A 44,642-nucleotide genomic window follows, 5' to 3' on the forward strand; every position below is an offset into this window, starting at 1 on the left:
GGCTTCATCTTCGTTCCTTCGTCACTACGACGAAGCCCAAATCCTCCTTAATTCACAACCTCAAATCTGTGCCATTGGCGCTGACGCCGGACAGTGGCCGGAACCCGCCATTCAGCGAGCGGCTGGCCCCAAACCCCATGACCACCAACGAAAAAGGGCCGGAGAACCGGCCCTTCCCTATCGATCAGTCCCGCCGGGGCGGAGACGCGCGAGTTTCAGTTCTTCACCGCCGCGCGGGCGTTCTGGCCGTCGCCTTCGGGCGCGGCGAGGATGTCGCGGGTGGTCGCACCCTTGTCCACGATGTTGGACGCGGGGTCGCCGACCGACGAGCGGATGCCCGGCGCCACATCCTCGCGCCCGGCCTGTTTCAGCGCCTCGGTTTCGGCGGCCGAGCGCGCGGACGGTCCGCCGAACATCGCCTCCATCGCCTGACGGCTGGAATCCGCCGTTGCCGTGGGCGCGGCGCCGGGCGCGGGCGGGACCAGCGCGAAATCGGGCGGGATGATGAGCGGAGCCTGCCGCGTCACGGCCATCTCGTCGGGCCGGTCGCGATTCATAATCCCCCGCGATCCGCAGGCCGACAATCCGGCGAGCGTTCCCAGAAGGCAGGTGGCAATCATCAACTTACGCATGTTCGTGACTCTCCGTCTTTGCGCCCTTTTCGCCCAGCAGCAGCGCCCGCGCAAGCAGGATCAGCACGCCCAGCGTAATAGCCGCATCGGCAAGGTTGAAAACGAGGAACGGCCGCCATTCGCCGAAATGCAGGTCCGCATAATCGACGACGAAGCCCAGCCGCACCCGATCGATGATGTTGCCGAACGCGCCGCCCAATATCGCCCCCAGCGCGATCACATCCTGCCGCGCCTTCTCGCGCCACATCCACACCGCGACGAAGGTGGCGATGGCCAGCGTCATGCCGACCAGCGCCCAGCGCATCGCATCGGTGCTGGCGTGGAAGAAGCCCATGGAAACGCCCCGGTTCTCCAGCCAGCGCAGCTTGAAGATCGGCACTATCTCCAGCCCGGCGTCGCCGCGCGACTGCAATTGCAGCGGCACGGTGACGATATATTTGACGAGCTGGTCGAGCAGCAGCACGATAGCCGCGATGCTGACCCCCAGCACGCGATGCCGCCGGACGGGCGGCGCGGCCACCGGCTTTTCCGCGTCGCTCATGCAAGCATGTCCTCGCAGCGGCCGCACAGCGCGCCGTCCTGCTCCACTTCGGGCACATGCCGCCAGCAGCGGCCGCATTTATGATGCCCGGTCGGAGTGACGGCGATCGCCTCGCCCTGCTGCTTCACCTCGGAGACGATGCACAGCTCGGCCATGTCCACGCCGTCCGCCTGCGGCAGCGGCGGCATGACGACATCGGCCTCCAGGCTCGACCGCACGGTCTTTTCCCGGCGCAGCGGCTCGATCGCCTCGTTGACCTGATCGCGCGAGGCGCGCAGCGCCGCCCATTTCGCGCCCAGCCCCTCGTCCTTCCACGCCGCATCAACCTCCGGCCAGGTCAGCAGGTGCACGCTGTCCGCATCCGGGTAGCGGCTGGCCCACACTTCCTCGGCCGTGAACGGGATGATCGGGGCGGCATAGCGCACCATCGCATGGAACAGGATATCGAGCACGGTGCGATAGGCGCGGCGCTTGTCCGTCTGCCTGCCCGTCGCCGGATTGACGTCGCAATAGAGGCAATCCTTGCGGATATCGAAGAAGAAGGCCGAAAGGTCGATATTGGCGAAATCGTTCAATGCGCGGGCATAGCGGCTGAATTCCAGCCAGCTGTCGCTGTCGCGTCGCTCGACCACCTCGCGCATCACCTCGTCCAGCTCGGCGAGGCGGTGGAGCATGTAGCGCTCCAGCTCCGGCATCTCGCCCGCCGGCACCTTCTCCTCCTCGCTGAAGTCCGCGAGCGCGCCGAGCAGATAGCGGAAGGTGTTGCGCAGCTTGCGATAGGCGTCGGAGCTGCCCGCGAGCACCTCCTTGCCGATGCGGACGTCATCGAAATAATCGGTGCTGGCGACCCACATGCGCAATATGTCGGCGCCGCTCTCACTCATGATCTTGAGCGGATCGACCACATTGCCGAGGCTCTTCGACATCTTGCGGCCCTGCCCGTCGAGCGCGAAGCCATGGGTCAGCACCGCGCCATAGGGCGCGCGGCCGCGCGTGCCGCAGCTTTCGAGCAGCGAGGACTGGAACCAGCCGCGATGCTGGTCCGACCCTTCGAGATAGAGGTCGGCGCGCACCCCCTGCCCATATTTCTGCTCGACGACGAAGCTGTGGGTCGAGCCGCTGTCGAACCACACGTCGAGAATGTCGTTGACGACCTCATAGTCGGCGAGCGCATAGTCCGGGCCGAGCAGCGCCTGATGATCCGCGCCGAACCATGCGTCGGCGCCCCCGGTCTTGAACGCCTCGACGATGCGGGCGTTAACGGCGGGGTCGTTCAGATATTCGCCGGTCTGGCGGTGGACATAGAGCGCGATCGGCACGCCCCAGGCGCGCTGGCGCGAGATCACCCAGTCCGGGCGGCCCTCGACCATCGAGCGGATGCGGTTGGTCGAGCGGCGCGGCACCCAGCGGGTGTGGTCGATCGCGTCGAGCGCGGTTTCGCGCAGCGTCGCGCCATTGCCCTGCCGCGCGAGGATCGCCTCCTCCTCGGCGCAGCGCGGGGTGATGCCGTCGCTGATCGCGCGATCCATCGGGATGAACCATTGCGGCGTGCAGCGATAGATGATCCGCGCCTTGGAGCGCCAGCTGTGCGGATAGCTGTGGCGGAACTCACCCGCCGAAAGCAGCGCCCCCGCTTCGCGCAGATCGGTGAGGATCGGGCCTTCCGGGCCGTTGAACTTCGTGTTGATGACGCTGCCCTGCCCGCCGAGCCACACCCAATCGTCGCGATAGCGGCCATCGTCGGTGACGGCGAACACCGGGTCGATGCCCATCGCCTTGCAGGCGAGGAAATCCTCCTCGCCATGGTCCGGGGCCATATGGACGAGGCCGGTGCCCGCGTCGGTGGTGACGTGATCGGCGGCGAGGAACGGGCGCGGTCGGGCGAAGAAGCCGCCGAGATGGTGCATCGGGTGCTGCGCGATGGCACCGGCGAGCTTCGTGCCGGGGAACGCATCCGAACGGGCGGTGACGGTCAGCCCAGCGCGCGCGGCGAACTGGTCGGCCAGCGCCTCGGCCACCAGATATGTGCGATCGGCAGTCAGCATCACATAATCGACCGCCTCCCCATAGGCGAGGCCCTGATTGACGGGGATCGTCCACGGGGTCGTCGTCCAGATCACCGCATGGGCGCCGACCAGTTCCGGCGCGTTCGGCGCTTCGACGATCTCGAACGCCAGATCGATCTGCGTCGAGACGACATCCTCATATTCGACTTCCGCCTCGGCCAGCGCGGTCTTTTCGACCGGCGACCACATCACCGGCTTGGCGCCGCGATAGAGCTGGCCCGTCTCCGCGAATTTCAGCAACTCGCCGACGATCGCGGCCTCCGCCTCGAACTTCATCGTCAGGTAAGGATCGTTCCAGTCGCCCATCACGCCGAGGCGCTTGAACTGCTCCTTCTGCACATCGACCCATTTGTCGGCATAGGCGCGGCATTGCGCGCGGAATTCCTGCGCGGGGACCTCGTCCTTGTTCAGCTTCTTCTTGCGATATTCCTCCTCGATCTTCCATTCGATCGGCAGGCCGTGGCAATCCCAGCCGGGAACATAGGGCGCATCCTTGCCCAGCAGCGACTGCGAGCGGACGATGATATCCTTCAGCACCTTGTTGAGCGCATGGCCCATGTGGATATCGCCGTTCGCATAAGGCGGGCCATCATGCAGGATGAAGCGTTCCCGCCCCGCGCGCGCCTGCCGCAACCGACCGTAAAGATCGTCCGCTTCCCACTTCGCGGCGATCGCCGGTTCCTTCTGGGCAAGCCCCGCCTTCATCGGGAAAGCGGTGACGGGGAGGAAGACGGTATTCTTGTAATCGGGCGCGTCAGTCATAATCCGCTCAAGCACTCAACAGCCATCCGCCAAGAGCTTCGCCCGGCCCGCGCCTGCGATGGCGGATCGGCCCCCGCTCGGCACGAATGGGGCAATGGGAATATGGCGCTCTAGGCGACCAGAGGCGTCTCCGCAAGGATTTGCCGCGCATGCTCGCAATCCAGCGCGATCTGGTGCTGCAACGCCTCGAAGCCGTCGAACTTGCCCTCGCCGCGCAGCCAGGCGATCATCTGCACCTCGATGGTCTGGCCGTAGAGGTCGCCGGAAAAGTCGAAGAAATGCGGCTCCAGCACCTCTCGCGGCGGATCGATCATCGGGCGGATGCCGAGATTGGCCGCGCCGTCGACCACCCACCCGCCGGGCAGCAGCCCGCGCACCGCGTAAACGCCATAGGCCGGACGCAGATAGGGCCCCATGTCGATATTGGCGGTCGGGAAATTGAGCTTGCGCCCGAACTTGTCGCCATGCTGGACCACGCCCTGCACCGCGAAGGGGCGACTAAGCAGCCGGGTCGCCGTCGCGCAATCGCCGGATTTCAGCGCCTCGCGGATCAGGCTGGAGGAAACGATCTCGCCCTTGTCGCTGGTGACGGGCGCCACCGCCTCGTTGCGCAGGCCCGCGGCGGGGCCGAGTTCGGCCAGCGTCGCAACGGAACCGCTGCGCCCCCGGCCGAAGGTGAAGTCCTCGCCCGTGACCACCCCGGCCGCGCCCATATGCGTCACCAGCATGTCGATGAACTCCGCCGCGCTGTGGGAGGCAAGCTCATGGTCGAAATGGAACACCAGCATCGCATCGGCCCCGGCGGCGGCGAAGAGGCGCTGGCGCTGGTCGAGCGTGGTCAGGCGGAACGGCTCCGCATCGGGCTGGAACAGGCGCATCGGATGCGGGTCGAAGGTCGCGACGATCGCCGGGCGCCCTTCGTCCCGCGCCCATTGGATCGCCCGGCCCACCACCGCCTGATGGCCGCGATGGAAGCCGTCGAAATTGCCCATGGCGATGATCGCGCCGCGCAGCGACGGCGGCATCGCCTCGCGATTGTCGAGCCGGGGGATGGTCGCTGCGGCCTGCGTCATTTGCCGCCCCGCCGCCGGTAGGTGACGAAGCTGTAAGCCGGGCGCGATCCCTCGGCGGGGAAATCCTGCCGCGCGTCCTCCCGCCACTCCGTCGGGTCGGGCGCGGGGATCGTCACGTCGCCCTGCGCGTCCAGATGCACCTCGGTCAGCTCGATCCGGTCTGCGACCGGCAGGAACTGGTTGTAGATCTCGCCGCCGCCGATCACCGCGATATGGGGGGCGTTGGCGATGCGGATCGCCTCTTCCGGGCTGCCGACCGCCTCCGCCCCGTCCTCCTGCCAGCCGGCATCACGGGTCAGCACGATATGGCGACGTCCTTCCAGCAGGCCGGGCAGGCTGTCGAACGTCTTGCGCCCCATTATCATCGGGCTGCCCGTAGTCAGCGCCTTGAAGCGGCGCAGGTCGCTGGGCAGATGCCAGGGCAGCCGCCCGTCCCGCCCGATCACGCCATTATCGGCGCGGGCGAAGATCAGGATGATTTCCGGGTGATTCATCGCCGCGCCCTTCCTTACAGCTCCAGCCGGGTAACATGGCCCATCTTGCGTCCGGCGCGCGCCTCGTGCTTGCCGTAGAGATGCAGATGATTGACGGGGTCCGCCAGCAGATCGCGCCACGCATGGGCGTCCGCGCCGATCAGGTTGCGCATCTCCACGCCCCGCGCGGCCAGGCCGGTATCGCCGAGCGGCAGGCCGCAGATCGCGCGGATATGGTTTTCGAACTGGCTGGTAATCGCGCCCTCGATGGTCCAGTGCCCGCTATTGTGGACGCGCGGCGCCATTTCGTTGAACACCGGCCCGGCAGCGCCCGCGAAGAATTCCAGCGTCAGCACGCCGACATAATCGAGCGCCTCGGCGACCTTGCGCGCCATCGCCCGCGCTTCCTCGACCTGCGCGGCGATGGCCGGACCGGCGGGCACGGTGGAGGTCGCCAATATGCCGTCGACATGGACATTGGCCGGGCTGTCCCAGAAGCGGACGTCGCCATCGCCCCCGCGCACGAGGATGACGGAGAATTCCTGGTCGAAGGTCACGAAGCCTTCGAGGATCGAGGGCACCTGCCCCACCGCATCCCACGCGGCGGCGGCGTCGGCTCCCTCGCCGATCCGCACCTGCCCCTTGCCGTCATAGCCGAAGCGGTTGGTCTTGAGGATCGACGGCGTGCCGATCTTCTCCAGCGCGGCGGTCAGATCGTCGATGCTGTTCACGGCGGCGAAGGGCGCGGTGCGCCCGCCAAGGCCGGTCACATAGTGTTTTTCCCGCAGCCGGTCCTGCGCGATTCGCAGCGCATCGACCGGCGGGCGGACCACGCCATGCCCGGCCAGCGTCTCGATCGCACCGCTGTCGACATTCTCGAATTCATAGGTCAGCACGTCCACCGCATCGGCGAAGGCGCCGAGCGCGGCGGCGTCCTCATAGGCGCCCTGCGTCCAGAAGCTGCAACAATCGGCGGCGGGGCCGGTCGCTTCGGGCACATAGACATGGGTGCGATAGCCCAGCTGCGCGGCCGCCACGCCCAGCATCCTGCCGAGCTGGCCGCCGCCCAATATACCGATCACCGAACCGGGAGGCAGCACGCTCATTCGGGCTCCTGCGCGACATCGGCGGTCTGCTTCGCGCGCCAGGCGTCGAGCCGGGCGGCGAGCGCCTCGTCCGTGGTCGCCAGCATCGCGGCGGCGAGCAGCGCGGCGTTGACCGCCCCGGCGCGGCCGATGGCCAGCGTGCCGACCGGGATGCCGGCGGGCATCTGGACGATGGAAAGCAGGCTGTCCATGCCCTTGAGCGCCTTGGATTCGACAGGCACGCCCAGCACCGGCAGGCGCGTCATGCTCGCCGCCATGCCCGGCAGGTGCGCCGCGCCGCCCGCGCCCGCGATCACCACCTTGAGGCCGCGATCGACCGCGCCGGTTGCATAATCATAGAGCCGCTGGGGCGTGCGATGGGCGGAGACGACCTTGCATTCGTGCGGGATCTTCAGCGCCGCCAGCGTCGCGCTGACATGCTGCATGGTTTCCCAGTCCGACCGGCTGCCCATGATGACGCCGACCACCGCCCTGTCCTTTCCGACAGCGTCCGTCCGATCATCGTGCAGCGCCTTTTCCCCCGCCATTCTTCATCCTGTTCCAAAACCGGTTCGTTCCGGGCCTTAACCAGCGCAGGCCCATGGGGCAATGCCCAACATCGATTCGCGCTGCAATAGCCTCTTCCTTCGGCCCTTCTTCCGCCGCGAGCGCATGCGGCGCCGATGCCGCCGACTGTCCCCCGACAGGACAGAACGCCCCGCCGCGACGATGATGGGGACGGGATGCGGTGCTGACGGCGGCGGCGAAATCCGCTATAGGACGGGCTGCCCGTATGGATGGAAGGGGGACCCAGAAAGTGGTTGCACACAGCCCGCAAGCAGGGGATGCTGACGCTCAGTCCCGGCCCGCGCCCCTTCCTGCCTTCCATGCGGAAACCGTGATGGACGAGGATGAAAAGTCCCTCACCATCAAGGAGTTGCGGAACGAGATTTCCACACTGCGGCGGGAATTGCGGATGCTGCGCATCGCCAATGCGGAGCTGGAGCGGGTCGCCGTGCGCGACACCCTGACCCCGCTGTTCAACCGGCGCTATTTCCTGACCGCGCTCAGCGAGCGACTCGTGCGCGCACAGCGGTACAACACCAAGGCCGCGGTGCTGTTCATCGACGTGAACCGGATGAAATATATCAACGACCTGTTCGGCCACAGCGCGGGGGATTATGCGTTGATCCACATCGCGGGGATCGTGCAGGCGAACATCCGCGCCACCGACGTCGCCGCGCGCATCGGGGGCGACGAATTCGCGATCATCCTGGAGGAAGTGGCGGAGGACCAGGCCGCCGCCAAGGCGCAGCAGCTGGCCGACGTGATGCACCGCACGCCCTGCCTGTTCGCGGGGGAAGCGCTGCCGGTATCGGCCGCAATCGGCCTGACCATGCTGCGCCCGCACGACACCGAGGATTCGCTGATAGAGCGCGCCGACGCCGACATGTACATCCGCAAGCGCGCCTGGCAGGCCGGGCAACAGACCCAGCCCGCGCCGGCCGCCAAGCCTCTCCCCACGCCCCACGACATCGAAGCAGCCTGATCGCTCCGGCTTGTCCGGCAGATGGCGAGCACAAGGAACCGTTCGGGCTGAGCCTGTCGAAGGACTCTGGGCGCACGGAGGAGGGTTCCCACCAACCAGCCATTATTCCCGTCATGCCAGCGCAGGCTGGCATCTCGGGAGGCAGTGCGCACCATGGCCTGCGACCCCAGCCTGCGCTGGAGCGGCGGTGGCGGGAAGCCCCAAAAGCGCCGTTGAAACCCTGCCTTACCGCTCGGACAGATAATAGCGGTCGGTCGCGTTCAGCGCGTCGTCCAACTGGTAGACGATCGGCTGGCCGGTCGGGATTTCGAGGCCGGTGATCTCGTCGTCGGGAATGTTCGACAGATGCTTCACCAGTGCGCGCAGCGAGTTGCCGTGGGCGGAGATGACGACGCGCCTGCCCGCCTTCAGCTCCGGCGCGATGCGGCTTTCCCAATAGGGCAGCACGCGGGCGATGGTGTCCTTGAGGCTCTCCGTCGCCGGGATCGCGATTCCCGCATAGCGGCGGTCCTTGCTCAGGTCGAACTCGCCGCCCGGCTCCAGCGGCGGGGGCGGCACGTCGAAGCTGCGGCGCCAGATATGCACCTGTTCGTCGCCATGCCTGGCCGCCGTTTCCGCCTTGTTGAGGCCGGTCAGGCCGCCATAGTGCCGCTCGTTGAGGCGCCAGTCCTTCTCGACCGGCAGCCACAGCCGCCCCATTTCCTCCAGCGCCAGATGCAGCGTCTTGATCGCGCGGGTCTGGACCGAGGTGAAGCAGCAGTCGAAATCGAGGCCCTTTTCCTTCATCAGGCGGCCCGCCGCGCGCGCTTCCTCCGCGCCCTTTTCGGTGACGTCCACATCCCACCAGCCGGTGAAACGGTTTTCGAGATTCCAGGCCGACTGGCCATGACGGATAAGAACGAGAACGGGCATCGCGGCTCCTTGTCCCTGTAGATGGTTGTCCCTGCGCAGATAGGATCGGCGTGAAGCCGCCCTCATAGCGCGATCTTGCCACAACGCAACTTGTGCGGGGTCGCCCGCGCGGCAATAACGTGAGGGATTTTCAGAATCACGGATAGGGAGAAAGAGTGATGAGCATCGAACGCCACGTCGTCCTGCATGAAGGCCCCGGCGGCCCCTTCGAATCCATGGCCGTCTACGATCCGGCGGCGGGCACGCAGCCGGGCATGCTGCTCTTCCCCAATTTCCTGGGCACCAAGGAATGGGATTTCGCCAAGGCGGAGCAATTGGCGGCGATGGGCTTCAAGGTGCTGGTGGTCGATTATTACGGCCAGGGCAAGCGCGCGTCCGGCATGGGCGACCCGAAGGCGGGCGAATATCTCGCCGAGCTGACCGCGGACCGCGCGGCGATGCGCGACCGGCTGCTCGACGCGCTGGCGGAGTTGCGCAAGCTGCCGGGCGTGGATGCGGCGCGCTGCGGCGCGATCGGTTTTTGCGCGGGCGGCAAATGCGTGCTCGATCTGGCGCGCGCGGGCGCGGATATTCTCGCCGGCGTCAGCTTCCACGGCGTCTATGACGCGCCGCCCTTCCCCAACAAGCCGATCACCGCGAAGCTGCTGGTCTGCCATGGCTGGAACGACCCGCTCTGCCCGCCCGACGCGACCGTCGCGCTGGCCAATGAGCTGAACGAGAGCGGCGCCGACTGGCAACTGATCGCCTATGGCCACACCGGCCACGCCTTCACCGCCAACGACGTGCCGCTGAAGGACGACAGGAGCTTCGGCTTCCAGCCTTCGACCAACAACCGCAGCTGGAAGGCGATGCAGGCGCTGTTCGAGGAAGTGTTCGGTTGATTCCGGAAACCATGGCCCTGTCAGCAGGCGGGGCCATGGTGTGTTGAAGGACCAGTGAGATGGCAAGCGAAACAGGCCCGGAGGATATTCCCGCCCGGTTCGAGGCCGCCTGGAACGCCCACGACATGGAGGCGTTCGGGCGGCTGTTCCACGCCGATGCCAGCTTCGTGAACCGGTTCGGTACCTATTGGCGCGGGGTTGACCGGATCGTCGCCGGTCATGCCCGCATCCATGCCTCGGTCTACAGCGATTCGACCCTCGCCAACGCCGCGCCCGATATCGATCGGATCGGCAAGGATGCCGCGATCCTCCACTTCTGGTCACGCCTCAGCGCGGGACAGGCTCACCCTGAGGGGCCGCATCAGGTCGATACGATAATCCTGGCGGTCGTGACCCGCCGCGAAGGAGAATGGCGCATACAGGCGCTGGAGAATGTCACGCTCGTCAATCCGATGACCGGGGCGCCGGTATTGCGGGACGCCCCGTTGCCATAGAAGCTCCAGCCTCAAATCTCGTCGATGATCTCCGCCAGCGCGGCGAGGCAGTCCTTGCCGAGCTGGGCCGAGCGCGCCGGGGACCAGCCATAGTCCTCGTCGGGCAGGTCGTCATGATCCTTGAACGGCATTTCCAGCGTCATCGCCACCGCGCCATAGCGCTCCGCCACCTGCGCGGTGGACATGGAAAGGTTCGCCCGGCCCGGCGGCGCGGCGGGATAGCCGATCCGCGTCTGGAAATCCGGCGTGCGCGCGGCCAGCAGGTCACGATAGCGATTGTATAGGTCGAGCCGGTCCTGCCGCAGCGACGGTATTCCTTCGAACCCGGCGATGAACACCGCGGGGATCGCCTCGTCGCCATGCACGTCCATCGCGAAATCGACGCCGGTGCGGTCCATCTCCGCGCGTACCAGATAGACCTCCGGGCTGCGCTCCAGCGAGGGCGCGTGCCATTCGCGGTTGAGGTTCACGCCCACCGCATTGGTGCGCAGATGGCCGCGTCTGCTGCCGTCCGGGTTCATGTTCGGCACGATGTGGAAGGTCGCTTGTCCGCGCAGCAGCCGCGCCACGCTGTCCTCCGGATCACACAGCCGTTCCAGCGCGCCTTCCATCCACCATTCGGCCATCGTCTCGCCCGGATGCTGGCGCGCGTAGAGCCAGACCTGCTTTTCCCCCTCGCCCAGCGTCAGCAGGTCGAGCGGCTGGCAGTCGAGCGTCAGCCCCAGTTCCTTCTGCGTCACGCCCGGCTGGCGCCCGGCCCATGCCACCATGTCATGATGGCGCTCCATCGAATAGGGCGCGAAATAGGCGACCCACAGCGCGTTGCCGTCCGGCTCCACGCGGATCGTCAGCCGGCCGTCGGCATAATCGGTATCGGCGAGCCACCAGTTCTCGCGATCCTCGCTCACCCGCGCCCTGTAGTTCGGCCAGCCGTCGGGATAGGCGGATCCGGCGCAATTGGTGAGGACGAGTTCCACCTGCCGCCCGGCGGCGCCCGCCACGCGGAAATGGAACCATTGATAGAAATCGCTGTCCTGATCCCTCAATATCTCCAGCTCCGCCCGCCAGACGGGCGCGGCGGTGTCGATGGAAAGGATGCGGATATTGCCCGCGTCGAAGGCGCTGCTGATCGATAGGGTCATTTGACGGTTATAGTCTCGCCCGACCGGCCCGGATAGTCCTTGAACAGCGCCGCCGCGAGCTTGCCGGCGGACAGCCCCGCCTGAGAGGCCGGGGTGCCGACCTTGGCGCTGGTCTCGGCGCGGCCTTCCCATACCGGCTGGCTGTCGGCCCGGCGGCGGATCTGCACCGACAGGCGGGTGACGACCACGTCCTTGGGCTTGCCGGACAGGTTGATGCCGATGCCGACGCCAAGGCCGCTGCCATAGCTGCCGGTCGCGCCGCCCACGCCGACGCTGACCGGCGAACGGCCCCCGGCGTCGAGCGGCGAGCGCACCTCCCGGTCGTAGGCGATCAGCGCGACATAATCGCTGGCGCGCAGCGTCTGGCGGCCCGTTTCGTCGGTGAAGCCGACACGCTGCAATTCCTGCGCGACGGCGCCCGCGAAGGTGCGATATTCGATGCTGTCGTCGCGCGGGCCGGGCTGCGGCTCCACGACGATGCCGCCGGTCCGGGGCACCGCCGCGCCCGGCGCGTGGAAGCGCGTGACCTCCACCGGCGGGATCGAGGCCGCGCAGCCGGAAAGGGCCAGCCCGCCCATCATCGCCATCACTGCAAGGCTGAGGTGCCGGGACATAGTTTCTTCTCCGCATTTGCCGAAAACCGGTCGCCGCGACCGCATTTTCCTTTCCTTGCCCATATTATCCCTGCACGGAAGATGAACAAGAGAGCATGAGGCCGGGCCCGCGCCGGAATATTTCGCCGCCGCGCCGCTCGCGCTTGACTTTGGGGCCCAAGCGCCATAGGGGCTGCGCTTCGAATTTCCGTACCACAGAATCATTATCGAAGGCTGCGTCATGAAGATCCGCAACTCGCTGAAGTCACTGAAGGACCGCCACCGGGACAACCGCGTGATCCGTCGTCGCGGTCGTACCTATGTCATCAACAAGACGAATCGCCGCTTCAAGGCGCGTCAGGGCTGATCGCCCCGCCAGCGGCGGCCTTGCGCCTGCCGGTTGGTGATTGATGCATGACGAAACCCGGTCGAAAGGCCGGGTTTTTCGTGTTTGCGAGAGGGAAGGCATCGCGGCGGGAAGCCGAGATTGGACCTCGCCCCTTATCTTCACCCCAGCGCAGGCTGGGGTCGCGGACCATGCGCGCACCGCCTCCTGAGATGCCAGCCTGCGCTGGCATGACGTGAGAGGGGGTGGAAAACTGACATAGCCTCAACCGTCATGCTGAACTTGTTTCAGCATCCATCAAGCCCCACACTCCTCCGCTCAATCCGGTGAAATGGACCCTGAGCCGAAGGCCAGTGCAGCTAACCAAGTTCAGGGTGACGATGAAGGCAAAGGTCCGTTCTGGCCGAAATCCACCTCCCTCAATCATGCCCCTTCAGCTCATCGCCGCGCAGATGGGCGACGTGGATCACATTGGTCGACCCCGGCGTTCCGAACGGCACGCCCGCCAGCACGATGATCTTGTCGCCGCCCTCGGCCAGCTTGTGGCGCAGCGCCATGCGGCGGGCCTTGCCGACCATTTCTTCGAAGCTGCCGACATCCTTGGTGCGCACCGCATGCACGCCCCAGAACAGCCCCATGCGCCGCGCCGTTTCCGCGCGCGGGGTCAGCGCCAGGATCGGCGTGTGCGGCCGCTCGCGCGAGACGCGGCGCACCGTGCTGCCGCTCAGCGTGAAGCAGACGATCGCCCGCGCGCTCACCGTCCGGGTGATGCTGCCCGCCGCCTCGGCCAGCGCGTCGGCGGTGGTCGCGTCGGGCTTGGTCTGGGTGAAATGCAGCCGGTCGAGATAGCCCGGCCCGGTCTCGACGGTGCGGGCGATGCCGTCCATCATCGCCACCGCCTCGCGCGGGAAATCGCCCGCCGCCGTCTCGGCCGACAGCATGATCGCGTCCGCCCCGTCATAAACGGCGGTGGCGACGTCGGACACCTCGGCACGGGTCGGGGTCGGCGCCTTGATCATCGATTCGAGCATCTGGGTCGCGACCACCACCGGGCGCCCCATGCGCCGTGCTGCCGCGACGATCTGTTTCTGAAGAGGGGGCACCGCCTCGGGCGGCAGCTCGACGCCCAGATCGCCGCGCGCCACCATCACGCCGTCGGCCAGTTCCAGTATCTCGTCCAGCCGCTGGATCGCCGCCGGTTTCTCGATCTTGGCCATCAGCGCGCCATGGCCGCCCATCAGCCGCCGCGCCTCGGCCAGATCCTCCGGGCGCTGCACGAAGCTCAGCGCCACCCAGTCCACGCCCAGCTGCATGGCGAAGGACAGGTCGCGCCGGTCCTTGTCCGTCAGCGCGGCGAGCGGCAGCACGACGTCCGGCACGTTGACGCCCTTGCGGTTGGAAAGCGCCCCGCCCACCTCGACGACGGTTTCGATGCGATTGTCGTCGACCTCCCGCACGCGCAGCACCAGCCGGCCGTCGTCCAGCAGCAGCCGGGTGCCGGCCTTCAGCGCCTCATAGATCTCGACATGGGGCAGGGTGACGCGGCTGGCGTCGCCGGGCGTGTCGTCGCGATCCAGCACGAAGCTCTGCCCCGCCTTCAGCGTCACCAGATTGTTGGCGAAGCTGCCGACGCGCAGCTTGGGCCCCTGAAGGTCGGCCAGGATCGTCATCGGCCGCCCATATTCCTTTTCCAGCGCGCGGATATGGGCGAGGTTGGCGGCATGGTCGTCATGCGTGCCATGGCTCATGTTGAGGCGGAAAGCGTCGGCCCCCGCCAGATACAGCTCGCGGATCGTCGCCGGGTCGGAGCTTGCGGGACCGAGGGTAGAAAGAATGCGGACTTTCCGCGCACGAGGGGGAAGGCTTTTCAAGACAGCTCCTTTAACGATCCCTTCGGACGGCTTGCGCACCGCCGCTGTTTTCATCGACAGGATGAGGCGCTATCCCCGCTGCACGACAGGAATATGACGCAGGAACCCTAGCATGGAAGAACCGATAATCAATGACGCAGCGGCAGCCGCCGCCTTTCGCAGGCTAATCCGCCATCTGCGCCACCGCACCGACGCGCAGAATGTGGACCTGATGGGGCTGGCGGGCTTCTGCCGCAACTGCCTCGCCGACTGGGTGGCCGAGGCCGATGGGCGGATGAGCCGGGAAGAGGCGCGCCACGCCGTCTACGGCATGCCCTATGCGGAGTGGAAGGCGAAGCATCAGGGCGAGGCGACGCCCGAACAGCTCGCGCGGATGGAAGAAAGCATAGCCAGAAACCGCGCGAGCGATTAAGGACGTCGCCTTTCTTTCTGTCACCACGATTCAGCCTGGGGATTTATCACATGAGCGAAGGCAATGTCGCCGCCGAACAGCTGCGCCTTTTCATCGAGCGCATCGAGCGCCTGGAGGAAGAGAAAAAGGGGATCGCCGACGACATCAAGGATGTCTATCTTGAGGCGAAAGCGAACGGCTATGACGTGAAGACGATGCGCGCGATCGTGCGCCTGCGGAAGCTGGAAAGCCATGTCCGCCAGGAAGCCGAGGCGCTGCTGGAGACCTACAAGAACGCGCTCGGCATCGAATAGGCACGCGCGGGGCCGGGCGCCCGAAAGAGGAGAGCAATCATGGCGCAATCCCCCTGGGGATCTTCCGATTCGAACGGCAGCGGCGGCGGCGGCGAAATGATCGTCACCACCACGCCCGGCGTCGAAGGCCGCCCGGCCCGCCGCTATCACGGCATCGTCACCGGCGAAGTGATCGTCGGCGCCAATGTGTTCCGCGATCTCTTCGCGGGCATCCGCGACCTCGTCGGCGGCCGCGCGGGCGCCTATGAGGACGTGCTGCAACGCGCGCGCGAACAGGCGCTGGGCGAGATGCGCATGCGTGCGGTCGAGCTGGGCGCCAATGCGGTGATCGGCGTCGACCTCGATTATGAGGTGCTGGGGTCGAACGGATCGATGCTGATGGTGTCCGCGACGGGCACGGCGGTCACCCTCTGACCGGCGGCCTCGCCTTCCGGGCGCACGGCCCTCCCGACCTTGCGATCCCGCCCCGCGCCCGCTAGAGAGCGCGGCGATAATCCATTCACCTATAATGAGGGAGCGGCCCGTGGCAGGCCATAGCAAATTCAAGAACATCATGCACCGCAAGGGCGCGCAGGACAAGAAGCGCTCCGCCATGTTTTCGAAGCTGAGCCGCGAGATTACCGTGGCGGCGAAGATGGGCATGCCCGACCCGGACATGAACCCCCGCCTGCGGCTCGCGGTCAATGCCGCCAAGGCGCAGTCGATGCCGAAGGACAATATCCAGCGCGCGATCGACAAGGCGACGAAGGGCGAGGGCGAGAATTACGAGGAAGTCCGCTATGAGGGCTATGGCCCGCAGGGCGTGGCGATCATCGTCGAGGCGCTGACCGACAACCGCAACCGCACCGCCACCAATGTGCGCACCGCCTTCGCCAAGAATGGCGGCAATCTGGGCGCGTCCGGCGCGGTCAGCCACGGCTTCGACCGCATGGGCCTCATCACCTATCCGGCCGCCGCGGGCGATGCGGAGAAGATTTTCGAGGCCGCGCTCGAAGCCGGGGCCGAGGATGTCTCCTCGGACGAGGACGAGCACGAGATCTGGACGGCGATGGACGCGCTACACGAGGTCGCCAAGGCGCTGGAAGAGGTGCTGGGTCCGGCGGATTCGGCCAAGCTCGCCTGGCGGCCGCAGACGACGATAGAGGTGGACGAAGGCAGCGCCGGAACGCTGATGAAGCTGATCGACACGCTGGAGGATGACGACGACGTGCAGACCGTCTGGGGCAATTACGAAGTCTCCGACGAGGTGATGGCGAAGCTGGGATGAGCCCTGTGGCCCCACCTCGCTCCGGGGAGGGGCCGGCCATCCGCGCCTTCATCGGCGCGCCATGATCATCCTGGGCCTCGACCCCGGCCTCGGCACGACCGGCTGGGGCCTGATCTTCGCCGACGGCAACCGCCTCAGCCATATCGCCAACGGCCAGATCAGGACCGAAACCGCCGCCGCCCTGCCGGAGCGGCTGGTCGCGCTGGATGCGGCGCTGACCGACCTCATCCTTGAGCATCGTCCCACCGGCGCGGCGGTCGAGGAGGTGTTCGTCAACGCCAACCCGCAATCGACGCTGAAGCTGGGGCAGGCGCGCGGCGTCGTGCTGCTCAACGCGGCGCGGTCGGGCATGCAGGTCGGCGAATATGCGGCGCGGCTGGTCAAGAAATCGGTGGTCGGCGTCGGCAATGCCAGCAAGGATCAGGTCCACGCGATGGTCGCCCGCCTGCTGCCCGGCGCGAAGATCTCCGGCCCCGACGCCGCCGACGCCCTCGCCGTCGCCATCACCCACGCGCATATGCAGGCCAGTGCGAAGGCGCTGGGGCGGGTTAGGTTCTGACGCTCCCTTTCATCGTCATGCCAGCGCAGGCTGGCATCATTCCCGGTTACAGGGAACCAATTCCCCAGAGATGCCAGCCTGCGCCGGCATGACGGGAAATATATGATTGATTTGGGTGGTTATCTACCACTCTTCCTGCCGTTCGGGCTGAGCTTGTCGAAGCCCTGTCCTCTTTAAAGGAAGGGAAGTATAGCCGTTGGGCTTCGTACGCCCCTCACTTCCCCGCGAACATGAACGCAGCCGCGCCGATCAGGCAGGCGAAGGCGCCGGCGTGGCGCCAGCCCAGCGGCTCCTTCAGCACCAGCACCATGAACAGGCCGAACACCGCCAGCGCGATCACCTCCTGCGCGATCTTGAGCTGGCCGCCGGACCAGCCCTGCGCATAGCCGATCCGGTTGGCGGGCACGGCAAGACAATATTCGACGAAGGCGATGGCCCAGCTGATGAGGATCACCGTCATCAGCGGGCGCGCCATGCCCCCTTTCAGATGCCAGTACCAGGCGATCGTCATGAAGAAATTGGAAGCGATGAGCAGCAATATCGTCGGCATGTCCCCTGCCATATTGCGATCCGGCCGCGCCGCCAATCGCTTTCGCGCCTGCGCGCGCGGCGCATATTTTGCTTGGAAACGAAGGGTGAACATGGCTAAGGATCATCCCATGGTCCAGATCGCCCCCTTCCCTCCTCGCGGCATCCGATGATCGCGCATCTCAAAGGGCTGCTCGCCAGCACCGGCCTCGACCATGCGGTGGTCGACGTGGGGGGCGTGGGCTATCTGTTCGGCGCCTCGACGCGGACGCTGGCGGCGCTCGGCCCGGTGGGCGAAGCGGTGACGGTGCATACCGAGATGCTGGTGGCGGAGGATTTCATCCGCCTCGTCGGCTTCGCCAGCGCGGGCGAGCGGGACTGGTTCCGCCTGCTGACCGGCGTGCAGGGCGTGGGCGCGCGCGTGGCGCTCGCGATCTTGTCGGCGCTCGACGGGGCGGAATTGCACCGCGCCATCGCCACGCAGGACAAGGCGATGGTGGCACGCGCCAACGGCGTGGGCCCGAAACTGGCCGAGCGCATCGTGCGCGAGCTGAAGGACAAGACCGGCACCATCGCGGGCGGCACGGCCTTTGGAGGCGTTGGCGGCGCAGCGATCGCGGCGACGCCCGCGGGCGGCCTTGCCGCCGACGCGATCAGCGCGCTCGCCAGCCTCGGCTTCAAGCCCGCCGAAGCCTCTACGGCGGTGGCGGCGGCGGAAAGCGAGCTGGGCGACGGTGCCACCCTCGACGCGCTGGTCCGCCTTGCGCTGCGGAAGGCGGCGAAGTGATGCGCGAAATTCCATATTCTATGGACAAATTCGTGCATATTCCTATAATCCTGCCATGTCCCAACTCAATATCTCCATTCCCCCCGCGCTCAAGAGCTGGATCGACAACCGCGTCACCGAAGGGCGGTACAGCAGCGCCAGCGACTATATCCGCGATCTCGTCCGGCGGGATCAGGATGCGTCGAAAGAGGAAATCCAATGGCTGCGCGGCCTGATCGCCGAAGGGCTGGCGTCGGGAGCGGTCGATGACGAACCGGAAGCCGTCATCGAAACCCTCATCGCCAAAAGGCGGGCGCAGCGAAAACCGGCTTAGGCTGACGAAGGCGGCCAGTGAGGATCTGGCCGCAATCGACGCCTACGGCGTCGAACGGTTCGGAGAGGATGCCGCGGACGAATATATACGCGGTTTTCACGAGGCGTTCGCCCTGTTGCGCGCCCATCCGCTGGCAGGCGCGGAACGGGCCGAATTGGGGCGGGCCATCCGCTGTTTCGTCCACATGCGGCATCGGCTGTTCTATCGCGTGACGGGGAATGAGGTGCTGGTCATACGCATCGTCCATCATGCGCAGGATGCAAGGGCCGCATTCCGGAAGGCGGGAGCAGAATGAGGGATCGGGCAATGACAGGAACAGCCGGAAGCACGCACCGATGACCGACGCCGACCGCCTTATCACGCCCGCCCGCCGGGGCGAGGATATGGATGCCGCGCTGCGGCCGAAGAGCCTTGAGGAGTTCATCGGGCAGAAGGGCGCGCGCGATAATCTGCGCATCTTCATCGAGGCCGCGAAGGGACGCGGCGAGGCGCTCGACCATGTGCTGTTCTTCGGTCCGCCCGGCCTCGGCAAGACGACGCTGGCGCAGATCGTCGCGAAGGAAATGGGCGTGGGCTTTCGCGCCACTTCCGGCCCGGTCATCGCCAAGGCGGGCGACCTCGCCGCGCTCCTCACCAATCTGGATGAGGGCGACGTGCTGTTCGTCGACGAAATCCACCGCCTCAATCCGGCGGTCGAGGAAATCCTCTACCCCGCGATGGAGGACCGCGCGCTCGACATCATGATCGGCGAGGGCCCCTCGGCGCGCTCGGTGCGGATCGACCTGCCGCAATTCACGCTGGTCGGCGCGACGACGCGGCAGGGGCTGCTGACGACGCCGCTGCGCGACCGCTTCGGCATTCCGGTGCGGCTGCAATTCTATACGGTGGACGAGCTGACGCTGGTGGTGACGCGCGCCGCGCGCCTGCTCGGCCTTGTCATGAGCGAGGACGGCGCGATCGAGGTCGCCCGCCGCTCGCGCGGCACGCCCCGCATCGCCGGACGGCTGCTGCGCCGGGTGCGCGATTTCGCCGATGTCGCGGGCGCCGCGACCGTCGATGCACGCATCGCCGATGCCGCGCTCAACCGGCTGGAGGTCGATGCGCTCGGCCTCGACGCGATGGACCGGCGCTATCTGATGATGATCGCGGATATCTACAAGGGCGGCCCGGTCGGCGTCGAAACGCTGGCCGCCGGGCTTTCCGAACCGCGCGACACAATAGAAGAGGTGATCGAGCCCTATCTGATCCAGCTCGGCCTGATCGCCCGCACGGCGCGGGGCCGCTGCCTCAACGCGGGCGGGTGGAAGCATCTGGGCCTCAACCCGCCGCCCTCGGTGCAGGACGGGTTGTTCGATATCTGACGGGGCGGGCGGGCCTTTCCTTCGGGAAAGGTTCAAGTGAAAGCTGCCACTTCAACTCCGTTCGGGCTGGCTTGTCGAAGGGCTCAGGGCGAACGGTTCTTGATATCACCGTTTGTTTCAAGCCTGTCGCCCCAGCGCAGGCTGGGGCCGCAAGCCGTGTCGCGCGCCATCTCCACAGATGCCAGCCTGCGCTGCATGACGGAGAAGGTCAGGGTCGAAAGCGACGAAACCGGCTTTAGTGACGTCAAGACGCATTTGGGGCTTTGCCAACGACTCGCCGGTCGTCTAGACAAGGGCCGATGTCAGCGCCGCCGCCCCCATCCGACCTGCCAGCGCCTGCTTCCGGCCGTTTCGTCGGGGGCGTGCATCATTATCCCGTGCGCATCTTCTTCGAGGATACGGACGCGGGCGGCATCGTCTATCATGCCAATTATCTGCGCTATATGGAGCGCGCCCGGTCGGACATGCTGCGACTGATCGGCATCGACCAGCGCGGCGCGCTCGACGGCGGGGAGGGCGTCTATGCCGTCACCCGCCTCGCCATCGACTATCGCCTGCCCGCCAAGCTGGACGACGACCTGATCGTCACCAGCCGCGTCGCGCAGATTTCCGGCGCCACCGTCACTATGACGCAGGACATGGCGCGCGGCGCCGACCTGCTCACCCGCGCGGAGGTTCGCGTCGCCTTCCTGTCGCCCCAGGGCCGCCCCAAGCGGCAGCCCAAGCCCTGGGTCGCGCTGTTCACCCGCATTGCCCAAGGGGAAGATATCCACCCATGACCGTGCCCATCGTCGATCTGTCCGCCAACGCCGCGGCGACCCTTTCGCCCTATACCCTGTTCATGCAGGCCGATATCGTCGTCAAGGTCGTGATGGCGGGCCTGTTGCTCGCCAGCATCTGGACCTGGGCGATCATCATCGGCTTCGGCTTCTCATTGTCCGGCATCCGCCGCAAATGCCTGAAGTTCGAGCAGGAATTCTGGCGCACCGACGATATCGACCGCTTTTTCGAAAACCGGGGCAAGGAAAACCTGCCGAGCGCGCGCGTGCTCCAGGCCGGGATCACCGAATGGCGCCGCTCCACCAAGCAGAAGGTGGTGGACCGCGAGGGCGCGCGCGACCGCATCTCCACCGCGCTGTCGAGCGCCGTGGGCGGCGAGGTGGACCTGCTGTCCGACCGGCTCAACATATTGGCGACCGTCGGCGCGGTCGCGCCCTTCGTCGGCCTGTTCGGCACGGTCTGGGGCATCATGCGCAGCTTCACCGCGATCGCGGCGCAGCAGAACAGCAGCCTCGCCGTCGTCGCGCCCGGCATCGCCGAGGCGCTGTTCGCGACCGCCATCGGCCTGTTCGCGGCCATTCCGGCGGTGATCGCCTATAACCGCTTCAGCCACGCGATCAACAAGGTCGAATCCGGCCTCAACCGCTTCGCCGACACCTTCTACGCGACGCTGAGCCGGGAACTGGAGCACAGCTGATGGCGATGGGTCCCTCCCCCTCCGCCAAACGCGGCCGGCGGCGCCAGCCGATGGCGGACATCAACGTCACGCCGCTGGTCGACGTGATGCTGGTGCTGCTCATCATCTTCATGGTGACGGCGCCGCTGCTGATCACCGGCGTGCCGGTGAAGCTGCCCGAAAACCGCGCCAAGGCGCTGGATGCGGAGGAAAAGCCGACGATCATCTCGCTCGACGCGCAGGGGCATCTGTTCCTCAACGAGACGGAGGTGACGGAGGACGAGCTGCCCGAAAGGCTCGACACGCTGGCCGCCGCCCGCGCCGGGCTGGAAGCGCCGCAAATCTACCTGCGCGCCGACGAGGCGATCGATTATGGCCGCGTGTCGCGCGTGCTGGGCGAGTTGAACCGCGCGGGCCTCAACCGGGTCGCGCTGGTCAGCACGGCGGCGTCCGACGCGCCCTCCGTCAGCGGCGGTTCAGAATGAAGCCCCTAGGCTGAGGCGATGGAACGCGCGGATAAAATCGGTCTTGGCATCGCGAGCGCGGCCCATGTGCTGCTGTTCGCGGCGCTTTCCAGCAGTTGGGTGACGCCCAAGAAGATCACGCTCGACACCAAGCCGATCGAGGTGTCGATCGCCGATGCCGTTGCCCTGCAATCGATGGCGCCCAAGCTGTCGCCCGAACCGCCGCCGCCCACGCCCGGCGAGGTCGAAGGCCCGCCCGAACAGGCGGCGCCCGCCCCGGCCGAAAGCGTCGCCCAGCCTGAGCCGCAGCCCGCCCCGCCGCCGCCTCCGGCCCCGACGCCGCGCCCCAAACCGGTCGAGCAGCCCGCGCCCAAGCCGACTCCCAAGCCCGTGCCGAAAAAGCCGGAACCGGCCAAGCCCAAGCCCGCGCCCAAGGCTCCGGCCAAGCCCGACACGAAGAAGCCCGAACCGGCCAGGACGCAGGCCAAGGCGCCGGCCAAGCCCGCCGCCACACCGAGCAACGCGAAGACCGCCAGCACCGCGACCGCCGCCGACAAGGGACAGGCCGCCAGATCCAGCGGATCGAAGCTGAAGCTCGACACCAGCGACTGGATGAAATCCGCCAGCCGCAGCACCTCGCCCGCCAGCAAGCCGAGCGAGGGCGCGACCGCGGCGGCGCTCGGCCCGGCGCAGAAAAGCGCGCTCGACGCGGAAATCCGCCGCCAGTTGAAACCGCATTGGAAGGCGCCGACCGGCGCCGATGTGGAATCGCTGCGCACCATCGTCAATGTGAAGCTGGCGCGCGACGGATCGGTCGTCGGCGCGCCGGAAATCGTCGATACGCTGGGCGTCACCGCCAGCAACCGCACGCAGGTGCGCCTGCATCAGGAACAGGCGGTGAAGGCGATCCGCCTTGCCGCCCCCTTCAACCTGCCCGCGCAATTCTATTCCAGCTGGCAGTTCCTTCAGCTCACCTTCGACAAGAGGCTCTCGCAATGATCCGTATCGCACCGCTCAAGACCCGGATGACGGCGCTGCTCGGCCTGCTGTTCGCCGCGTCCGTCCTCCCCATGGCCGCCCATGCGCAGCTGTCCGTCGACGTTACCGACGACAGCGGCTCCAACGCGCTCAGGATCGCCGTGCCGTCGCTGCCGACCAGCCAGGTCGTCACGACGCCCGCCGGGACCACGCAGGAACTGGGGCAGAAGATCGCGCAGGTCATTGCCGACGACCTCAAGGGCTCCGGCCTGTTCGCGCCGTCCGGCCCGTCCGGCATGCGCGCCGTCTCGATGGCGGAGGTCACCGCGCCCAATTTCGGCAGCTGGTCGGGCTATGAGGCGCTGGTGCACGGCTTCGTCCGCTCGGCGGGCGGCGACAACGACATCACCGTGGGCTGCTATCTCTACGATGTCGCGCTGCAATCGGAACTGACGCGGCAGGGCTATGTCGTTTCCCCGCGCGACTGGCGCCGCGCCGCGCATAAATGCGCCGACGCCATCTATGCGCGTCTGTCGGGCGAAAGCCCGTTCTTCGACAGCCGCATCGCCTATATCGCGGAGAGCGGCCCCAAGGATCGCCGCGTCAAGCGCCTCGCCATCATGGACAGCGACGGCGCCAATCACCGCTTCATCACCAACGGCCAGTCGATCGCGCTGACCCCGCGCTTCTCGCCCGATTACGGCTCCATCCTCTATGTCAGCTATATCGGCGACCGGGTGCGCATCTTCGTCTACGACATCGGTACCGGCAAGCAGCGGCTCGTCACCGAAAGCCGCAACACCACCTTCGCGCCGCGCTGGTCGCCCGATGGCCGCTGGATCCTCTTCTCGATGGCAGTCGCGGGCAACACCGATATCTATCGCGTTCCCGCCAGCGGAGGCACGCCGACACGCCTCACCACCTCGCCGGGCATCGACGTGGGCGGCAGCTATTCGCCCGACGGCACGAAGATCGTGTTCGAAAGCGACCGGTCCGGCAGCCAGCAAATCTATGTGATGAACGCGGACGGATCGAACCAGCGGCGCATCAGCCATGGCGGCGGCCGCTATGCGACGCCGGAATGGAGCCCGCGCGGCGACCTCATCGCCTTCACCAAGATCGCGGGCAATTTCCACATCGCGGTGATGACGCCCAATGGCGACAATGAGCGCATCCTGACCAATGGCTGGCAGGACGAGGCGCCGACATGGTCGCCCAACGGCCGCGTGCTGCAATTCTTCCGCACCTCGCCCGGCCGCTCCGGCGCCAGCCAGATCTGGCAGGTCGACCTGACCGGGGTGAACGAGCGCCGCATCCCGACGCCGCTTTCCGGCTCCGACCCGGCCTGGGGTCCCTTGCTGCCCTGATCGGCTTCCTGCCGATACCGCTGCCGTCTTCTGCCGTCGCCCCGCTTTCGGCGCGACGGCACGTTGACAACGGGCGCATTTGTCATCAGCCTCGCATCTTACAGGAATAAGGAGAAATATCATGACCCCAGTCACGCGTTCCCTGATGATCGCCACCGCTTTGATCGCGCTCTCCGCCTGTTCCAAAAAGGCGCCTCAGGAACTTCCCCCCGCTCCTGTCGATACTTCGCGTCCGGCCGAACCGACCGGCCCGACCGGTCCGGTCAAGGGCAGCCAGGAGGATTTCATCGCCAGCATTTCTTCCGATCGCGTCTTCTTCGAGCTCGACGACTACGGGATCGACGCTCAGGATCAGGAAACCCTGCGCAGCCAGGCCCAGTGGCTGATGCAGAATCCCAATGTGCGCGTGACGATCGAGGGCCATTGCGACGAGCGTGGCACGCGCGAATATAACCTCGCGCTGGGCGAGCGCCGCGCCAATGCGGCGAAGAACTATCTCGCCACGCTGGGGATCGACCCGTCGCGGATCAGCACCATCAGCTATGGCAAGGAACGGCCGGTGGCCATGGGTTCGGACGAATCCGCCTGGGCGCAGAACCGCCGTGCGGTGACGGTGACCGTGCAGTAACCGCCCGGCCGGCACCCCGCCCAAGGGCGACGGCATTCGAAAAGGGCAAGGCGACAAGGGCAAGGGTTGCAACAAAATGCAACACTTGCCCTTTTGCCGTCATATACGGGCTGGCATCCCCCCGCCGTTCCGCTAGATAGAGGCCATGTGGCGTCTCTATCAATTTCCGCTCTGCCCCTTTTCCCGCAAAGTCCGCCTGCTCCTTGGGGAAAAGGGCGTCGCCTATGATCTCATCCGCGAATCTCCGTGGGAAGGACAGGACGCGTTCCTCGACCTCAACCCCGCCGGGCAGACGCCGGTCATGGTCGAGGAGGAGAAGGGCGTCGTCCTGATCGACAGTCAGGCGATCTGCGAATATTTCGAGGAAACGGTGGAGAAGCTGCCGCTCATCAACGGCAGCGCGGCCGGCCGCGCGGAAGTGCGGCGGCTGACCGCCTGGGCGGACCAGATCTTCTATCGCGACGTCGTCGCCCCGTTGCTGGAGGAGCGGATGAAGAAGCGCCTCGTCCACCGCGCGCCGCCCGATGGCGGCCGCCTGCGCGAGGCGATGCGCAACGCCAACACCCATATGGATTATATGGACTATCTGCTCGACCACCGCAGCTGGCTGGCGGGCGGAACCATGAGCCTCGCCGATATTGCGGTCGCCGCGCAGCTTTCCGTCGCCGATTATCTGGGCGGCATCGACTGGGCCGGGCATGAGCCGGTCAAGCGCTGGTATTCCGCGCTCAAATCCCGCCCATCCTTCCGTCCGCTGCTGTCCGAGCGGATGGAAGTCATCATGCCCCCCGACTATTATGAAAAACCGGATTTCTAGGATCAGCCGTTTCCAGACCACGTAGGATCGATCGACATTCAGTTCAGGCGGAGCCGAAAAGCGTGATATTCGAGCACCGGAGCACAGAATAGCGCGATTTGCAGGCCCGCATGGGCTGAATGCCGACCGATCCTAGTCTTCGGTGATTGCGGCGGCCATATAGACCCTGTTGCGGCCATGCTCCTTGGCCAGATACAGCGCCCGGTCCGCGGCCTTCAGTGCGTCGCGCGGCGTGGGATAGTTGAACACGTCGGCCACCCCGCCGGAAAAGCTCACCTGCGCCATGCGCTCGCCGCTGTTGCGGTCGACCAGGTTGCGCGCGGCGAGGTCGGCCCTGGTCTGGTCCACGATCTCGCATGCCTCGCTGACGCTCTTGCCCCGGAACAGCAGCACGAATTCCTCGCCGCCGTGACGCGCGACATGGCATTTCTCGCTGGAAATGCGCGCGAAGAGCGACCCCACGAAGCGCAGCACGCGGTCGCCGGTGTCATGGCCGTGGGTGTCGTTGATATGCTTGAAATGGTCGATGTCGCAGAACGCCACGCTCAGCGCCTCGCCCTTCGCCGACGCCGCCTTCACCTCTTCCTTCAGGAACACCTCGAACGCGCGGCGGTTGGGCAGGCCGGTCAGATGATCCTGCTCGGCCGCCTTGCGCGCGCTTTCCAGACTCTGCTGCAAGGCATTGGTCTTTTTCTGGTTCTCGCGCATTTCCGCTTCGATCTGCCGGGTCTTGTCGACCATCGAGCGGGTGAGGTCCACCAGCGCGCTCACCAGTTGCTCGGGCGAATGATCGCTCTCGATCTCGCTGACCTGCGCCTGCAAGGCCTCGCCATAGGACGAAGCCGAAGTGCGGGATTCGGTGGCGAGGAGATGGAAGCGGTCGAGATTTTCCTCGACCGAGGTCAGCATCCGGCTCAGCCCGTCGACCGTCAACTCCTTCGAATGGCGTTCCGTGATGATCTTTTCGGCCAACACGTTGGTGATCTGCCCGCGTTCCTTCAAAATGGCGCACACCGCCTTTTCGATCTCATGATCGTTGCCCGTCAGATAATCGAGCGCGAGGCCGAAATTGACCGGCGTGATATCCAGATCATGGGCGAACAGGAAGGAACCGACATCCTCGTAGAGCTGGCGCCGCCGCTCGATTTCCCGGCTGGACCCGTTGCGGGATCCCTCGCGCGAGCTGGCTTCGACCGACAGGGACTGCATTTCGTCCGCCGACAATCCTTTGGCCCAATTGGCGATTCGCCTGGTGAAACCTATCTGCGCGTTCATCCCTGATGCCCGTTCAATATTAGCTGTGAGCATCAATACGGCAGAAGCGGTAAATAATTTCGTAGCACGCAACGCTTTTGGTGAAAAAGCCGTTCAGCCTCTTTCAGACGGTCTGCCCCACCAGCCAGTCGTGGAAGATGCGGACGGCGCGGTTCTGCAACGCGCGCGGGCGGCAGACGAAGAAATAGCGATAGGGGCTCTCGACATCCTGATCGAACAGCCGCGCCAGCCGCGCATCGTGCGAATAATCGTAATGGCTGGCGAGCATGACCGCGACGCCCAGCCCCTGCGCGGCGGCTTCCAGCATCAGCGGGCCCGAATCATAGGTATCGATCGCCATCGGCTGGATGTCGCCGCAGCCGACGCTTTCCTTCCAGTCGTCGAAGATGGTGGGCATGTCGCGATGGATCAGCAGCGTATGCCGTTTCAGGTCCTCCGGCCCGGTCACCGGGTTGCGCTCCAGCTGATCGCGATTGCCGAAGAGATAGATATATTCGCGACTCAACTCGTGCACGTAAAGGGCGGGGTCGACCTCCCGCGCCAGCACGATAGCCGCGTCCAGCCCCTCGCCCAGCCGCGCCACCGCATGGGGCGTGGTTTCGATATCGAGGTGCAGCGTGGGATAGGCCTGACGCAGCTCTCCCATCAGCGGCAGCAGCCGTTGCGATGCAAAAAGCGGCATCACCGCAAGGCGCAAACGCAGCTGGGTTCCGCCGTTCATCAGCTTTTCGACCGCGACGGACATTGCATCGAGCGCAGGCGCGATATCGTTGAGCAGGCCCAATCCGTCCGCGTTGATCTCCAGCGCCTGGTGCTTGCGCTCGAAAAGCGGACGGCCGACATAACGCTCCAGCGCCTGGATGCGCCTGCTGAGCGCAGGGGTCGAAAGCGCGAGCTCTTCCGCCGCGGCTTTCACGGAACCGAGCCGGGCGACCTGCACAAACGCCTCAAGCGCCGTAAGAGGGGGCAAACGCCGCATTCATCCTCATGCTTGCTACGGGTTGTTATGCGCTCCTCATGCCTCAATTGTCGGAGTACGACAACTGCCCCAGCACAGAAAATCGGTGGAAAGAAATACGGAATTTCTGAATTGCAGTTTTTGCAATCGAGATCGCGACCTTCGCACTTGCACAAAATCATCCCGCAGCGCACATAGGAGAGGCCTTTCAGGCATCCTCTCCTAATAAACTTTCAAGGGTCAGCCTCGGCTGGCCCTTTTTTTGAGGTAGGGATGTCCGCTCCCACTCCCGTTCGCCCTGAGCCCTTCGACAGGCTCAGCCCGACGGGCTCTTATGTCAGGCAATGATCGCAACCCTTCCCCGCCCAATCCGCTCGCACAGAACAACCGCTTTTTTCGCCCGCCGGCCAGGCAAACCGGCTTTTGGGCTTTCGCTCTCGCCGGACGCAGGATAGAGCCGCTTCCAGACCGGCCGCCGTCAGGGCCCTGGGCCGGTTCCTCGTTGCGAATGGGAATTGTTCATCTCGATGCACAGTATCGCGGACCATCTGAAATTCTTCCGCCAGTTCCTGCGATCCCCCAAGATGGTCGGCTCCGTCATCCCGACCTCGCAGATCGTGATCGATCATCTGCTGGCGGCGGTGGACTGGTCCGCGACCAGGGTGTTCGTCGAATATGGCCCCGGCATGGGCACCTTCACCCGCCCGATTCTCGACCGGCTCGGCCCCGACGCGCGGCTGATCGCGATCGATACCTGCCGCGATTTCATCGACCATCTGGGCGACGCCATCGCCGACCCCCGGCTGCGTCTGGTGCACGGCTCGGCCGCCGACATCGAAAGCATATTGGCCGAAGAAGCCGGCGGGCTCCCGGCCGATTATGTGATTTCCGGCCTGCCCTTCTCCACCCTGCCCCCCGGCGTCGGCGACGGCATCATGGCGGCGACGGAACGCGCGCTCGCACCCGGCGGCGCCTTACTGATCTATCAATATTCGACATTCGTGCTGCCGCTGCTGCGCCGCTGCTTCACCAACATCCGCTACCGCCGGTTATGGCGCAACGTCCCGCCCTGCTTCGTCTTCGTCGCCCGCAAGGGGTGAGCGTCGCGCCTCATTCATAGAAGTTCAGCCGCCGCGTGACCTTGTAGTCGAGGATGCCGACGAGGAAATAGCTGATCCAGCGCTTCAGCAGGCGCAGCGGCGTCTGGCTCGCGCGGTGACGCACCGGGTCGACCTCCTCGCTCGCCTGCGCGCGCGCGTCGACGAAGGCGCGCATCCGGTCGGCCAGAGCGGCATCCTCTATCCTCAGCATGATCTCCAGATTGAGGAACAGGCTGCGCATGTCGAAATTGGCCGAGCCGATATAGACGATGTCGTCGACCACGATCAGCTTCATGTGCAGGCGGCAGGGCAGATATTCGTAGATCCGCGCGCCGCGCCGCAGCAGCGGGCCGTAGAGCAGCCGCGCCGCCGAAACCGTCGCCGCATTGTCGGTGCGCGACGGCAACACCAGCCGCACCCGCCCGCGCGAGGCGACGCGGCGCAGGCGCGCCAGCATACCGTTGCCGGGCGAGAAATAGGCGGCGATCATATCGACCTGCCGCGCGCGCTCCAGATCGTCCCGCACCGTCTGCGCCCAGGGGCTGAGACGGCGCGCCGGACCGCCCACCAGCCAGCGCAAAGGCGCGCGCCGGTCCTTCCAGCCGCGCACCATCGCCCGCAGGCGACGGAAGCGCTGATGCGGCGAGGTCACCCAGCCCCAGAGCCACCGATACCAGCGCGCCAGCATCTGCGCCTCCGGCCCCTCGATCACCAGCCCCAGATCGTGCCAGCAATCCTCCTCCGGTATGCCGAAATAGGCGTCGGCGATGTTGAAGCCGCCGATCATCGCCCGTGCATCGTCGGCAATGGCCATTTTCTGATGGTTGCGGATGAGATAGCGCGTCGACCAGCTCGATCCGAACCAGCGCACCTGCCCGCCCATCCGCTCCAGCGGCGTGAAGAAACCGGAGGGCAGCGCGCCGCAGCCGAAGGCATCGACCATCAGCGTCACCTCGACCCCGCGCCGAGCCGCGCGCACCAGACGCGCCAGCACCAGACGCCCGCTCGCATCGGCGGCGAAGATATAATAATAGAGCTTGAGGCTTTCCCGCGCCCCGTCGATCAGCGCGACCAGCATGTCGCGCAGGTCGGGGCCGCTGCCGCTGATCGTCAGGCGGTTGCCATCCAGTTCATGTTCCAGCCTGTCGCCGGAGGAGAGATCGTCTTTCGGCTGCGCGAGACTCATGACCCACCATGGCGCGCCGGAGCCGGGGATGCCATCGCTTTTTATCCGCCGCGCTGCCGGAAAGGCCGGAAATGAAGGGCGGTCATATTCCTTACAACATGAGCGTTGAAAGCGGGTAGGAGCGGAAAGCGGAAGTTCCGCTCTCCGTTCGGGCTGAGCTTGTCGAAGGGTTCAGTGCAAAAGGTTCTGTTATCGCAGCGGCGCCCCACCAGAGCCGTGTTTGCAACGGATATAATCGCAAAAAAGGGCGGGTGCGCCCGGCGCCCCGCCCCCTTTTTCCATCGCTACGCGGCCTCAGTAACGATAACCCAGCGTCACGCCATAGGTGCGCGGCGGCAGCCAGGTGGCGCCGATGATACGGCCGGTCGAGATCGCGAAGGTCGAGCTGGCGCGCAGCGTATCACGGATGTTCTTGATCCACAGCGATGCGGTCAGGTCGTCCTTGGCGGAGGTCCAGCGCAACGCGGCGTCGAACAGCGTATAGGCCTTCGCGCCTTCCTCCAGGCGGTTGAACTCCGTGAAATAGACGGTGCTCTTGCCCGACATGTCGCCCGCAAGGGTGACGGTGCCCGCCTGCTCGTCATCCACCAGATCGACCTCGGCATGGACGTTGTACGACCAGCGCGGCGAGTTGCGGGTGTAATTGCCCGCCAACTGGATGGAGCACGGCCCGTTGGCGTTGAGCGAGCCCGGCAGGCAGGGCGCGCCGAACGCGGTCGAATCCGGGTTGGTCACCGGATCGTAGGCGGGCTGGCCCGGCTGCGCGACGTTGCGCGGGTCGAGCGGATCGACCGTCACGAAATCCTTGTACTTGCTGTCGGTGTAGGACACGCCGCCCGACAGGCGGACGCGGTGCACCGGCCGCAGCATCCACTCGATCTCGACGCCCTTCGCCTCGGTCCGCGCGGCATTCTCGAAGATCGTCGTATAGCCGGTGGGGCCGCCGCCGACCGTCTTGTTGATCTGCAGATCCTTGAGCTTGTACCAATAGCCCGCGACGTTGAACGTCAGCTTGCGGTCCAGCATCTCCAGCTTCGCGCCGACCTCATGATTCTTCATCTTTTCCGGCCGCACGATGGTGGAACTGCCCGCCGCATTCTCGCCCGACCCGGCCTTGAAGCCTTCGGAATAGGTATAATAGAGCAAGATGTTGCGGTCCGGCTGCCAGCTCAGGCCGATTTCCGGCGTGAAGTCCTTGAAGGTCTTCTGCCGGTAGGTGCCGCCCTGCGTATAGGGGGCGTCGGTGAAGGCCAGCACCGCGCCCGCCGCCGGGTTGGCGTTGGCGGTCATCACGACCGACATGTTGGCGGTCGACACCTTCTCATGGCTGAACCGCCCGCCCAGTTTCAGCGTCAGGCCGGTGAGGCCCGCCGCCTTTTCGAGATCGAAGTTGAGCTGACCGAACGCCGCCCAGGCCTCGGTATTGAGGCGGGAGCGCAGGCAGACGCGGTTGGGCGCGACGCCGGTGGGGAAGTCGCAGAGATAATCCGCATAGGCGAGGCTGATCGAGCCGGGCGCCACGGCCACGCCGTCGATGGTCGTCGGGCGGGTGGCGAGGAAGGCGATGTTGCTCGCCATGCCCTCCGTGGAGCTCAGGCCGACCTGGTCGCGCGGGCGCTGATGCTCGCCGAAATAATAGAGGCCGACGACGCCGTTGACGATGTCACTGTCATATTTGACCTGGAATTCGTTGCTCCACTGCTTCGCGTCGATGGTGCGCGTCTGCACGGTGGTGGGGTTCGGCAGCTGGTTCACCACCGCCGAGATATCCAGATCCTGGATCAGCTGGGTCTTGAAACGCCGGTAATTGGCGATGTTGGTGACGGAGAAGGCGTCGCTCAGTTCCCAGTTCAGCGTCGCCGTGTAGGACTGGCTCCTGGTATCGACCGACGGCGGCTCGTCGCTGCCGAGATCGCGCGGCTTCGTCGCTATGCCCGCCGGGCCGAGCGTCGCCAGACGCGCCACGCCGGGGAAGGCCGGGCCATAATAATGCACCGCGCCGCTATTGTCGTTCTGGCGGAAATATTCGGCGGCCAGCAGCAGGTCGGCGGTTTCGGAGAACAGGATCTGCGCCTGGCCGCGCACCATCTTGCGGTTGAGGTCGTCGACGTCCCAGCCGTTGAACGGATCGCGGCCATAGCCGTCGCGCAACTCGTTCTTGCCGGCGATGCGCACGCGCAGCCAGTCGGCGATCGGGCCGGAAATCGCCGCTTCCGCGGTGATCGCGTTATAATTGCCATAGCCCAGGCGCACATAGCCGGAGGTGTCGACGGTCGGCTTGGCGGTGATGATGTTGATCGAGCCGCCGACCGCGTTCCGCCCGTACAGGCTGCCCTGCGGCCCGCGCAGCACCTCGACCCGCTCGACATCGAACAGCGAGGTCAGCTGCGCTTCGGCGCGGGCGACATAGGCGCCGTCGACATGCAGCGCGACGCCGGTGCTGCTGCCGGTGGTGGAGGTGTTGGCGCCCACGCCGCGGATGAACACCTTGGCCTGGTTGAAGTCATTGCCGAAGGTGACCGAGGGGACCAGCTGCTGCATGTCCTGCAAATTGCTGATGCCCGCATTGGCGAGCGCGTCGGCGCTGACGGCGGAAACAGCGACGCTGACATCCTGCAACGACTGCTCGCGCTTCTGCGCGGTCACGATGATCTCGTTATAGCCATTTTCGGCGGCGCCATTATCCTGCGCGGCAGCCTGCTGCGCGATGACGATCGCAGCGGCGGATGCAGAAAAAATCGCACATTTCCTGAATGTACGCATGATGTCTCTCCCTGTTTGCATGGCCGGATGATAACCCTCCGGCCTGTCCGCTACTATAAACCGGCGGATCGGCCCATCCAGCAAAATGTCCACTCTGGATACAAATATTGTATTTTCGCCCGCCCCCTGCGGCAGTTTTGCAACAGGCTGCGAAACAGGGAAATATTGACTCGCCACCCCCCTGTTGGTAGACGGCGCTTTCGCTTTTTCATTTGTTCAGGAGGCCCGATGGCCCGCGTTACTGTCGAAGATTGCGTCGACAAGGTTACGAACCGTTTTGACCTCGTATTGCTGGCCGCCCAGCGCGCGCGCGAGATTTCCGGCGGCGCCGAGCTGACCGTCGATCGCGACCGGGACAAGAACCCCGTCGTCGCGCTGCGCGAGATCGCGGAAGAGACGGTTTCACCGGACGACCTGCGCGAGGCCCTGATCGGTGACCTGCAGAAGGTCCGCATCGACGATGACGACATGCCCGACGAAATCGGCAGCATCGCCCAGTCGGCGGAAGCGCTTCGCCTGACGGCGGCGGCGCCCCCGCGCAACCAGAATATCGGCGGCGATTACGACGGATAACAGAAACGCCACCGGAATTTAGGGGGAGGAAGGAAAGCCCGGTCACCGCAAGAGTGGCCGGGTTTTTCTGTTCCGGCTGCTCCCGCGCCGCCCCCGCCGGGCCGTGCGGCAGGAACAAATGCCACGCCCAAACGCTTATTCTCCACCGAAATGAACGATGGAGAGGTCAAATGGGCAAGGGCATTTTACTCTGGCTGCTCGGCGTACCGATCCCGATCATCTTGCTCCTCTGGCTTTTCTTCCATTGAGGGGGCGACGGCCTTTCGGGGGATGTATCGCCTAATTTGGTAAGGTCCGGTTTGGGTAGGAGAGCGGACCTTCGCCTATACCGTCACCCCAGCGAAGGCTGGGGTCGCAGGCCATGCCGCGCGCCGCCTCGTGAGATGCCAGCCTTCGCTGGCATGACGCGTCGGGAAGGGCAGGAATTGGCCGAAACCCGCCGCCCAGCAACATGGCGGGAGAGGGAAGCATCCGCCCCTCCCCCGTCCGATCCTCAATCCGCGAACGGATCGGTGACCAGGATCGTGTCGTCCCGTTGGGGCGAGGTCGATACCAGCGTCACCGGGCATTCGATCAGTTCCTCGATGCGGCGGATATATTTGATCGCCTGCGCGGGCAGTTCGGCCCAGCTGCGCGCTCCGGCGGTGGTTTCCTGCCAGCCCTCGATCGTCTCGTAAACCGGTTCGACCCGCGCCTGATCCTGCGGGTGGGGCGGCAGATAGTCGTACTGTTTGCCATCCAGCGTGTAGCCGGTGCAGATCTTGATCTCTTCCAGCCCGTCGAGAATGTCGAGCTTGGTCAGCGCGATGCCGGTGATGCCGGAAACCGCCGCCGACTGGCGCACCAGCACCGCGTCGAACCAGCCGCAGCGGCGCTTGCGCCCGGTGTTGACGCCGAATTCATGGCCGCGCGTGCCGAGATATTCGCCGATCTCATTATCCTGCTCGGTCGGGAACGGGCCGGAACCGACGCGCGTCGTATAGGCCTTGACGATGCCCAGCACGAAGCCCGCGCCCTTCGGCCCAAGCCCGGTGCCCGAAGAGGCGGTGCCCGCCACCGTGTTGGACGAGGTGACGAACGGATAGGTGCCGTGATCGACGTCGAGCAGCACGCCCTGCGCGCCTTCGAACAGGATGCGGTCGCCGCGCTTGCGCGCTTCGTTCAGCGTCACCCACACCGGCTTGGCGAAGGGCAGCACGAAATCGGCAATCTCGCGCAGGTCCGCCATCAGCTTCTCGCGGTCCACCGGCGGCTGGCCGAATCCGGCGCGCAGCGCGTCATGATGGGCGCACAGGCGCTCGATCTGCGGACCGAGACCGTCGAGATGGGCGAGGTCGCAAATGCGTATCGCGCGGCGGCCGACCTTGTCCTCATAGGCCGGGCCGATGCCCCTGCGGGTGGTGCCGATCTTGCCCGCGCCCGACGCATCCTCGCGCAGACCGTCGAGATCGCGGTGGATCGGCAGGATCAGCGGCGCGGTTTCCGCGACATGCAGCACATCGGGCGTGACCGCGACGCCCTGCTCCGCGATCTTCGTCACCTCGTCGCGGAAATGCCAGGGGTCGAACACCACGCCGTTGCCGATGACCGACAGCGTGCCGCGCACGACACCACTGGGCAGCAGCGCCAGCTTGTAGGTCTTGTTGCCGATGACCAGCGTATGCCCGGCATTATGACCGCCCTGAAAGCGCACGACGCAGCTTGCGCGCTCCGCCAGCCAGTCAACAATCTTGCCCTTGCCTTCATCGCCCCATTGGGCGCCGATCACGGTAACATTCGCCACGGTATCATCCTTGCTGGAAAGTCCCTTGGCTCCATAGACTGTTTGGCGCGGCAGGCAAGGACCGCTTGCCCTCCCGGCGGCAGCGCGCGCAAAACAGGGCGCGGCAGGTCAATAGGCGACCGGTCCCGCCACGTCGAGCCAATGGGTGCACCCCAAAGCGCGCCCGTCATCCGCCTCGTCGAGCGCGGCGACGGTGCGCCAGCCCTGCCCGCGCAGCCCCTTGGCCTGATCGGCGTCATGCCCCGGCGGCAGGAAGAGGAAACGGGCGGCCTCGCGCCCGAAGCCGACGTCGATCAGCGGGTCGGGATAGAGCGAGAAGCCCATCGCCGGTTCCTCGCGGCCGTCCCCGTGCATGATCGCATAGCTGCCGCCCCGGCCGATCTCTCCGACGAAACCGGCGGCGAAGATCGAGAAGCCGAACCAGCTGTGATATTCGAAGCCATGGCGCTCGGTCGGGTCGAGCGTCAGCGTGATGTCCCAGTCTATCGGTTTGGCGATCGCGCGTAGCGCGGCGATGCGGCTCGCCAGCACGCCCTTGTCGCCGAGCGCCGCGTCGATCGCCTCCAGCCGCTCCATCGCCGCATGGAAAGGCCCGGTCGCCTCGATCAGCGGCAGATAGGCTGCCGCCTTTCCGCCCAGCGCGACGAGGCCGCCCGCATCCTTCGCATCCAGCCGCGCGCGCACCGGCGCGATCAGCTCCGCGTCGAGCGGCAGCGGGCCGGCGGCGAGTTGGTCGACCAGATCGGGCAGGTTGAAATCGATGGTGATCCCCTCGACGCCCGCCGCCTGCAACGCCTCGATCGCCACGGTGACGACCTCGGTGGCGGCGGCGACGCTGTCCGTGCCGATCAGTTCGGCGCCGAGTTGCATCTCTTCCCGTTCGGGGCGCAACTGGTCGGCGCGCAGCTTGAGCACCGGTCCGGCATAGCAGAGACGCAGCGGGCGGATCGCCTTGGCGAGGCGCGTCGCTGCGATTCGGCCGACCTGCGCGGTCATGTCCGGCCGCAGCGCCAGCGTGCGCTGCGACACCGGGTCGATCGCGCGCAACAGATCCTCCGCCCCCGCCGATTGCAGCCGCGCGGTCAGCGTCTCCTCGAACTCCGCCAGCGGCGGCATCACCCGCGCATAGCCATGGGCGGCGACCGTATCGAGCACATCGCGCACCAGACGCGCGGACGCTTCGGCCTGCGGCGGCAGGCGGTCGGACAGGCCTTCGGGCAGCAGGCCCAGATTATGGGTGGCAGGCTTTGCGGTCATGGCGCCCCCTTTAGAGCATTTCCCGGAAATGTGGAGTGTCGGAAATAGCGTATACGCTATTTCTGGACTCCCGATACCAAAAGCGGCCCGGACTTCCTGAGAAGCCGGGCCGCCTTATGCCTTGCCGATCCGGTCGGATCAGAACTTCAGCGCCTTGGCGCGCTTCACGCCGGGCAGCTTGCTGATCGTGTCCAGCACCGGCTGCGGGATCGCGCTGTCGATGGTGAGCAGCAGGATCGCCTCCCCGCCCGCGCTGCGGCGGCCGAGGTGGAAGGTGCCGATGTTGAGGCCCGCCTCGCCCAGCGTGGTGCCGACGCGGCCGATGAAGCCCGGCGCGTCCTCGTTGACGATATAGAGCATGTCGCCCTCCAGCTCCGCCTCCAGGCTGATGCCGAAGATTTCGACCAGGCGCGGATTGGCGTTGCCGAACAGCGTACCCGCGACCGAGCGGGTGCCCTCGCTGGTGTTGACGGTGATGCGCACCAGCGTCTGATAGGCGCCCTCCTGCGCATGGCGGACCTCGCGCACGTCAAGGCCGCGCTCCTTTGCGAGGTACGGCGCATTGACCATGTTCACCGTATCGGAATAGCGGCGCATGAAGCCTGCAAGCACCGCGCCGGTGATCGGCTTGATGTTGAGCTCGGCGGCCGCGCCCTCGACCTCGACGGCGATATTGTCGAGATCGTCCTGCGCCAGCTGGCCGACGAGGCTGCCCAGCTTTTCGGCCAGCGCCATATAGGGCTTCAGCTTCGGCGCTTCCTCGGCCGACAGGCTCGGCATGTTGAGCGCGTTGGTGACGCCGCCGGTCATCAGATAGTCGGACAGCTGTTCGGCCACCTGAAGCGCGACATTGACCTGCGCTTCCTTGGTCGATGCGCCCAGATGCGGGGTGCAGACGAGGTTCGGCGTGCCGAAGAGCGCATTTTCCTTCGCCGGCTCGACCGCGAACACGTCAAGCGCCGCGCCCGCGATATGGCCGCTCTCCAGCCCTTCCTTCAGCGCCGCCTCATCGATCAGGCCGCCGCGCGCGCAGTTGACGATGCGCACGCCCTTCTTCGTCTTGGCGAGGTTCTCGCGGCTGAGGATGTTGCGGGTCTGGTCGGTCAGCGGCGTGTGCAGCGTGATGAAATCCGCGCGGGCCAGCAGCGTGTCGAGATCGACCTTCTCCACGCCCATCTCGATCGCGCGTTCGGGCGTCAGGAACGGGTCGAAGGCGACGACCTTCATCTTGAGGCCGAGCGCGCGGCTGGCGACGATCGAGCCGATATTGCCCGCGCCGATCAGGCCGAGCGTCTTGCCGGTCAGCTCGACGCCCATGAAGCGGTTCTTCTCCCACTTGCCCGCCTGCGTCGAGGCATCGGCCTCGGGCAGCTGGCGCGCGACGGCGAACATCAGCGCGATCGCATGCTCGGCGGTGGTGATCGAGTTGCCGAACGGCGTGTTCATCACCACCACGCCCCTGGAGCTGGCATAGGGGATGTCAACATTGTCGACGCCGATACCGGCGCGGCCGATGACCTTGAGATTGGTCGCGGCGTCGAGAATTTCCTTCGTCACCGTGGTCGAACTGCGGATGGCGAGGCCGTCATAGTCGCCGATGATCTTGATGAGCTCTTCCGGCTTCAGGCCGGTGATCTCGTCCACTTCAACGCCACGGTCGCGGAAAATCTGCGCGGCCTGCGGGTCCATCTTGTCGGAAATAAGCACCTTGGGCATGAGATATGCTCCTGCATCGAGCGTGGCCCGGTCCGCCGGGCGCACGCGTTTCAATCCATTATCCTGTGAAGGCGAAGATCAGGCGGCAGCCTTGGCGGTCGCATAGGCCCAGTCGAGCCACGGACCCAGCGCCTCGATATCGGCGGTGTCCACGGTCGCGCCGCACCAGATGCGCAGGCCCGCCGGGGCATCGCGATAGCCCGCGACGTCATAGGCGGCGTCTTCCTTCTCCAGCGCGCCGGCCATCTTCTTGATGAAGTCGGCGTCGGCGCCCTCGACCGTCAGGCAGACGGAGGTGGTGGAGCGGGTGGCCTCCTCGGGGGCGAGATGGCCGAGCCAGTCGCGATCCGCGACGATCTTCGCCAGAGCCGCCGCATTGGCGTTGGAACGCGCCTTCAGCCCTTCGAGGCCGCCGACCGACTTCGCCCATTCCAGCGCGAAGATCACGTCCTCGACCGCCAGCATCGACGGGGTGTTGATCGTCTCGCCCTTGAAGATGCCCTCGGACAGCTTGCCCTTCGAAACAAGGCGGAACACCTTGGGCAGCGGCCATGCGGGCGTGTGGCTTTCGAGGCGCTCGACGGCGCGCGGGCCGAGGATGATGACGCCATGGCCGCCCTCGCCGCCCAGCACCTTCTGCCAGGAGAAGGTGGTGATATCGAGCCTGTTCCACGGCATGTCATAGGCGAACACGGCCGAGGTCGCGTCGCAGAAGGACAGGCCTTCGCGATCTTCGGCGATCCAGTCGCCATTGGGGACGCGCACGCCGGAGGTGGTGCCGTTCCAGGTGAAGAGCACGTCGTTCGACCAGTCGACCGCGCTGAGATCCGGCAGGCTGCCATAATCGGCGCGCAGGATGGCGGGGTCGAGCTTCAATTGCTTGGCGGCATCGGTGACCCAACCTTCCCCGAAGCTTTCCCAGGCCAGCGTCGTGACCGGACGAGCGCCCAACATCGTCCACATGGCCATTTCGAACGCGCCGGTATCCGAACCGGGCACGATGCCGATGCGGTGTGTTTCGGGCACGTTCAGCACTTCGCGCATCAGGTCGATCGCAAGGCCCAGGCGGGTCTTGCCGATCTTGGCGCGGTGCGAGCGGCCGAGCGATTCGCTGGCGAGTTTGGAAGCTTCCCAGCCCGGCGGCTTCGCGCAGGGGCCGGAGGAAAAGAAAGGACGCGCAGGCTTCGCCTGCGGCTTGGTCACTTCAGTCATGTATTGCGTCTCCTTGCAGAGAGCACGCGCGGCGTTGGGACCGCGTGGCCCGGCGACGGCTCTAGCGGCGCGATCGGCAAAGTCAAATGAAAAGGGCCGCAGGATGAACGGTACGGCGCGGAAGAAGCCACAGGAGGATTTTATGCCCGCCCAGGACTCCGTTCGTCGCAAGCCCTTCAATCCGTTAACTTTTTATTAACCATCTTGAGATGCAATAGCTGCATGCTCGGGCAAAGGGAATCAGCGGCGCCAACGGGGACCAAGGCGGGGGGAATCGCCCTTGCCGGCCTTGCCGCGCTGATGCTGTCCGCTTGCGGGGGCAGCCTCGTCCCTGCGCACAAGGGCGCCCAGCGCCCCCCTGCCAAGACGCGCCCCGCCCCCTCGCCCAGCTATTCCGCCGACAGCGCCGAATATCGCCAGTGCCGGGTGAAGCTCGCCAGCCTCAACGCCCAATATACGCCGCTGCCCGACCGCAGCTATGGCGGCGGCTGCTCCTCCTATGGCGCAGTGAAGCTGCTCGACGTGGGCGTGCCGATCACCAATCTGGGCGCGATGACCTGCCCGCTGGCGGAACGCTTCACCGCCTGGGCGCGCTATGGCGTCGCCCCCGCCGCCCGCCTCATCCTGGGCAGCGAACTGGTGAAGATCGAGACGATGGGCACCTATAGCTGCCGCCCGATCGCGGGCACCGCCCGGCTTTCCGAACATGCGCACAGCAATGCGGTGGACGTGTCCGCCTTCCTGCTGGCCGACGGCCGCCGCATCTCGATAGAAGGCGACTGGAACGGATCGAAGGAGGTGCGCCAGTTCCTCCGGGTCATTCGCGAAAGCGCCTGCAAGCGGTTCCGCACCGTGCTCAGCCCGGATTACAACGCCGCCCATTACAACCATCTGCATTTCGACATGGGCGGCAAGGGCGTCTACTGCCGCTGAAAAGCGGAAAAGCCCCCTCTTTTCCAGCGCTTCCCATCCCTCTCTTTTGCTTTCGTCCGAAACCGGCCGGGCTTTGTCCGATTCAGATTGAACCGGACAGGGTCCGGATTCCTTGTTTTCCGCGTTTTTTGAGCCGCCAGATGTTCCATCTGACTTGAAAACGCTCTAGGGGCGGCCCATGAGGAAAAAACGCAGCAAGATAGAAGAACGCATCTTTCGCCCCGCGCGGGAGGAAGCGCACGACGCCACCATCGCCGTCCAGATTCCGCAGACGCAGAGCGCCTCCTACCAACTCGCCTTTCAGGACACCGAGTTCCTGCTGCGCGAGGATTTGCGCCCGGTGCGGTTCCAGCTGGAGCTGATGAAGCCGGAGGTATTTCTGGACGAGGCGCAGATCGCCTCCACCTTCGTCTTTTACGGCTCGGCGCGCATCCCCTCGCCGGAAAAGGCGCAGGCGCTGATCGATGCCGCCCGCAACGAGCAGGATCTGCGCATCGCCAACAACCTCGCGGCCAAGGCGAAATATTATGACGAGGCGCGCAAGCTCGCGGGGATCGCCGCGCGCTTCCCGGCGGACATCAGCGGCAAGCAGAATTTCGTCGTCTGCTCCGGCGGCGGCCCCTCGATCATGGAGGCGGCCAATCGCGGCGCATCGGAAGTCGGCGCGCGGACCATCGGCCTCAATATCGTGCTGCCGCACGAGCAGGCGCCCAATGAATATGTGACGCCGGAGCTGTCGTTCCAGTTTCACTATTTCGCGCTGAGGAAGATGCATTTCCTGTTGCGCGCCCGCGCGCTGGCGGTGTTCCCCGGCGGCTTCGGCACGTTCGACGAGCTGTTCGAACTGCTGACGCTGGTGCAGACCGGCAAGATCCAGCCAATCCCGATCCTGCTCTATGGCCGCGATTTCTGGAACCGGGTGGTCGATTTCGACGCGCTGGTGGACGAAGGCGTGATCGCGCCGTCCGACCTCAACCTCATCACCTGGGTCGAAACCGCCGAGGAAGGCTGGGCGGCGGTCGAGGCGTTCTACGGCGCCCACACCGACTCCCTCGGCGGGTGACGGCGCGATAAAAAAGAGGCCGCGGCGACGGGCCGCGACCTCCTCTCTTTCTATCGGAAATCAGAAACCGAAAACGACGCCGATCGTGCCCTGATTGTTGATCAGGTTGTCTTCGTAGTTGATCTGGCTGAACTCGGCGCGCAGCGACAGGCTGTCGGTCACGCGGGTTTCGAGGCCGGCACCATAGCGCACGCCGTCGAGCCAGAAGCTGTCGACATCGTCGCCGATCTTGGCGCGGGCATAGCCGACGCGGGCATAGAGGCCGGTCGAATCGTTGAGCTTGCCGCCCAGACGCGCGCTGACGCCCCAGCCCCACTTGGCATCGAGAACGTCCTGCAGGTCGGCGGAATGAACGTCGATATTGCCTTCGACGCCGACGAACATATTGGTGCTGACCGGAACGTCATAACCGGCAAAGCCCGACGCGCCGACGCCGGAGAAGCCGAGACCCTCGAAATCGCCGGAGGTCTGGAAGTTGTCCAGAGCCAGAGCGACACCGGCATAGCCGCCGTTGAAATCACGCGCGCAAGCAGGCGCAGCAACAACGACAGCCGCCGAAACGGCAGCGGCAAAAACAACAGATTTCATGTAATATTACCCTTTGAACATTTATACTATATGCTTGTCTTTTACATTATCCGGCGACCCGGAAGGGGCCGGATAAATGCTGCGACCGCATATTGCAAGGCAAAGGGCAATATTTCTTTGGAATCCCGTTCGATTTCGCGAGCGCTCCCGAAACCGGCTATGCCGCACGCGCCGCGCCGCCCGCACGGCCCATGCCTCCGAAACGGAGATGGGCCGCGCGGGCGGCGCGGAAAGCCGATGCGGTGGATCAGTGGGTGGCGGCCACGCCTTCGGCCGCCGGAGCGGCTGCGTTGTCCGCCGGCGCGGCGGCATTGGCGGCCTCCGCCGCTTCGGGCGCGGCGGCAGGCGCCGCATCGGCGGCGGGCAGCGGCAGATTCGACCCCTGAGCGTTCAGATAGGCGATCAGGTTGGCGCGATCCGCCGGCTTGCTGAGACCCGCGAAGGTCATCTTCGTGCCAGGCGCGAATTCGCGCGGGCTCTTCAGCCAGGCGTCCATGGTCGCGAAATCCCAGCTGCCGCCCTTGCTCTTGAGCGCGTCGGAGAAGGCGAATCCGCCATGGCCGGTCGCGACGGCCTCTCCCATGACGCCGTGGAGATTGGGGCCGATGCCGTTGGCGCCGCCCGCATTGATGGTGTGGCAGGCCGCGCACTTGGCGAAAACCTTCTCGCCCTGCGCGACGTCGGCGCTGGCCAGCAGGGTGTTGAGCGACGGGCCGGAATCGCCTCCGCCCTCTCCTTCGGCCTCAACGCCTTCGATCGCATAGCCCATCGCTTCGGGGCGTTCGGTGTGGAACAGCTTGGCTGAAACGATGCCCCCTCCCAAAGCGATGATACCTGCAAACAAAGCCCAACCGGCGAAAGTATTGAAACGATCGTCCATCCGCTCGTGGTCCTCTTTCCTCTTATGGCTTTTGGAACTGACCGGATTTACGCATTTCCGCCATAACCAGACAGCCCGTTCCCCTGCGAGCCACCCTTAATGGGAGGATGGCCCCGGCGCAAGGCCCGGCGCATCGAAGCTTGCGCGGGCGCGCCGCAGCGCCTAGGGGCGCATCACGCATCAGGAAGGCACGATGGAAAGCTACCCTCTTCCCGCCCGCACCCTTGTCGAGAAAATGAGCCGGGAGGCCGCGGCCGACACCGGTCGCGCGATCGCTTTTCAGGGCGCGCCCGGCGCAAATTCGCATCTGGCGGCGCTCGGCTATCGCCCCGATTGCCTGCCGCTGCCCTGCTTCTCTTTCGAGGACGCGCTCGACGCGGTGCGCGAGGGGCAGGCGGACCGGGCGATCATCCCGATCGAAAATTCGCTCCACGGCCGTGTCGCCGACATGCATTTCCTGCTGCCCGAATCGGGCCTGTCGATCGTCGACGAATATTTCCTGCCGATCCATCATTGCCTGATGGCGCCCGATGATTCGCCCGTGTCGCAGGTGCTCAGCCATGTGCAGGCGCTGGGGCAGTGCCGCAAATATCTGCGCGCCCAGGGCATCACCCCCGTGGTCTATGCCGACACCGCCGGGGCCGCCGCGCTGGTGGCGGAGCAGAAAGAGGCCGGGGTGGGCGCGATCGCCCCCGCCCTCGCCGCCGATCTCTACGGCCTGACGATCGTGGCGCGCGATATCGAGGACAGCCACGACAATATGACCCGCTTCGTCGTGCTGGCGCGCGAGGCGATCGTGCCCCGGCATGACGGACCGGTGATGACGACCTTCCTGTTCGAGGTGAAGAACATCCCCGCCGCGTTGTTCAAGGCGCTGGGAGGCTTTGCGACCAACGGGGTCAACATGACGAAGCTGGAAAGCTATCAGCGCGGCGCCAGCTTTTCCGCGACCGAATTCTATGCGGACATAGAGGGCATGCCCGGCGACCCGGCGGTCGACCGCGCGCTCGACGAGTTGCGCTTCCACACCAAATGGGTGCGCCTGCTCGGCAGCTATCCGCAGGCCCGTGCGCGCACCCCGGCCTGACGGGCGGGGAAAATCGCGCGCTCCGGGAAAAAGGCGAAAAGCGCCGTTGCCAAGCGCCCATGCCGCCGCTATAGCGCATGCCTCAGCCAGCATCGGCCACCGCGCCGCTGTTCGACCTGTGCGGAGACGTGGGTGAGTGGCTGAAACCAGCGGTTTGCTAAACCGTCGTACCCTTAAGGGGGTACCGAGGGTTCGAATCCCTCCGTCTCCGCCAATTTTGCTGTATTTAGTGGGTTTTCCGCATGGTTTTTAGGATGAACCCGCCTAAAAACCCGCCTTTCTAAAAGCACTGGGATGCGGCTAGGTAAGACGGGATGAGACAGACAAAGCCGCCTCATGGGCGGCTTTGTCATTTGCAGGCAGCGCATGGCTGACCAATTCGAGATACTGAGTGGAACGACTGATGGAGAAGAAAAAGTTGCCCAAGTCCGAGACTCCCCCGGCGGCTCAACGCCAAGCTCAGGACGCCCCCGAAAATACAGTACTCGTAGCGGACTCAACAAAGCCGTTCCACTTTCTGCCTGACTGTCCGTCGTCAGAACATTTGGCACAACTCGCGGCGTAAATTAGCGGAGTGCGGGCCTCGTCCTGGGGTTGATATTAAGCGGCGATCTTGCG

The 44,642-nt window shown here is 65.7% G+C and carries 47 protein-coding genes and 1 tRNA gene; 26 read left to right on the forward strand and 22 right to left on the reverse strand.

All coding sequences use genetic code 11. The features are described 5' to 3' along the window. Nucleotides 1–215: 215 nt before the first annotated feature. From GGR43_RS20830 to purE, 7 genes are all read right to left on the reverse strand, one after another. Nucleotides 216–632 carry a DUF3035 domain-containing protein gene (locus GGR43_RS20830; RefSeq protein ID WP_188073741.1) on the reverse strand — a complete coding sequence of 139 codons (417 nt, stop codon included), beginning with the start codon at nucleotides 630–632 and terminating at the stop codon, nucleotides 216–218. Next, nucleotides 625–1,173: a signal peptidase II gene (gene lspA, locus GGR43_RS20835; protein ID WP_188073742.1), complete on the reverse strand. Its 549-nt coding sequence runs from the start codon at nucleotides 1,171–1,173 to the stop codon at nucleotides 625–627. Before lspA ends, GGR43_RS20830 begins: the two co-directional genes overlap by 8 nt. Next, nucleotides 1,170–4,001, reverse strand: a complete 2,832-nt coding sequence (ileS, locus tag GGR43_RS20840; protein ID WP_188073743.1) for an isoleucine--tRNA ligase — start codon at nucleotides 3,999–4,001, stop codon at nucleotides 1,170–1,172. The genes lspA and ileS overlap by 4 nt, the downstream gene beginning before the upstream one ends. A gap of 110 nt (nucleotides 4,002–4,111) precedes the next feature. Then, nucleotides 4,112–5,074, reverse strand: a complete 963-nt coding sequence (locus GGR43_RS20845) for a bifunctional riboflavin kinase/FAD synthetase (RefSeq protein ID WP_246343961.1) — start codon at nucleotides 5,072–5,074, stop codon at nucleotides 4,112–4,114. Beyond that, entirely contained in the window at nucleotides 5,071–5,568 is a 498-nt protein-coding gene (locus GGR43_RS20850; RefSeq protein ID WP_188073744.1) for a dihydrofolate reductase, read from the reverse strand. The genes GGR43_RS20845 and GGR43_RS20850 overlap by 4 nt, the downstream gene beginning before the upstream one ends. A gap of 14 nt (nucleotides 5,569–5,582) precedes the next feature. Beyond that, nucleotides 5,583–6,653: a 5-(carboxyamino)imidazole ribonucleotide synthase gene (locus GGR43_RS20855; RefSeq protein ID WP_188073745.1), complete on the reverse strand. Its 1,071-nt coding sequence runs from the start codon at nucleotides 6,651–6,653 to the stop codon at nucleotides 5,583–5,585. After that, entirely contained in the window at nucleotides 6,650–7,105 is a 456-nt protein-coding gene (purE, locus tag GGR43_RS20860; RefSeq protein ID WP_425502252.1) for a 5-(carboxyamino)imidazole ribonucleotide mutase, read from the reverse strand. Before purE ends, GGR43_RS20855 begins: the two co-directional genes overlap by 4 nt. Before the next feature lie 428 nt (nucleotides 7,106–7,533). Here purE and GGR43_RS20865 point away from each other — a divergent pair, with 428 nt between their 5' ends. Next, nucleotides 7,534–8,181 carry a GGDEF domain-containing protein gene (locus GGR43_RS20865; RefSeq protein WP_246343962.1) on the forward strand — a complete coding sequence of 216 codons (648 nt, stop codon included), beginning with the start codon at nucleotides 7,534–7,536 and terminating at the stop codon, nucleotides 8,179–8,181. A gap of 225 nt (nucleotides 8,182–8,406) precedes the next feature. On the opposite strand, the gene gpmA is transcribed toward GGR43_RS20865, so the two are convergent. After that, the gene (gpmA, locus tag GGR43_RS20870; protein ID WP_188073748.1) at nucleotides 8,407–9,093 is read right to left on the reverse strand and encodes a 2,3-diphosphoglycerate-dependent phosphoglycerate mutase; all 687 of its coding nucleotides are present in this window, start codon (nucleotides 9,091–9,093) and stop codon (nucleotides 8,407–8,409) included. Nucleotides 9,094–9,251: 158 nt separating this feature from the next. Here gpmA and GGR43_RS20875 point away from each other — a divergent pair, with 158 nt between their 5' ends. Together GGR43_RS20875 and GGR43_RS20880 are read left to right on the forward strand one after the other, a co-directional pair. Beyond that, nucleotides 9,252–9,974, forward strand: coding sequence for a dienelactone hydrolase family protein (locus tag GGR43_RS20875; RefSeq protein ID WP_188073749.1), 723 nt, complete (start codon nucleotides 9,252–9,254; stop codon nucleotides 9,972–9,974). 59 nt (nucleotides 9,975–10,033) lie between these two features. Further along, the gene (locus tag GGR43_RS20880; protein WP_188073750.1) at nucleotides 10,034–10,468 is read left to right on the forward strand and encodes an SgcJ/EcaC family oxidoreductase; all 435 of its coding nucleotides are present in this window, start codon (nucleotides 10,034–10,036) and stop codon (nucleotides 10,466–10,468) included. A gap of 11 nt (nucleotides 10,469–10,479) precedes the next feature. On the opposite strand, the gene GGR43_RS20885 is transcribed toward GGR43_RS20880, so the two are convergent. Together GGR43_RS20885 and GGR43_RS20890 are read right to left on the reverse strand one after the other, a co-directional pair. Beyond that, on the reverse strand, nucleotides 10,480–11,610 hold the full coding sequence (locus GGR43_RS20885) for a M14 family metallopeptidase (protein ID WP_188073751.1): 1,131 nt from the start codon (nucleotides 11,608–11,610) through the stop codon (nucleotides 10,480–10,482). After that, nucleotides 11,607–12,224 carry a DUF4136 domain-containing protein gene (locus GGR43_RS20890; protein ID WP_188073752.1) on the reverse strand — a complete coding sequence of 206 codons (618 nt, stop codon included), beginning with the start codon at nucleotides 12,222–12,224 and terminating at the stop codon, nucleotides 11,607–11,609. The genes GGR43_RS20885 and GGR43_RS20890 overlap by 4 nt, the downstream gene beginning before the upstream one ends. A gap of 220 nt (nucleotides 12,225–12,444) precedes the next feature. Here GGR43_RS20890 and ykgO point away from each other — a divergent pair, with 220 nt between their 5' ends. Then, a complete protein-coding gene (ykgO, locus tag GGR43_RS20895; RefSeq protein WP_003046794.1) occupies nucleotides 12,445–12,570 on the forward strand; it encodes a type B 50S ribosomal protein L36 in 126 nt (41 codons plus the stop codon). 398 nt (nucleotides 12,571–12,968) lie between these two features. On the opposite strand, the gene pyk is transcribed toward ykgO, so the two are convergent. Continuing rightward, nucleotides 12,969–14,420, reverse strand: a complete 1,452-nt coding sequence (gene pyk / locus GGR43_RS20900) for a pyruvate kinase (protein ID WP_188073753.1) — start codon at nucleotides 14,418–14,420, stop codon at nucleotides 12,969–12,971. 112 nt (nucleotides 14,421–14,532) lie between these two features. On the opposite strand from pyk, the gene GGR43_RS20905 reads away from it, so the two are divergent. The 5 genes from GGR43_RS20905 to ruvC all read left to right on the forward strand — a co-directional run bounded on the left by GGR43_RS20905 (nucleotide 14,533) and on the right by ruvC (nucleotide 16,951). Then, on the forward strand, nucleotides 14,533–14,832 hold the full coding sequence (locus GGR43_RS20905; protein WP_188073754.1) for a DUF1244 domain-containing protein: 300 nt from the start codon (nucleotides 14,533–14,535) through the stop codon (nucleotides 14,830–14,832). Between the two features lie 50 nt (nucleotides 14,833–14,882). After that, the gene (locus tag GGR43_RS20910) at nucleotides 14,883–15,125 is read left to right on the forward strand and encodes a DUF2312 domain-containing protein (RefSeq protein WP_188073755.1); all 243 of its coding nucleotides are present in this window, start codon (nucleotides 14,883–14,885) and stop codon (nucleotides 15,123–15,125) included. A 96-nt stretch (nucleotides 15,126–15,221) separates the two neighbouring features. Beyond that, nucleotides 15,222–15,539 carry a heavy metal-binding domain-containing protein gene (locus GGR43_RS20915; RefSeq protein WP_188073784.1) on the forward strand — a complete coding sequence of 106 codons (318 nt, stop codon included), beginning with the start codon at nucleotides 15,222–15,224 and terminating at the stop codon, nucleotides 15,537–15,539. A 109-nt stretch (nucleotides 15,540–15,648) separates the two neighbouring features. Further along, complete coding sequence (locus GGR43_RS20920) at nucleotides 15,649–16,392, forward strand: YebC/PmpR family DNA-binding transcriptional regulator (RefSeq protein ID WP_188073756.1); 744 nt, start codon at nucleotides 15,649–15,651, stop codon at nucleotides 16,390–16,392. Nucleotides 16,393–16,453: 61 nt separating this feature from the next. Further along, complete coding sequence (ruvC, locus tag GGR43_RS20925; protein ID WP_188073757.1) at nucleotides 16,454–16,951, forward strand: crossover junction endodeoxyribonuclease RuvC; 498 nt, start codon at nucleotides 16,454–16,456, stop codon at nucleotides 16,949–16,951. 214 nt (nucleotides 16,952–17,165) lie between these two features. On the opposite strand, the gene GGR43_RS20930 is transcribed toward ruvC, so the two are convergent. Then, on the reverse strand, nucleotides 17,166–17,501 hold the full coding sequence (locus tag GGR43_RS20930) for a DMT family protein (protein ID WP_188073785.1): 336 nt from the start codon (nucleotides 17,499–17,501) through the stop codon (nucleotides 17,166–17,168). A gap of 147 nt (nucleotides 17,502–17,648) precedes the next feature. On the opposite strand from GGR43_RS20930, the gene ruvA reads away from it, so the two are divergent. The 11 genes from ruvA (at nucleotide 17,649) to GGR43_RS20985 (ending at nucleotide 25,650) form a co-directional block, all read left to right on the forward strand. Then, complete coding sequence (gene ruvA, locus GGR43_RS20935) at nucleotides 17,649–18,266, forward strand: Holliday junction branch migration protein RuvA (RefSeq protein ID WP_188073758.1); 618 nt, start codon at nucleotides 17,649–17,651, stop codon at nucleotides 18,264–18,266. 55 nt (nucleotides 18,267–18,321) lie between these two features. After that, entirely contained in the window at nucleotides 18,322–18,579 is a 258-nt protein-coding gene (locus GGR43_RS20940; protein WP_188073759.1) for a type II toxin-antitoxin system ParD family antitoxin, read from the forward strand. Continuing rightward, nucleotides 18,512–18,874, forward strand: a complete 363-nt coding sequence (locus GGR43_RS23970; protein ID WP_188073760.1) for a type II toxin-antitoxin system RelE/ParE family toxin — start codon at nucleotides 18,512–18,514, stop codon at nucleotides 18,872–18,874. The genes GGR43_RS20940 and GGR43_RS23970 overlap by 68 nt, the downstream gene beginning before the upstream one ends. A 40-nt stretch (nucleotides 18,875–18,914) precedes the next feature. Continuing rightward, nucleotides 18,915–19,940, forward strand: coding sequence for a Holliday junction branch migration DNA helicase RuvB (ruvB, locus tag GGR43_RS20950; protein WP_188073761.1), 1,026 nt, complete (start codon nucleotides 18,915–18,917; stop codon nucleotides 19,938–19,940). Between the two features lie 299 nt (nucleotides 19,941–20,239). After that, nucleotides 20,240–20,719: a YbgC/FadM family acyl-CoA thioesterase gene (locus tag GGR43_RS20955; RefSeq protein WP_188073762.1), complete on the forward strand. Its 480-nt coding sequence runs from the start codon at nucleotides 20,240–20,242 to the stop codon at nucleotides 20,717–20,719. Further along, nucleotides 20,716–21,417: a protein TolQ gene (gene tolQ / locus GGR43_RS20960; protein WP_188073763.1), complete on the forward strand. Its 702-nt coding sequence runs from the start codon at nucleotides 20,716–20,718 to the stop codon at nucleotides 21,415–21,417. Before GGR43_RS20955 ends, tolQ begins: the two co-directional genes overlap by 4 nt. Then, the gene (locus GGR43_RS20965; RefSeq protein WP_188073764.1) at nucleotides 21,417–21,881 is read left to right on the forward strand and encodes an ExbD/TolR family protein; all 465 of its coding nucleotides are present in this window, start codon (nucleotides 21,417–21,419) and stop codon (nucleotides 21,879–21,881) included. Before tolQ ends, GGR43_RS20965 begins: the two co-directional genes overlap by 1 nt. An 18-nt stretch (nucleotides 21,882–21,899) precedes the next feature. Continuing rightward, nucleotides 21,900–22,859 carry a cell envelope biogenesis protein TolA gene (locus tag GGR43_RS20970; RefSeq protein WP_188073765.1) on the forward strand — a complete coding sequence of 320 codons (960 nt, stop codon included), beginning with the start codon at nucleotides 21,900–21,902 and terminating at the stop codon, nucleotides 22,857–22,859. 26 nt (nucleotides 22,860–22,885) lie between these two features. Continuing rightward, entirely contained in the window at nucleotides 22,886–24,205 is a 1,320-nt protein-coding gene (gene tolB / locus GGR43_RS20975; protein WP_188073786.1) for a Tol-Pal system beta propeller repeat protein TolB, read from the forward strand. Nucleotides 24,206–24,326: 121 nt separating this feature from the next. Further along, the gene (gene pal, locus GGR43_RS20980; RefSeq protein ID WP_188073766.1) at nucleotides 24,327–24,833 is read left to right on the forward strand and encodes a peptidoglycan-associated lipoprotein Pal; all 507 of its coding nucleotides are present in this window, start codon (nucleotides 24,327–24,329) and stop codon (nucleotides 24,831–24,833) included. 145 nt (nucleotides 24,834–24,978) lie between these two features. Further along, nucleotides 24,979–25,650: a glutathione S-transferase family protein gene (locus tag GGR43_RS20985; RefSeq protein ID WP_188073767.1), complete on the forward strand. Its 672-nt coding sequence runs from the start codon at nucleotides 24,979–24,981 to the stop codon at nucleotides 25,648–25,650. Between the two features lie 132 nt (nucleotides 25,651–25,782). On the opposite strand, the gene GGR43_RS20990 is transcribed toward GGR43_RS20985, so the two are convergent. Together GGR43_RS20990 and GGR43_RS20995 are read right to left on the reverse strand one after the other, a co-directional pair. Further along, nucleotides 25,783–26,925 (reverse strand): GGDEF domain-containing protein, encoded by a 1,143-nt coding sequence (locus GGR43_RS20990; RefSeq protein ID WP_188073768.1) that lies wholly within the window; start codon nucleotides 26,923–26,925, stop codon nucleotides 25,783–25,785. 103 nt (nucleotides 26,926–27,028) lie between these two features. Continuing rightward, complete coding sequence (locus GGR43_RS20995) at nucleotides 27,029–27,904, reverse strand: LysR substrate-binding domain-containing protein (protein ID WP_188073769.1); 876 nt, start codon at nucleotides 27,902–27,904, stop codon at nucleotides 27,029–27,031. Between the two features lie 506 nt (nucleotides 27,905–28,410). Between GGR43_RS20995 and GGR43_RS21000 the strand changes: the two genes are divergently transcribed. Further along, on the forward strand, nucleotides 28,411–28,983 hold the full coding sequence (locus tag GGR43_RS21000; protein WP_188073770.1) for a class I SAM-dependent methyltransferase: 573 nt from the start codon (nucleotides 28,411–28,413) through the stop codon (nucleotides 28,981–28,983). A gap of 10 nt (nucleotides 28,984–28,993) precedes the next feature. On the opposite strand, the gene GGR43_RS21005 is transcribed toward GGR43_RS21000, so the two are convergent. Then, nucleotides 28,994–30,169 (reverse strand): phospholipase D-like domain-containing protein, encoded by a 1,176-nt coding sequence (locus GGR43_RS21005; RefSeq protein ID WP_188073771.1) that lies wholly within the window; start codon nucleotides 30,167–30,169, stop codon nucleotides 28,994–28,996. A gap of 294 nt (nucleotides 30,170–30,463) precedes the next feature. Continuing rightward, nucleotides 30,464–32,932 carry a TonB-dependent receptor gene (locus GGR43_RS21010; RefSeq protein ID WP_188073772.1) on the reverse strand — a complete coding sequence of 823 codons (2,469 nt, stop codon included), beginning with the start codon at nucleotides 32,930–32,932 and terminating at the stop codon, nucleotides 30,464–30,466. A 228-nt stretch (nucleotides 32,933–33,160) separates the two neighbouring features. On the opposite strand from GGR43_RS21010, the gene rpoZ reads away from it, so the two are divergent. After that, nucleotides 33,161–33,505 carry a DNA-directed RNA polymerase subunit omega gene (rpoZ, locus tag GGR43_RS21015; RefSeq protein ID WP_188073773.1) on the forward strand — a complete coding sequence of 115 codons (345 nt, stop codon included), beginning with the start codon at nucleotides 33,161–33,163 and terminating at the stop codon, nucleotides 33,503–33,505. Nucleotides 33,506–33,998: 493 nt separating this feature from the next. Here the strand turns inward: rpoZ and GGR43_RS21020 are convergent, their stop codons facing one another. The 4 genes from GGR43_RS21020 to GGR43_RS21035 form a co-directional block, all read right to left on the reverse strand. Next, a complete protein-coding gene (locus GGR43_RS21020; protein WP_188073774.1) occupies nucleotides 33,999–35,288 on the reverse strand; it encodes an adenylosuccinate synthase in 1,290 nt (429 codons plus the stop codon). 108 nt (nucleotides 35,289–35,396) lie between these two features. Continuing rightward, the gene (locus GGR43_RS21025) at nucleotides 35,397–36,545 is read right to left on the reverse strand and encodes an ATP phosphoribosyltransferase regulatory subunit (RefSeq protein ID WP_188073775.1); all 1,149 of its coding nucleotides are present in this window, start codon (nucleotides 36,543–36,545) and stop codon (nucleotides 35,397–35,399) included. Nucleotides 36,546–36,683: 138 nt separating this feature from the next. Further along, nucleotides 36,684–38,261: a phosphoglycerate dehydrogenase gene (gene serA / locus GGR43_RS21030; RefSeq protein WP_188073776.1), complete on the reverse strand. Its 1,578-nt coding sequence runs from the start codon at nucleotides 38,259–38,261 to the stop codon at nucleotides 36,684–36,686. A 78-nt stretch (nucleotides 38,262–38,339) separates the two neighbouring features. Beyond that, complete coding sequence (locus GGR43_RS21035) at nucleotides 38,340–39,473, reverse strand: phosphoserine transaminase (RefSeq protein ID WP_188073777.1); 1,134 nt, start codon at nucleotides 39,471–39,473, stop codon at nucleotides 38,340–38,342. 222 nt (nucleotides 39,474–39,695) lie between these two features. Between GGR43_RS21035 and GGR43_RS21040 the strand changes: the two genes are divergently transcribed. Together GGR43_RS21040 and GGR43_RS21045 are read left to right on the forward strand one after the other, a co-directional pair. Beyond that, nucleotides 39,696–40,406 carry an extensin family protein gene (locus tag GGR43_RS21040; RefSeq protein ID WP_188073778.1) on the forward strand — a complete coding sequence of 237 codons (711 nt, stop codon included), beginning with the start codon at nucleotides 39,696–39,698 and terminating at the stop codon, nucleotides 40,404–40,406. 178 nt (nucleotides 40,407–40,584) lie between these two features. Beyond that, entirely contained in the window at nucleotides 40,585–41,469 is an 885-nt protein-coding gene (locus GGR43_RS21045) for an LOG family protein (RefSeq protein ID WP_188073779.1), read from the forward strand. A 60-nt stretch (nucleotides 41,470–41,529) separates the two neighbouring features. Here the strand turns inward: GGR43_RS21045 and GGR43_RS21050 are convergent, their stop codons facing one another. Continuing rightward, nucleotides 41,530–42,057 (reverse strand): outer membrane beta-barrel protein, encoded by a 528-nt coding sequence (locus tag GGR43_RS21050; RefSeq protein ID WP_188073780.1) that lies wholly within the window; start codon nucleotides 42,055–42,057, stop codon nucleotides 41,530–41,532. A 247-nt stretch (nucleotides 42,058–42,304) separates the two neighbouring features. Then, complete coding sequence (locus GGR43_RS21055) at nucleotides 42,305–42,937, reverse strand: c-type cytochrome (RefSeq protein ID WP_188073781.1); 633 nt, start codon at nucleotides 42,935–42,937, stop codon at nucleotides 42,305–42,307. A gap of 193 nt (nucleotides 42,938–43,130) precedes the next feature. On the opposite strand from GGR43_RS21055, the gene GGR43_RS21060 reads away from it, so the two are divergent. Beyond that, the gene (locus tag GGR43_RS21060; RefSeq protein WP_188073782.1) at nucleotides 43,131–44,024 is read left to right on the forward strand and encodes a prephenate dehydratase; all 894 of its coding nucleotides are present in this window, start codon (nucleotides 43,131–43,133) and stop codon (nucleotides 44,022–44,024) included. A 122-nt stretch (nucleotides 44,025–44,146) separates the two neighbouring features. Continuing rightward, nucleotides 44,147–44,238: transfer RNA gene (locus tag GGR43_RS21065), tRNA-Ser, on the forward strand. Nucleotides 44,239–44,642 lie beyond the last annotated feature (404 nt).

Origin of the sequence: Sphingobium jiangsuense, from assembly GCF_014196495.1 — a bacterium.
In the GTDB taxonomy this organism is placed as follows: domain Bacteria; phylum Pseudomonadota; class Alphaproteobacteria; order Sphingomonadales; family Sphingomonadaceae; genus Sphingobium; species Sphingobium jiangsuense.

What these genes read in the sequence shown, in the direction of transcription:
- GGR43_RS20985 (WP_188073767.1), top strand. Translation starts at nt 24,979, where the DNA reads ATGTGGCGTCTCTATCAATTTCCGCTCTGCCCCTTTTCCCGCAAAGTC.
- ykgO (WP_003046794.1), top strand. Translation starts at nt 12,445, where the DNA reads ATGAAGATCCGCAACTCGCTGAAGTCACTGAAGGACCGCCACCGGGAC.
- GGR43_RS20955 (WP_188073762.1), top strand. Translation starts at nt 20,240, where the DNA reads ATGTCAGCGCCGCCGCCCCCATCCGACCTGCCAGCGCCTGCTTCCGGC.
- GGR43_RS20830 (WP_188073741.1), bottom strand. Translation starts at nt 632, where the DNA reads ATGCGTAAGTTGATGATTGCCACCTGCCTTCTGGGAACGCTCGCCGGA.
- pal (WP_188073766.1), top strand. Translation starts at nt 24,327, where the DNA reads ATGACCCCAGTCACGCGTTCCCTGATGATCGCCACCGCTTTGATCGCG.
- GGR43_RS20865 (WP_246343962.1), top strand. Translation starts at nt 7,534, where the DNA reads ATGGACGAGGATGAAAAGTCCCTCACCATCAAGGAGTTGCGGAACGAG.
- rpoZ (WP_188073773.1), top strand. Translation starts at nt 33,161, where the DNA reads ATGGCCCGCGTTACTGTCGAAGATTGCGTCGACAAGGTTACGAACCGT.
- GGR43_RS20905 (WP_188073754.1), top strand. Translation starts at nt 14,533, where the DNA reads ATGGAAGAACCGATAATCAATGACGCAGCGGCAGCCGCCGCCTTTCGC.
- GGR43_RS21010 (WP_188073772.1), bottom strand. Translation starts at nt 32,932, where the DNA reads ATGCGTACATTCAGGAAATGTGCGATTTTTTCTGCATCCGCCGCTGCG.
- purE (WP_425502252.1), bottom strand. Translation starts at nt 7,105, where the DNA reads ATGGGCAGCCGGTCGGACTGGGAAACCATGCAGCATGTCAGCGCGACG.
- GGR43_RS20995 (WP_188073769.1), bottom strand. Translation starts at nt 27,904, where the DNA reads ATGCGGCGTTTGCCCCCTCTTACGGCGCTTGAGGCGTTTGTGCAGGTC.
- GGR43_RS21040 (WP_188073778.1), top strand. Translation starts at nt 39,696, where the DNA reads ATGCTCGGGCAAAGGGAATCAGCGGCGCCAACGGGGACCAAGGCGGGG.
- ileS (WP_188073743.1), bottom strand. Translation starts at nt 4,001, where the DNA reads ATGACTGACGCGCCCGATTACAAGAATACCGTCTTCCTCCCCGTCACC.
- GGR43_RS20855 (WP_188073745.1), bottom strand. Translation starts at nt 6,653, where the DNA reads ATGAGCGTGCTGCCTCCCGGTTCGGTGATCGGTATATTGGGCGGCGGC.
- tolQ (WP_188073763.1), top strand. Translation starts at nt 20,716, where the DNA reads ATGACCGTGCCCATCGTCGATCTGTCCGCCAACGCCGCGGCGACCCTT.
- ruvB (WP_188073761.1), top strand. Translation starts at nt 18,915, where the DNA reads ATGACCGACGCCGACCGCCTTATCACGCCCGCCCGCCGGGGCGAGGAT.
- ruvA (WP_188073758.1), top strand. Translation starts at nt 17,649, where the DNA reads ATGATCGCGCATCTCAAAGGGCTGCTCGCCAGCACCGGCCTCGACCAT.
- lspA (WP_188073742.1), bottom strand. Translation starts at nt 1,173, where the DNA reads ATGAGCGACGCGGAAAAGCCGGTGGCCGCGCCGCCCGTCCGGCGGCAT.
- GGR43_RS20990 (WP_188073768.1), bottom strand. Translation starts at nt 26,925, where the DNA reads ATGAACGCGCAGATAGGTTTCACCAGGCGAATCGCCAATTGGGCCAAA.
- serA (WP_188073776.1), bottom strand. Translation starts at nt 38,261, where the DNA reads ATGCCCAAGGTGCTTATTTCCGACAAGATGGACCCGCAGGCCGCGCAG.
- GGR43_RS20845 (WP_246343961.1), bottom strand. Translation starts at nt 5,074, where the DNA reads ATGACGCAGGCCGCAGCGACCATCCCCCGGCTCGACAATCGCGAGGCG.
- GGR43_RS21055 (WP_188073781.1), bottom strand. Translation starts at nt 42,937, where the DNA reads ATGGACGATCGTTTCAATACTTTCGCCGGTTGGGCTTTGTTTGCAGGT.
- GGR43_RS20910 (WP_188073755.1), top strand. Translation starts at nt 14,883, where the DNA reads ATGAGCGAAGGCAATGTCGCCGCCGAACAGCTGCGCCTTTTCATCGAG.
- GGR43_RS20885 (WP_188073751.1), bottom strand. Translation starts at nt 11,610, where the DNA reads ATGACCCTATCGATCAGCAGCGCCTTCGACGCGGGCAATATCCGCATC.
- ruvC (WP_188073757.1), top strand. Translation starts at nt 16,454, where the DNA reads ATGATCATCCTGGGCCTCGACCCCGGCCTCGGCACGACCGGCTGGGGC.
- GGR43_RS20880 (WP_188073750.1), top strand. Translation starts at nt 10,034, where the DNA reads ATGGCAAGCGAAACAGGCCCGGAGGATATTCCCGCCCGGTTCGAGGCC.
- GGR43_RS21050 (WP_188073780.1), bottom strand. Translation starts at nt 42,057, where the DNA reads ATGAAATCTGTTGTTTTTGCCGCTGCCGTTTCGGCGGCTGTCGTTGTT.
- GGR43_RS20970 (WP_188073765.1), top strand. Translation starts at nt 21,900, where the DNA reads ATGGAACGCGCGGATAAAATCGGTCTTGGCATCGCGAGCGCGGCCCAT.
- GGR43_RS20915 (WP_188073784.1), top strand. Translation starts at nt 15,222, where the DNA reads ATGATCGTCACCACCACGCCCGGCGTCGAAGGCCGCCCGGCCCGCCGC.
- GGR43_RS20875 (WP_188073749.1), top strand. Translation starts at nt 9,252, where the DNA reads ATGAGCATCGAACGCCACGTCGTCCTGCATGAAGGCCCCGGCGGCCCC.
- GGR43_RS21045 (WP_188073779.1), top strand. Translation starts at nt 40,585, where the DNA reads ATGAGGAAAAAACGCAGCAAGATAGAAGAACGCATCTTTCGCCCCGCG.
- GGR43_RS20850 (WP_188073744.1), bottom strand. Translation starts at nt 5,568, where the DNA reads ATGAATCACCCGGAAATCATCCTGATCTTCGCCCGCGCCGATAATGGC.
- GGR43_RS20930 (WP_188073785.1), bottom strand. Translation starts at nt 17,501, where the DNA reads ATGCCGACGATATTGCTGCTCATCGCTTCCAATTTCTTCATGACGATC.
- GGR43_RS21025 (WP_188073775.1), bottom strand. Translation starts at nt 36,545, where the DNA reads ATGACCGCAAAGCCTGCCACCCATAATCTGGGCCTGCTGCCCGAAGGC.
- GGR43_RS20940 (WP_188073759.1), top strand. Translation starts at nt 18,322, where the DNA reads ATGTCCCAACTCAATATCTCCATTCCCCCCGCGCTCAAGAGCTGGATC.
- GGR43_RS21060 (WP_188073782.1), top strand. Translation starts at nt 43,131, where the DNA reads ATGGAAAGCTACCCTCTTCCCGCCCGCACCCTTGTCGAGAAAATGAGC.
- gpmA (WP_188073748.1), bottom strand. Translation starts at nt 9,093, where the DNA reads ATGCCCGTTCTCGTTCTTATCCGTCATGGCCAGTCGGCCTGGAATCTC.
- GGR43_RS21035 (WP_188073777.1), bottom strand. Translation starts at nt 39,473, where the DNA reads ATGACTGAAGTGACCAAGCCGCAGGCGAAGCCTGCGCGTCCTTTCTTT.
- GGR43_RS21005 (WP_188073771.1), bottom strand. Translation starts at nt 30,169, where the DNA reads ATGAGTCTCGCGCAGCCGAAAGACGATCTCTCCTCCGGCGACAGGCTG.
- tolB (WP_188073786.1), top strand. Translation starts at nt 22,886, where the DNA reads ATGACGGCGCTGCTCGGCCTGCTGTTCGCCGCGTCCGTCCTCCCCATG.
- GGR43_RS20965 (WP_188073764.1), top strand. Translation starts at nt 21,417, where the DNA reads ATGGCGATGGGTCCCTCCCCCTCCGCCAAACGCGGCCGGCGGCGCCAG.
- GGR43_RS23970 (WP_188073760.1), top strand. Translation starts at nt 18,512, where the DNA reads ATGACGAACCGGAAGCCGTCATCGAAACCCTCATCGCCAAAAGGCGGG.
- GGR43_RS20890 (WP_188073752.1), bottom strand. Translation starts at nt 12,224, where the DNA reads ATGTCCCGGCACCTCAGCCTTGCAGTGATGGCGATGATGGGCGGGCTG.
- GGR43_RS21000 (WP_188073770.1), top strand. Translation starts at nt 28,411, where the DNA reads ATGCACAGTATCGCGGACCATCTGAAATTCTTCCGCCAGTTCCTGCGA.